Annotated in this window: 53 protein-coding genes (2 of these 53 running past the window's edge); 28 read left to right on the top strand and 25 right to left on the bottom strand. The window is 70.7% G+C overall.

Going from position 1 to position 55658, the window contains the following annotated elements; genetic code table 11:
- A protein-coding gene (locus ACIPY5_RS01040; protein ID WP_400965635.1) for a leucyl aminopeptidase crosses the window boundary here: on the bottom strand, positions 1 to 64 show its 5' end (the start). Its footprint begins 1415 nt before the window's first position; only the first 64 of its 1479 coding nucleotides appear in the window; its start codon is at positions 62 to 64; its stop codon lies beyond the left edge, outside the window.
- 110 nt (positions 65 to 174) lie between these two features.
- Here ACIPY5_RS01040 and ACIPY5_RS01045 point away from each other — a divergent pair, with 110 nt between their 5' ends.
- The 3 genes from ACIPY5_RS01045 to ACIPY5_RS01055 all read left to right on the top strand — a co-directional run bounded on the left by ACIPY5_RS01045 (position 175) and on the right by ACIPY5_RS01055 (position 3284).
- Positions 175 to 1110 (top strand): PAC2 family protein, encoded by a 936-nt coding sequence (locus tag ACIPY5_RS01045; RefSeq protein WP_309341593.1) that lies wholly within the window; start codon positions 175 to 177, stop codon positions 1108 to 1110.
- A gap of 225 nt (positions 1111 to 1335) precedes the next feature.
- Positions 1336 to 2583, top strand: coding sequence for an RNA polymerase sigma factor (locus ACIPY5_RS01050; protein WP_400965638.1), 1248 nt, complete (start codon positions 1336 to 1338; stop codon positions 2581 to 2583).
- The gene (locus tag ACIPY5_RS01055; protein ID WP_309341595.1) at positions 2580 to 3284 is read left to right on the top strand and encodes a coenzyme F420-0:L-glutamate ligase; all 705 of its coding nucleotides are present in this window, start codon (positions 2580 to 2582) and stop codon (positions 3282 to 3284) included. The genes ACIPY5_RS01050 and ACIPY5_RS01055 overlap by 4 nt, the downstream gene beginning before the upstream one ends.
- Positions 3285 to 3353: 69 nt before the next feature.
- Here ACIPY5_RS01055 and ACIPY5_RS01060 read toward each other — a convergent pair whose 3' ends face one another.
- Complete coding sequence (locus tag ACIPY5_RS01060) at positions 3354 to 4376, bottom strand: sugar-transfer associated ATP-grasp domain-containing protein (RefSeq protein ID WP_400965642.1); 1023 nt, start codon at positions 4374 to 4376, stop codon at positions 3354 to 3356.
- Positions 4377 to 4492: 116 nt separating this feature from the next.
- Between ACIPY5_RS01060 and ACIPY5_RS01065 the strand changes: the two genes are divergently transcribed.
- Both ACIPY5_RS01065 and ACIPY5_RS01070 read left to right on the top strand, forming a co-directional pair.
- On the top strand, positions 4493 to 5215 hold the full coding sequence (locus tag ACIPY5_RS01065) for an alanine racemase (RefSeq protein ID WP_400965644.1): 723 nt from the start codon (positions 4493 to 4495) through the stop codon (positions 5213 to 5215).
- A complete protein-coding gene (locus ACIPY5_RS01070) occupies positions 5203 to 6252 on the top strand; it encodes an alanine racemase (protein ID WP_400965647.1) in 1050 nt (349 codons plus the stop codon). Before ACIPY5_RS01065 ends, ACIPY5_RS01070 begins: the two co-directional genes overlap by 13 nt.
- A 109-nt stretch (positions 6253 to 6361) precedes the next feature.
- Here the strand turns inward: ACIPY5_RS01070 and ACIPY5_RS01075 are convergent, their stop codons facing one another.
- Complete coding sequence (locus tag ACIPY5_RS01075) at positions 6362 to 6574, bottom strand: hypothetical protein (protein WP_045272992.1); 213 nt, start codon at positions 6572 to 6574, stop codon at positions 6362 to 6364.
- 183 nt (positions 6575 to 6757) lie between these two features.
- On the opposite strand from ACIPY5_RS01075, the gene ACIPY5_RS01080 reads away from it, so the two are divergent.
- Genes ACIPY5_RS01080 through ACIPY5_RS01090 form a run of 3 tightly spaced genes read left to right on the top strand, consistent with a single transcriptional unit; the run spans position 6758 to position 10287 of the window.
- Complete coding sequence (locus ACIPY5_RS01080; protein WP_400965650.1) at positions 6758 to 8887, top strand: type IIA DNA topoisomerase subunit B; 2130 nt, start codon at positions 6758 to 6760, stop codon at positions 8885 to 8887.
- Positions 8887 to 9363 (top strand): GNAT family N-acetyltransferase, encoded by a 477-nt coding sequence (locus tag ACIPY5_RS01085; protein WP_400965653.1) that lies wholly within the window; start codon positions 8887 to 8889, stop codon positions 9361 to 9363. Before ACIPY5_RS01080 ends, ACIPY5_RS01085 begins: the two co-directional genes overlap by 1 nt.
- Before the next feature lie 12 nt (positions 9364 to 9375).
- On the top strand, positions 9376 to 10287 hold the full coding sequence (locus ACIPY5_RS01090) for an arginase family protein (RefSeq protein WP_400965656.1): 912 nt from the start codon (positions 9376 to 9378) through the stop codon (positions 10285 to 10287).
- A gap of 46 nt (positions 10288 to 10333) precedes the next feature.
- On the opposite strand, the gene ACIPY5_RS01095 is transcribed toward ACIPY5_RS01090, so the two are convergent.
- The 3 genes from ACIPY5_RS01095 to ACIPY5_RS01105 all read right to left on the bottom strand — a co-directional run bounded on the left by ACIPY5_RS01095 (position 10334) and on the right by ACIPY5_RS01105 (position 14643).
- Positions 10334 to 11605 (bottom strand): LCP family protein, encoded by a 1272-nt coding sequence (locus ACIPY5_RS01095; protein ID WP_400965659.1) that lies wholly within the window; start codon positions 11603 to 11605, stop codon positions 10334 to 10336.
- Between the two features lie 72 nt (positions 11606 to 11677).
- Positions 11678 to 12199 carry an AAA family ATPase gene (locus ACIPY5_RS01100; protein WP_400965662.1) on the bottom strand — a complete coding sequence of 174 codons (522 nt, stop codon included), beginning with the start codon at positions 12197 to 12199 and terminating at the stop codon, positions 11678 to 11680.
- Positions 12196 to 14643, bottom strand: coding sequence for a DNA topoisomerase (ATP-hydrolyzing) subunit A (locus tag ACIPY5_RS01105; protein ID WP_400965665.1), 2448 nt, complete (start codon positions 14641 to 14643; stop codon positions 12196 to 12198). The genes ACIPY5_RS01100 and ACIPY5_RS01105 overlap by 4 nt, the downstream gene beginning before the upstream one ends.
- Positions 14644 to 14724: 81 nt before the next feature.
- On the opposite strand from ACIPY5_RS01105, the gene ACIPY5_RS01110 reads away from it, so the two are divergent.
- Positions 14725 to 15852 (top strand): alkaline phosphatase family protein, encoded by a 1128-nt coding sequence (locus tag ACIPY5_RS01110; protein WP_400965668.1) that lies wholly within the window; start codon positions 14725 to 14727, stop codon positions 15850 to 15852.
- A 56-nt stretch (positions 15853 to 15908) separates the two neighbouring features.
- Here the strand turns inward: ACIPY5_RS01110 and sepH are convergent, their stop codons facing one another.
- Positions 15909 to 16973: a septation protein SepH gene (sepH, locus tag ACIPY5_RS01115; protein ID WP_400965671.1), complete on the bottom strand. Its 1065-nt coding sequence runs from the start codon at positions 16971 to 16973 to the stop codon at positions 15909 to 15911.
- A gap of 197 nt (positions 16974 to 17170) precedes the next feature.
- On the opposite strand from sepH, the gene ACIPY5_RS01120 reads away from it, so the two are divergent.
- The gene (locus tag ACIPY5_RS01120; RefSeq protein ID WP_292717846.1) at positions 17171 to 17464 is read left to right on the top strand and encodes a DUF4193 domain-containing protein; all 294 of its coding nucleotides are present in this window, start codon (positions 17171 to 17173) and stop codon (positions 17462 to 17464) included.
- An 82-nt stretch (positions 17465 to 17546) separates the two neighbouring features.
- On the opposite strand, the gene ACIPY5_RS01125 is transcribed toward ACIPY5_RS01120, so the two are convergent.
- On the bottom strand, positions 17547 to 18044 hold the full coding sequence (locus ACIPY5_RS01125; protein ID WP_400965675.1) for a DUF3093 domain-containing protein: 498 nt from the start codon (positions 18042 to 18044) through the stop codon (positions 17547 to 17549).
- 12 nt (positions 18045 to 18056) lie between these two features.
- On the opposite strand from ACIPY5_RS01125, the gene dut reads away from it, so the two are divergent.
- From dut to acnA, 4 genes are all read left to right on the top strand, one after another.
- Positions 18057 to 18512, top strand: coding sequence for a dUTP diphosphatase (gene dut, locus ACIPY5_RS01130; RefSeq protein ID WP_309341607.1), 456 nt, complete (start codon positions 18057 to 18059; stop codon positions 18510 to 18512).
- Positions 18509 to 19117, top strand: a complete 609-nt coding sequence (locus ACIPY5_RS01135) for a DUF3710 domain-containing protein (protein WP_309341608.1) — start codon at positions 18509 to 18511, stop codon at positions 19115 to 19117. Before dut ends, ACIPY5_RS01135 begins: the two co-directional genes overlap by 4 nt.
- Entirely contained in the window at positions 19114 to 19890 is a 777-nt protein-coding gene (locus ACIPY5_RS01140) for a DUF3159 domain-containing protein (RefSeq protein WP_400965678.1), read from the top strand. Before ACIPY5_RS01135 ends, ACIPY5_RS01140 begins: the two co-directional genes overlap by 4 nt.
- Positions 19891 to 20020: 130 nt before the next feature.
- The gene (gene acnA / locus ACIPY5_RS01145; RefSeq protein ID WP_400965681.1) at positions 20021 to 22885 is read left to right on the top strand and encodes an aconitate hydratase AcnA; all 2865 of its coding nucleotides are present in this window, start codon (positions 20021 to 20023) and stop codon (positions 22883 to 22885) included.
- Positions 22886 to 23073: 188 nt separating this feature from the next.
- On the opposite strand, the gene ACIPY5_RS01150 is transcribed toward acnA, so the two are convergent.
- The 3 genes from ACIPY5_RS01150 to ACIPY5_RS01160 all read right to left on the bottom strand — a co-directional run bounded on the left by ACIPY5_RS01150 (position 23074) and on the right by ACIPY5_RS01160 (position 26402).
- Positions 23074 to 24366 (bottom strand): serine hydrolase domain-containing protein, encoded by a 1293-nt coding sequence (locus tag ACIPY5_RS01150; RefSeq protein ID WP_400965684.1) that lies wholly within the window; start codon positions 24364 to 24366, stop codon positions 23074 to 23076.
- A 111-nt stretch (positions 24367 to 24477) separates the two neighbouring features.
- Positions 24478 to 24954, bottom strand: coding sequence for a hypothetical protein (locus tag ACIPY5_RS01155; protein WP_400965687.1), 477 nt, complete (start codon positions 24952 to 24954; stop codon positions 24478 to 24480).
- Between the two features lie 251 nt (positions 24955 to 25205).
- Entirely contained in the window at positions 25206 to 26402 is a 1197-nt protein-coding gene (locus tag ACIPY5_RS01160) for an MFS transporter (RefSeq protein WP_400965690.1), read from the bottom strand.
- An 82-nt stretch (positions 26403 to 26484) separates the two neighbouring features.
- On the opposite strand from ACIPY5_RS01160, the gene ACIPY5_RS01165 reads away from it, so the two are divergent.
- Positions 26485 to 26940 (top strand): winged helix-turn-helix transcriptional regulator, encoded by a 456-nt coding sequence (locus tag ACIPY5_RS01165; protein WP_400965693.1) that lies wholly within the window; start codon positions 26485 to 26487, stop codon positions 26938 to 26940.
- A 25-nt stretch (positions 26941 to 26965) separates the two neighbouring features.
- Here ACIPY5_RS01165 and ACIPY5_RS01170 read toward each other — a convergent pair whose 3' ends face one another.
- Positions 26966 to 28126 carry a citrate synthase gene (locus tag ACIPY5_RS01170; protein WP_400965696.1) on the bottom strand — a complete coding sequence of 387 codons (1161 nt, stop codon included), beginning with the start codon at positions 28124 to 28126 and terminating at the stop codon, positions 26966 to 26968.
- 131 nt (positions 28127 to 28257) lie between these two features.
- On the opposite strand from ACIPY5_RS01170, the gene ACIPY5_RS01175 reads away from it, so the two are divergent.
- On the top strand, positions 28258 to 29568 hold the full coding sequence (locus ACIPY5_RS01175) for a citrate synthase (RefSeq protein WP_400965699.1): 1311 nt from the start codon (positions 28258 to 28260) through the stop codon (positions 29566 to 29568).
- Between the two features lie 61 nt (positions 29569 to 29629).
- The gene (dxs, locus tag ACIPY5_RS01180) at positions 29630 to 31612 is read left to right on the top strand and encodes a 1-deoxy-D-xylulose-5-phosphate synthase (protein ID WP_400965702.1); all 1983 of its coding nucleotides are present in this window, start codon (positions 29630 to 29632) and stop codon (positions 31610 to 31612) included.
- 13 nt (positions 31613 to 31625) lie between these two features.
- On the opposite strand, the gene ACIPY5_RS01185 is transcribed toward dxs, so the two are convergent.
- The 5 genes from ACIPY5_RS01185 to ACIPY5_RS01205 all read right to left on the bottom strand — a co-directional run bounded on the left by ACIPY5_RS01185 (position 31626) and on the right by ACIPY5_RS01205 (position 35600).
- Positions 31626 to 32138, bottom strand: coding sequence for a hypothetical protein (locus tag ACIPY5_RS01185; protein ID WP_400965705.1), 513 nt, complete (start codon positions 32136 to 32138; stop codon positions 31626 to 31628).
- A gap of 35 nt (positions 32139 to 32173) precedes the next feature.
- Entirely contained in the window at positions 32174 to 32722 is a 549-nt protein-coding gene (locus ACIPY5_RS01190; protein WP_309341617.1) for a hypothetical protein, read from the bottom strand.
- A complete protein-coding gene (locus ACIPY5_RS01195; protein ID WP_400965708.1) occupies positions 32719 to 33411 on the bottom strand; it encodes a TetR family transcriptional regulator in 693 nt (230 codons plus the stop codon). The genes ACIPY5_RS01190 and ACIPY5_RS01195 overlap by 4 nt, the downstream gene beginning before the upstream one ends.
- A gap of 66 nt (positions 33412 to 33477) precedes the next feature.
- Entirely contained in the window at positions 33478 to 35004 is a 1527-nt protein-coding gene (locus ACIPY5_RS01200; protein ID WP_400965711.1) for an FAD-dependent oxidoreductase, read from the bottom strand.
- On the bottom strand, positions 35001 to 35600 hold the full coding sequence (locus ACIPY5_RS01205; RefSeq protein WP_400965714.1) for a TetR/AcrR family transcriptional regulator: 600 nt from the start codon (positions 35598 to 35600) through the stop codon (positions 35001 to 35003). The genes ACIPY5_RS01200 and ACIPY5_RS01205 overlap by 4 nt, the downstream gene beginning before the upstream one ends.
- A gap of 20 nt (positions 35601 to 35620) precedes the next feature.
- Between ACIPY5_RS01205 and ACIPY5_RS01210 the strand changes: the two genes are divergently transcribed.
- From ACIPY5_RS01210 to ACIPY5_RS01220, 3 genes are read left to right on the top strand one after another with little or no spacing between them, the layout of a single operon-like run.
- Positions 35621 to 37279: an FAD-binding oxidoreductase gene (locus ACIPY5_RS01210; RefSeq protein ID WP_400965716.1), complete on the top strand. Its 1659-nt coding sequence runs from the start codon at positions 35621 to 35623 to the stop codon at positions 37277 to 37279.
- 2 nt (positions 37280 to 37281) lie between these two features.
- On the top strand, positions 37282 to 38184 hold the full coding sequence (locus ACIPY5_RS01215) for a diacylglycerol/lipid kinase family protein (RefSeq protein WP_400965719.1): 903 nt from the start codon (positions 37282 to 37284) through the stop codon (positions 38182 to 38184).
- A complete protein-coding gene (locus ACIPY5_RS01220) occupies positions 38181 to 39818 on the top strand; it encodes a GMC oxidoreductase (RefSeq protein WP_400965722.1) in 1638 nt (545 codons plus the stop codon). Before ACIPY5_RS01215 ends, ACIPY5_RS01220 begins: the two co-directional genes overlap by 4 nt.
- Before the next feature lie 116 nt (positions 39819 to 39934).
- On the opposite strand, the gene ACIPY5_RS01225 is transcribed toward ACIPY5_RS01220, so the two are convergent.
- The 4 genes from ACIPY5_RS01225 to ACIPY5_RS01240 form a co-directional block, all read right to left on the bottom strand.
- The gene (locus ACIPY5_RS01225) at positions 39935 to 42079 is read right to left on the bottom strand and encodes a 3-hydroxyacyl-CoA dehydrogenase NAD-binding domain-containing protein (protein ID WP_400968431.1); all 2145 of its coding nucleotides are present in this window, start codon (positions 42077 to 42079) and stop codon (positions 39935 to 39937) included.
- Between the two features lie 8 nt (positions 42080 to 42087).
- Entirely contained in the window at positions 42088 to 43293 is a 1206-nt protein-coding gene (locus tag ACIPY5_RS01230; RefSeq protein ID WP_309341625.1) for a thiolase family protein, read from the bottom strand.
- Between the two features lie 233 nt (positions 43294 to 43526).
- Complete coding sequence (locus ACIPY5_RS01235) at positions 43527 to 44723, bottom strand: ribonuclease D (protein WP_400965725.1); 1197 nt, start codon at positions 44721 to 44723, stop codon at positions 43527 to 43529.
- Positions 44716 to 45297, bottom strand: a complete 582-nt coding sequence (locus ACIPY5_RS01240; protein ID WP_400965728.1) for a DUF3000 domain-containing protein — start codon at positions 45295 to 45297, stop codon at positions 44716 to 44718. The genes ACIPY5_RS01235 and ACIPY5_RS01240 overlap by 8 nt, the downstream gene beginning before the upstream one ends.
- Before the next feature lie 25 nt (positions 45298 to 45322).
- Here ACIPY5_RS01240 and ACIPY5_RS01245 point away from each other — a divergent pair, with 25 nt between their 5' ends.
- On the top strand, positions 45323 to 46483 hold the full coding sequence (locus tag ACIPY5_RS01245) for an alpha/beta hydrolase (protein ID WP_400965730.1): 1161 nt from the start codon (positions 45323 to 45325) through the stop codon (positions 46481 to 46483).
- An 86-nt stretch (positions 46484 to 46569) separates the two neighbouring features.
- Here the strand turns inward: ACIPY5_RS01245 and ACIPY5_RS01250 are convergent, their stop codons facing one another.
- Positions 46570 to 47019, bottom strand: a complete 450-nt coding sequence (locus tag ACIPY5_RS01250) for a SufE family protein (protein ID WP_400965732.1) — start codon at positions 47017 to 47019, stop codon at positions 46570 to 46572.
- An 18-nt stretch (positions 47020 to 47037) separates the two neighbouring features.
- The gene (locus ACIPY5_RS01255; protein ID WP_400965735.1) at positions 47038 to 47931 is read right to left on the bottom strand and encodes a sulfurtransferase; all 894 of its coding nucleotides are present in this window, start codon (positions 47929 to 47931) and stop codon (positions 47038 to 47040) included.
- 178 nt (positions 47932 to 48109) lie between these two features.
- On the opposite strand from ACIPY5_RS01255, the gene zapE reads away from it, so the two are divergent.
- The 3 genes from zapE (at position 48110) to ACIPY5_RS01270 (ending at position 51161) form a co-directional block, all read left to right on the top strand.
- On the top strand, positions 48110 to 49162 hold the full coding sequence (zapE, locus tag ACIPY5_RS01260) for a cell division protein ZapE (RefSeq protein ID WP_400965738.1): 1053 nt from the start codon (positions 48110 to 48112) through the stop codon (positions 49160 to 49162).
- A 131-nt stretch (positions 49163 to 49293) separates the two neighbouring features.
- Complete coding sequence (locus ACIPY5_RS01265) at positions 49294 to 50529, top strand: ammonium transporter (protein WP_309341632.1); 1236 nt, start codon at positions 49294 to 49296, stop codon at positions 50527 to 50529.
- 41 nt (positions 50530 to 50570) lie between these two features.
- Positions 50571 to 51161 carry a type II toxin-antitoxin system PemK/MazF family toxin gene (locus tag ACIPY5_RS01270; protein ID WP_400965741.1) on the top strand — a complete coding sequence of 197 codons (591 nt, stop codon included), beginning with the start codon at positions 50571 to 50573 and terminating at the stop codon, positions 51159 to 51161.
- 155 nt (positions 51162 to 51316) lie between these two features.
- Here the strand turns inward: ACIPY5_RS01270 and ACIPY5_RS01275 are convergent, their stop codons facing one another.
- Positions 51317 to 51718, bottom strand: a complete 402-nt coding sequence (locus ACIPY5_RS01275) for a hypothetical protein (RefSeq protein WP_400965744.1) — start codon at positions 51716 to 51718, stop codon at positions 51317 to 51319.
- A gap of 4 nt (positions 51719 to 51722) precedes the next feature.
- Entirely contained in the window at positions 51723 to 52466 is a 744-nt protein-coding gene (locus ACIPY5_RS01280; protein ID WP_400965747.1) for a CDP-alcohol phosphatidyltransferase family protein, read from the bottom strand.
- A 29-nt stretch (positions 52467 to 52495) separates the two neighbouring features.
- On the opposite strand from ACIPY5_RS01280, the gene ACIPY5_RS01285 reads away from it, so the two are divergent.
- The 4 genes in view from ACIPY5_RS01285 to ACIPY5_RS01300 are tightly spaced (each overlapping or abutting the next) and all read left to right on the top strand, a layout consistent with a single transcriptional unit that may run on beyond the window.
- Entirely contained in the window at positions 52496 to 53518 is a 1023-nt protein-coding gene (locus ACIPY5_RS01285; RefSeq protein WP_400965750.1) for a zinc-binding alcohol dehydrogenase, read from the top strand.
- Positions 53515 to 53910 (top strand): 6-pyruvoyl trahydropterin synthase family protein, encoded by a 396-nt coding sequence (locus ACIPY5_RS01290; RefSeq protein ID WP_400965753.1) that lies wholly within the window; start codon positions 53515 to 53517, stop codon positions 53908 to 53910. Before ACIPY5_RS01285 ends, ACIPY5_RS01290 begins: the two co-directional genes overlap by 4 nt.
- The gene (locus ACIPY5_RS01295) at positions 53907 to 54935 is read left to right on the top strand and encodes a glycosyltransferase family 4 protein (protein ID WP_400965756.1); all 1029 of its coding nucleotides are present in this window, start codon (positions 53907 to 53909) and stop codon (positions 54933 to 54935) included. The genes ACIPY5_RS01290 and ACIPY5_RS01295 overlap by 4 nt, the downstream gene beginning before the upstream one ends.
- A protein-coding gene (locus ACIPY5_RS01300; protein ID WP_400965759.1) for an SAM-dependent methyltransferase crosses the window boundary here: on the top strand, positions 54932 to 55658 show its 5' portion. The gene runs 89 nt beyond the window's last position; 727 of the gene's 816 nt are visible here — the first part of the coding sequence; the start codon lies at positions 54932 to 54934; the stop codon falls past the right edge of the window. Before ACIPY5_RS01295 ends, ACIPY5_RS01300 begins: the two co-directional genes overlap by 4 nt.

Below are 55658 nucleotides of genomic sequence, written 5' to 3' on the forward strand. Positions count from 1 at the left end.
CGACCGCATCTGCGTTCGCGTCCGCCGGAGCGCCTGTGTGCAGCTCGAGCGCAGGAGACGTCATGGACTCCATCCTAGGTTCGGCGCGGTGCAGGGGGAGAGGATGGGCTCTCCGCGTGTTCGCTCTCAGCGCTCAGCGGATCCGGGCGGCGGGGCGACTCGTAGCATGGAGGCATGCCCATCTCCGGAGAGATCCACGAACGCGTCGCCTATCCCGGCGGCGTGCCGTCCGGCCTGCCGCTCGTCATCCTGCTGACCGGCTTCACGGACGCGGGATCCGCGGTGTCCGGGCTCATCGATCACCTCGCCGAGACGACGGATCCGCAGCCGGTGGTGGTCTTCGACAACGATCTGCTGCTGGACTACCGTGCGCGTCGCCCTGTGCTGACCTTCGATCAGGACCACATCGCCGAGCTCAAGCCCGCCCGGCTGGAGCTGTCGCTCGCGCACGACGCGCTCGGCCGCCCCTTCCTGCTGCTGGCCGGCTACGAGCCCGACTTCGCGTGGAACGCCTTCGCCGACGTCGTTCTCGACTTCGCTGCGGAGTACGACGTGTCCACCGTCACCTGGGTGCACTCGATCGCGATGCCGGTGCCGCACACGCGGCCGATCGGGGTCACGGCGAGCGGCAACAGGGCGGAGCTCACCGCCGCGCACTCCGTATGGCGCCCGCGCACCCAGGTGCCGGGCACGGCAGGGCATCTGCTGGAGTACCGCTTCGTGCAGGCGGAGCGCAGCGTCGCGAGCTTCGTGCTGCTCGTGCCGCACTACCTCGCCGACACCGAGTACCCGGACGCGGTGCTCACGGCCGCGGAGAAGGTGATGGCGGCGACCGGTCTGGTGCTGCTCACCGATGCGCTGCGCGACAAGCGCGCCGAGTACCTGGAGCGGGTCGACGAGCAGGTGCGCGACAACGAGGAGCTCGGACAGATGGTGCGCACGCTCGAGCACCGCTACGACGCCTACATGTCGGGACTGGAGCTCGAGGACGAGGCGCCCGCCGGGTTCGACGAGCGTTCCCTCCCCAGCGCGGACGAGCTGGCCGCGGAGCTGGAGCGCTTCCTGGCCTCGCGCCCGGGCGGCGACGAGGACAAGAACGGCCGGATCTGAGCCGATCCCGGGAGTGCCCCGAGAGGATCCACGCGGATTGCGGGATCCGGCGTCTGCGCGCGCAGAGTGTGCGATACTTATCTGACGACCCGTTGTCAATACCCATCCGTGAGGTCTGGGGACTTGACAAGGGTCTTACTAGTGCCCGCAAGAGCACGGGCCGTGAGGCTCACAGGCCGAAAAACCACAGGGCGCCCGCGCAAGCGCTCCGTTGAAAGGCGAGACGTGACGACTGCCACGAAGAAGAACACCCGGACGAAGAACGACCAGGCCGAGCCCGAGGAGGTCGAGGCCCAGGCCGTCGACGCCGCGGAGCCGGCGGCTTCGAAGAAGGCGGCGGCGAAGAAGCCTGCGGCCAAGAAGACGTCCAGGGCGAAGAGCAAGGACGACGCCGAGGGCGACACCGCGTCCGAGGAGGCCCCCGCTGACGCCGCGGACGACGGCGACGAGGAGGAGGGCGCCAAGCCCGCCTTCACCGAGCCGCTGCCGACCGGCGCGATCCGGATCAGCTCGACCGACGAGGACGACGTCCCCGTGTACTCGACGCAGATCACCGGCGCCACCGCGGACCCGGTCAAGGACTACCTGAAGCAGATCGGAAAGGTCGCGCTGCTGAACGCGGCCGAAGAGGTCGAGCTCGCGATGCGGATCGAAGCCGGTCTGTTCGCCGAGGAGAAGCTCTCGGCGATGTCGGCGGCCGAGAAGACCAGCCAGCTCGGACTCGACCTGCAGTGGGTCGCCCGCGACGGTCAGCGGGCCAAGAGCCACCTGCTCGGCGCCAACCTGCGTCTCGTCGTCTCCCTCGCGAAGCGCTACACCGGTCGCGGCATGCAGTTCCTGGATCTCATCCAGGAGGGCAACCTCGGCCTCATCCGCGCGGTCGAGAAGTTCGACTACACCAAGGGCTTCAAGTTCTCGACCTACGCGACGTGGTGGATCCGCCAGGCCATCACCCGCGCCATGGCGGATCAGGCCCGCACCATCCGCATCCCCGTGCACATGGTCGAGGTCATCAACAAGCTCGCCCGCGTGCAGCGGCAGATGCTGCAGGACCTCGGTCGCGAACCCACCCCGGAGGAGCTGAGCCGCGAGCTCGACATGACCCCGGAGAAGGTCATCGAGGTGCAGAAGTACGGTCGCGAGCCGATCTCGCTGCACACCCCCCTCGGCGAGGACGGCGACAGCGAGTTCGGTGACCTCATCGAGGACACCGAGGCGGTCGTCCCGGCCGACGCGGTCGGCTTCACCATGCTGCAGCGTCAGCTCGAGCAGTTGCTGGACTCCCTGTCCGAGCGCGAGGCGGGCGTGATCCGCATGCGCTTCGGCCTCGGCGACGGCCAGCCCAAGACGCTCGACCAGATCGGCGACACCTTCGGCGTGACCCGCGAGCGGATCCGCCAGATCGAGTCGAAGACGATGGCGAAGCTGCGTCACCCGAGCCGTTCGCAGTCGCTGCGGGACTACCTCGAGTGAGCGCGGACGCGAAGCCCAACGACGGCAAGAACCTCGAGATCTCTGTCGAGGGCGCGCGCTGGCTGCGGATCCCGATCCGCACCAGGGTCGTCATGCCCGGCGACGTGCTCGCCGACATCGTCACCGAGTACGCCGCGGGTGAGGTGCAGAAGGGCGACCTCCTCTTCATCACCGAGAAGATCGTCGGCATCACGCAGGGCCGGTCGTTCCTGCTCGAGGAGATCCAGCCGCGCAAGCTGGCCTTCTTCCTGTCGAAGTACGTGACCCGCACGCCCTACGGCATCGGTCTCGGCATGCCGGAGACCATGGAGATGGCGCTCCGCGAGTGCGGAACGCCCCGGATCCTGTTCGCGGCGGCGGTGTCGGCCGTGACCAAGGCCTTCGGACGACGCGGCGACTTCTACCGCATCGCCGGGGAGAAGGCGCGTGCGATCGACGGGCCGACCGAGGGCACCATGCCGCCCTACGACCGCTCCGTGGTGCTCGGCCCCGCGCGTCCTCGCGAGGTGGCCCACGAGATGCAGCAGCTGATCGGCGGCGTCTGCGATGTCGCCGTGGTCGACATCAACGACCTCGGCGGTAACATCCTCGGCTCCACGCTCGACAAGACCGCCGAGAAGCGTCTCGTCGCGATCCTCAAGGACAATCCGCTCGGTCAGGGCACGGAGTCGACGCCGATGGGCATCATCCGTCCCGCTTGAGCTGCGGTTCCACGAAGAAGGCCGCCCCGTCAGCACGACGGGGCGGCCTTCTTCATGGCCGTGCCGGCCTCAGAACTTGATGGCGGCCTGGTAGCGCGGCTTGTGACCGGTGCGGATGCCCGAGACGCTCGGCTTGTTCTCGTAGACGCCGGCGCCCCAGTTGCCCTCCACGAGCACGGGGCCGTCGGGGCCGACCACGATGTCCCAGCCGACGTACTGCACTTGCGGCACGACGCGGGCGACCTGATCCACGAACGCCTTGACCTCGTCGATCATCGGCAGCTGGAAGTCGGCGATGCGGAAGCCGGAGTCGGGGTGCAGCTCGTGCACGTGCCCGTGCGAGTCGTAGCCCGCGCTCACGGCGTGGCCGTCGTCGTCCAGCATCGTGTAGAAGCCGCCGAAGGACATCTGGTCGCTGACCTCACCGCGGCCGAACTTCTGCGCCATCGCGAGGATGTGGGTCTTCTCGCCGTCGAAGAAGGCCGTCACGCGCGTGGTGTTGACCGTGCCGGGGCAGACCGCCGCGAGGTCGGGGTGCTGCCGGATGACCTCTTCGACGAGGAGGCGGCCCCGGCCGAGCAGGTCGGCGTGGAACGCGTCCCAGTCGGAGATGTCGGCGGCGTGATAGCGGAACACGCCGGATCCGGCCTGCCCCATCGGCGTCTTGACGATCACGGTGCCCTGGCGCTCCAGGAACGCTCGCAGTTCGTCGGCGTTGCCGGGCTTCACGACCATCCACTCGCGGCGGAGGAAGTCGGAGAACTTCTCGTCGAACTCGATCTTGTCGTGGAACAGGTGCCGGTAGTCGGGGTGCGCGTAGCGCTCCGAGATCTGGTTCGACACCGGGTGCGTCATGTAGGTCGCCCGCTCGGCGCGGTTCAGGATCGCGAAGTCGTAGTCGATGTAGTCCTGGAATCCGACGTTGTGACGCCCGGCCGACCACAGCATGTCCACCACCACGGCGGGGACGGCCTTGCCGTGCTGCGCGGACGCCTCCTTGGCGCGCTCGATCACCGAGCCGACGTTGATGCGACGGGCGCGCTCGGCGAGATAGCCGAGACGGGACTTGAGGCCGAGGCCGTTCGAGGGCATGCGTACTCCGGGTCGAGGGATCGGGAACCGGTCCATTCTAGGCGGCCTGCCTCCGAGACCCCCGGGCGAGAGCCGCCCGGCGGTTTCGCGCGGAGGGGCGCAGGTAGGGTGGAACGGTGAACGAGCCGCTCCCCGCCACTCCGCCGCGGAGCGCGATGCTGCGTTCGCTGATCTCCCGTTCCGCGCTCGACGCGGGCGCAGCGGCCGCCGTTGCGGCCGGGGGAGCGGGCGTCGCCGATCTCCGCCGCGACGCGTGGGGGCACGGTCTCCTGGATGTCGCCAGGGCCGTGGTCTCGGCCGGAGCGCGCGGCGTCCGCGTGGACGGTGAGCCCGAGCTTGCCCTGCTGCGGTCGGAGGGGATCGAGGCGACCTGCACCGACGCGCCGGACCTGGATCCGCACCTCCTCTACGGTCTTCCGGATGTGGACGGCGACCTCGCCGGGACGCCCGTGATGCGCGTCGCCGGGCGTGTGCTCTCGACCAAGGAGATCGCGGCCGGCGGCGGCGTCTCCTACGGCTACATCCACCGAGCGCTCGAGGACTCGCGTCTCGCGCTCATCACGGGCGGCTATGCGCAGGGGGTCGTGCGCGCTCTCGGCAGCCGCGCGACCGTCGAGATCGACGGGCTCGTGCACCCGATCGTCGGCCGGATCGCCATGGACGTGTGCGTCGTGGACATCGGCGCGGCCGAGGTCGCCCTCGGTGCCGAGGCGACGTACTTCGGCGGCTCTGGTCCGATGCGGACCGGGGCCCGGGAGTGGGCGGGGATCACCGGAATGGACGTCGGCGAACTCGTGGCCGTCGTGGGGCAGCGGACGGAGCGTTCATGGGAGGCCTGACCGGACCGGTGCTGCGGGCCGAGGAAGCCGTGCTGCGGGCCAACATCGCGGCGGTCACCGCGCGCGTCGCGCCGTCCACGTTGATGATGGTGGTCAAGGACGACGGCTACGGTCTCGGCGCGCCCTGGGCCGCGCGCGTCGCCGCGGAGGCGGGGGTCGGCTGGTTCGGCACCTACGACATCCCGACCGCGCTCCGGCTGCGCGACGAGGTCGGCGCCGCTCCCCGGCTCTTCGCCTGGGTCACCTCGCTCGACGAAGAGATCGACGCGGCCCTGCGCGCCGAGGTGGACCTCGGCGTCGGGACGCTGGACTACCTGCGCCGGGTGATCGCGCGCGCCGGCGCGCTCGGCGCCGTGGCGCGGATCCATCTCAAGGTCGACACCGGGCTGCACCGCAACGGGCTGTCGGCGGACGAGTGGGACGAAGGCGTCGAGATCGCGCTGCGTGCTCAGGAGGCGCGACGGATCCTGCTGGTGGGCGCCTGGAGCCACCTCGCCGAGGCGAGCGACGAGGAGGACGACGCCGCGCAGGCTCGCTTCCTCGCCGCCGTGCATCGCGCCGAGGAGCTCGGCGCGGAGCTGCCCTACCGTCACCTGACCGCTTCGGCCGCCACCTGGGCCCGCCCCGAGCTGCGCGGGTCGCTCGTGCGGGTGGGTGCCTTCTGCTTCGGCGTGCGCTCGGCGGACGGACCGGATCTGCCCGGGATCGCGCCCGCGGCGGAACTCGTGGCCCCGGTGCGGGAGATCGACGGCGACGAGGTCGTCGTCGGGATCGGATCCTTTGACGGGCTGCCGAGCATCCTCGCCGGGCGCGTGCAGGTGGGCACGCCTGCGGGGGCGCGGCCGCTCCTCGTCGTCGACGCCGACACGGCGCGCATCGCGGGCTGGGCCGGCGCCGAGGTCGGCGACGAGGTGGTCGTCTTCGGCCGAGGTGCGCACGGGGAGTCGTCACCGACGACCCTCGCCGAGGCGATCGGCACGGTCGGGGAGGAGATCCTCTGCCGGCTCACCCCGCACGTGCGACGCGAGTACCGCTGAGCGCGGTCCGGTCCCGCAGCATCACGGGTCCGCGTCCGCGCAGCGGCCGCGCGGACACGAAAACGCCCGATGTCCGAGGACACCGGGCGCTTCTGTCTGGGGAGCGGATTCAGGACTCGAGCAGTCGCGACGTCTCGTCGTGCCAGCTCGTGGCCACCGCACGGAGCTTCTCTTCGTACTTGCGCCCGTGGTGGGCGCAGAACAGCAGCTCGCTGCCGTTGACCTCGGCGGCGATGTAGGCCTGGGCTCCGCAGGAGTCGCATCGGTCCATCGCCGTGAGGCGGGGGATGACGGTGCTATCCCGTTCGGTCGTCGCGTTCATCTCGATGCCTCCTCGTTGTTCGGGTCCGCTGTGTGGAGTGTGCTCAATACAACCACGCAGAGCTGGGAGTCATGCCCGCGAGACGGCGTGTTTCGCTCACCGCGTACGCGCCGCGTGACGAGCGGATGACGGCCAGGAGTGTCGTCGGGGCGGTGTCCGTGGTCCTCGATACGATGGGGGATTGTGACAGCCGAGTACTCCGCCCACCACCTCCAGGTCCTCGAGGGTCTCGAGGCCGTCCGCAAGCGGCCCGGAATGTACATCGGCTCGAACGGTTCCCCGGGCCTGATGCACTGCCTCTGGGAGATCATCGACAACGCCGTCGACGAGGCGGTCGCGGGCAACGGCTCGAAGATCGACATCATCCTGCATCCCGACGGCAGTGTCGAGGTGCACGATCGAGGCCGCGGCATCCCCGTCGACGTCGAGCCGCGCACGGGGCTCACCGGCGTCGAGGTGGTCTTCACCAAGCTGCACGCGGGCGGCAAGTTCGGCGGGGGCTCCTACGCCGCCTCCGGCGGTCTGCACGGCGTGGGCGCATCCGTCGTGAACGCCCTGTCCGAGCGGCTCGACGTCGAGGTCGACCGCGGCGGCAAGGTCTACGCGATGTCGTTCCGGCGCGGCGAGCCGGGGATCTTTACGGATGCGGGCGAGAAGCAGCCGGACGCGCCGTTCACCCCGTTCCAGGACAACAGCGAGCTGCGCGTGATCGGCAAGGCGCCCCGTGGCGTGACCGGCACCCGGATCCGCTACTGGGCGGATCGGCAGATCTTCACGAAGGATGCGGTGTTCCAGCTCGCCGAGCTCGAGACGCGTGCGCGGCAGACCGCGTTCCTCGTGCCGGGACTGGAGCTCGTCGTGAGGGATGAGCGCGCCTCGCACGCCGCGGCGCCCGAGGACGGTGCCGATGCCGGGGCCGACGCCGTCGAAGCGGTGAACGAGACCTCGTACCACTACGAGGGCGGCATCGCGGAGTTCGTCGAGTATCTCGCCACGGACGCGCCGGTGACCGACACCTGGCGGGTGCAGGGCGAGGGCACCTTCAAGGAGACCGTGCCGGTGCTGCAGCCCGACGGCCACATGGTCGCGACCGAGGTGGAGCGCGTCTGCGAGGTCGACATCGCCCTCCGCTGGGGGACCGGCTACGAGACGATCACGCGCTCGTTCGTGAACATCATCGCGACCCCCAAGGGCGGGACGCATCAGCAGGGCTTCGAGCAGGAGATGCTGAAGGTTCTGCGCGCCCAGGTCGAGCAGAACGCGCGCCGTCTGAAGGCGGGCAACGACAAGCTCGAGAAGGACGACGTGCTCGCGGGCCTCACGGCCGTGCTGACGGTCAACGTCCCCGAGCCGCAGTTCGAGGGGCAGACCAAGGAGGTGCTCGGCACGCCGGCCGTGCGGACGATCGTCGCGCAGGTGGTCCGCAAGGCGCTCGGCGAGCGCTTCTCCTCGACGAAGCGCGATGACAAGAACCAGGCCTCGATGCTCCTGGACAAGATCGTCGCCGAGATGAAGGCGCGCGTCTCCGCACGAGCCCACAAGGAGACCCAGCGTCGCAAGAACGCGCTGGAGTCGTCCTCGCTGCCCGCGAAGCTCGTCGACTGCCGCTCCACCGATGTGGCCCAGACCGAGCTGTTCATCGTCGAGGGCGACTCCGCGCTCGGCACGGCCAAGCACGCCCGCACGAGCGAGTACCAGGCGCTGCTGCCCATCCGCGGCAAGATCCTGAACGTGCAGAAGGCCTCGGTCAGCGACATGCTGTCGAATGTGGAGTGCGCGTCGATCATCCAGGTGATCGGCGCCGGATCCGGCCGCTCCTTCGACCTCTCGACCGCGCGCTACGGGAAGATCATCCTGATGAGCGACGCCGATGTCGACGGCGCGCACATCCGCACCCTGCTGCTGACGCTGTTCTACCGGTACATGCGCCCGCTCATCGAGGACGGCCGCGTGTTCGCCGCCGTGCCCCCGCTGCACCGGGTGATCGTGATGAACCCCGGATCCAAGCCGAACGAGACCATCTACACCTACAGCGAGGGCGAACTGCACTCCCTCCTCGCCAAGCTGCGCAAGCAGAACAAGCGCTGGCACGAGCCGATCCAGCGGTACAAGGGTCTCGGCGAGATGGACGCCGAACAGCTCGCGTCGACCACGATGGACCGGTCCGGTCGCCTGCTGCGGCGCGTCCGCATGGAGGATGCCGAAGCGGCCGGTCGCGTGTTCGAGCTCCTGATGGGCAACGAGGTCGCTCCGCGGCGCGAGTTCATCATCGATTCCTCCGACCGCCTGGCGCGCGAGGCCATCGACGCCTGATGAGCGCGCCGCTGCCCGACCTCGCGCTGCGTGTGGCGGTCCCGGAGGACGTGGATCTGGTGGCCGCGCTGAAGGAGCGCGTCCTGCGCCGGGATCTGGAGCCGCTCGTCGGATGGGATCCGGATCGGTCGCGTGCCAGGGTCGTCGAGCACTTCTCCCCGGCGCGCACGCGCATGATCCTTGTCGGCGGGGACGTCGCGGGCACGGTCACGCTGCGGCCCGACGGCGACGAGTCCTGGCTGGAGATGTTCTACCTCGACGAGCAGCACCAGGGGCGCGGAATCGGATCCGCCGTGCTGCGAACGTTGCTCGCCGAGGTCCCCGCCGAGCGTCCGCTGCGCCTGCAGGTGCTCGTCGGATCGGCCGCGCGACGGCTCTACGAACGGCACGGCTTCGTGGCCGAGCACGACGACGGGATCGACATCTGGATGCGCCGCGCTCCTGGCGGGTCTGCCGGCGTCACGGCGGCGTCTTGAGAGACTGAGCCGATGGTCGCCGTCGTCTCCGCCCCCACGAACCTGGGGCTCCGGCCGCCCGTGCGCGGTGGCGTACCGGGCACGGCCAAAGCGCCGGAAGCGCTCCGCGAGGCGGGATTGCACCGGCTCCTGCACGCGCAGGGCGCGATCGACGCAGGCGTTGTTCTGCCGGGCCGCTACATCGACGACAATGGACGCCGATCCGCGGGCACGATCCGCAACCAGGCCGCGATCGTCGACCACGCGCGCCGGCTCGCGCACCGGCTGTTCGAGATCCGTGAGGTCGGTGAGGCTCCGCTCGTCCTCGGCGGCGACTGCAGCCTCGCGATCGCCGCGGGGCTCGCGACCCGGGTCAGCGGGGGCGGCGGGCTCGTGCACATCGACGGGCACACGGACTTCCGGCATCCGGGCAACAGCGACGGCGTCGCGAGCCTCGCCGGGGAGGACCTGGCCGCCGCGATCGGGAAGCACCTGCCGGAGCTCAGCGACATCGACGGACTCGGGCCGTACTTCGCGCCCGAGAGCACAGCGCACATCGGCTGCCGTTATGAGGATCCGCACGCGGAGGAGCTGCGCGGGACCATAGGGCTCGTGGTGCCGGCCGACGACGTCATCCTGCACGGCGGTGCCAGGGCCGCATCTCGGGTGCGTGCGCTCGACGGCCTGGACCGCGGCTACTGGATCCAGGTCGACGTCGATGTGCTGGATCCGCGGCACATGCCCGCCGTGGACAGCCCCGATCCGGGCGGTCTCTCGCCGGATGAGCTGATCGGGCTGCTCGTCGCGCTTGCTCCGCACGCCTGGGGAGCCGCCGTCACGGTCTTCGATCCGGATCTGGATCCGGATGGCGTGTACGCACGCACGGTGGCCAGGGTGGTCGCGGAGGGGTTCGCGGATCTGGGGTCAGCGCTCGTCCAGGAGTAGGTGCCCGTCGGCATCGACGCCTAGCGCCGCGTCCGCCGCGAGGGGGTCAGCCCGCGGATCCGTTGCCGTTCGAGCACGTCTGCTGCGCGGCCGACTGCCCGGAGATGTTCTGCGGCAGCGCGACGGGGCCTGCGGTCGCACCAGGTGTCGGCGTCGTGCCCGCATCGGTCCCGGTGGCGGGCTCGGTGGGAGGGACGGCGGGAGCCTCGGCCGCGGAGACGACCGCGTCGCGCTGTCCCGTGACCTGGATCGGCTGGTTCGCCGCGAGCGCCGCCCACAACTGGTCGGCGCTCTCACGGTCGGGCACGACTTTGACGCCGGGATTGTCCGGGTCGTCCAGGACCGGGTAGTTCACGAAGTTGATCTGGTCGAGCGGCACGTCCTTCATCGCCAGGGCGATCTGCACGAGCAAGGTGGGGCTGGTGAGCTTGGCGCTGGGGGTGACGTTCGTCATCACGGTGTTCGCGAGCCTGAGCAGCGTGCCGGGATTGCCCAGCACCTGGCTCGAGGTCATCTTGCGCGCGAGCGATGACATGTACACCTGCTGGTTGCTGCCACGGCTGAGGTCGCCGTTGTCGCCCACGCCGTGGCGGACCCGGAGGAACTGCAGCGCCCAGTAGCCCTGCAGGGTGTGCGTGCCGGGACCGAGTTCGAGTCCCGTGTTCTCCGGGTCGCTGATGCCGTTCGCGACGCACACGTCGACGCCGCCGATCGCGTCGGTGATCTTCATGACGCCGCCCCAGGTGACCCTGGCGGCGAACTGGATGTCCAGGCCGGAGACCTTGGTGATCGCGCGGGCGACGCAGGCCAGACCGTTCTTCGGACCGCCGATCCCGATGGCTTCGTTGAGCGCCTCCTTCGGACGCTCCTCGCTGGCGTTCCCGTCGGAATCCGTGCAGGAGGGGATCGTGATCATGAGATCGCGCGGGAAGGTGATGACGGTCACCCGGCGCGGGCTGTCGGAGATGTGCAGCACGAGGTTCGTATCGTTGCGCTCGCCTCCGTTCTCAGGGTCGGAACAGCGGTTGCCGAAGCCGTCCTTGAAGTCGTCCTCGCAGACGTCGCTGCCGACGAGCAGCATGTTCACGCCGCCCGTGATCGCGCCGATGTCCGGCGGTACCGACTCGTCGCCGTCGAGGGCGACCGCGTGGTCGCTGAACGTCTGTCCGAGGTCGTACGCGACGTACCCGACCACGGAGACACCGGAGACGAGCACCACGATCGCCACCACGCCGAGCATCTTCAGCAGCTGGCTCCAGGCGGCCGGGCGGGGCAGCTGGCCGTGGCCGGCGACGGGACGTCGGTTTCGGGGCGTCATGCTCACATGGTGCCGGTCACGGCGCAGAGGGGCAAATCGCTCGGCGCCGCCGGATGGGGCGACCGGTCGTCGTCAGATCAGCGCGTCATCCCAGCGTGCGCGGATCCCGTCGAGCGTCTCGTCGAGGTCGAGACCAGTCGTGTCCAGCCGTAGGCCGGGAGCGTCGAAGTCGTCCTGAGCCTCCCTGAGATGAGACCACTGCTCGGCGACGTGCTTGTCTCGTCCGGCGTCGCGACCGGCGATCGTGTCGGCCGTCGCGGTGAGGAGCACGAACCGCAGCGGCAGGTCGATCGCCGCGCGGTACTGCTCCAGGAGCTCGGGCCACAGCACGACATCGGAGATCGCCACGTCGAACCCCGCTAGGGCGAAGTTGCGGGCGAGATCTGCGATGTTCCGTCGGCGCAGGGTCAGCTGCCGATCGGCCTCCTCCGCCGGCCCCTGTCCCGGTGCGACGAGCCCCGAGAGGATGAGCGTCTCGCCGATCTGGTCGGTGTCGAGATGCGCACCTCGCGTCGCTCGCGTCGCGAGCTCGCGGGCGACCGTGGTCTTGCCGACGCCGGGAAGCCCGGAGACGATCACGATCGAGCCGGTCATGCGCCCAGAGCCGCACCGATCGAGCCGATGACGCCATCGATCGGCTGTCCCGATCCGTCGCGCTTCGCGCCGCTCTCGGGCAGGTCGCGCGCGGATCCGTCCGGCCCGACAGCGAGCGCGGGTTCTGCGCCGACCCAGGCCAGGGTCAGGCGGTCCTCGCCCTTCAGGAAGGCGTGCGCCCTGACGCCGCCGGTGGCGCGACCCTTGCCGGGGAACTCCGCGAACCGGGACGACTTGGCGCGCCCGGCATCCGTGCCGGGGATCATGCCCGTGGCGCCGGACACGGTCACGACGAGGGCGTCCTCGCCCTGCGCGAGCACGGAGAAGGCGATCACCTCGGCCTTCGCGCCGAGTTTGATGCCCGCCATGCCGCCGGCCGGAGCGCCCTGCGGACGCACGCCGGAGGCCGGGAAGTGGAGCAGCTGCGCGTCGCTCGTCACGAAGACGAGCTCGGCGTCGTCGGGAGCGGCGCCGGCTCCCACCACCGCGTCGCCCGGCTTCATGCCGATGATCTCGAGTTCGGGCTTGACGGCGAGCGAGGACGGCACCACGCGCTTGACGACACCCGTGCGGGTGCCCAGCGCGATCGGCGTGTCGTCGTCGAAGCGCACGAGCGCGAGGATCCGCTCGCTCTTGTCGAGCAGACCGATGTAGTCGCGCAGCGGCACGCCCGCGGCGAGATGCACCGACGCGGACGGCACGGAGGGAAGGTCCATGGCCGTGAAGCGCAGCACGCGTCCCGCCGTCGTGACCGCGCCGATCTCGGTGCGGGTCGTCGTGGCGAGTGTCGCGAGGATCGCGTCGTGCTTGCTGCGGCGCGTGGCGGGGGAGAGGTCCTGACCGGGCTCGAGATCCACCCGCACGGCGCGTCCAGTCGTGGACAGCACGACGACCGTCGGCGCGTCGGCGATCTGGGTGTCGACGGGACCCTTGGTCGCGCGCGCCTTGGGCGGTGCGGCGTTCAGCAGCAGGGTGCGGCGCGGGGTGCCGTACGCCTCGGCCGCCGCGTCGAGCTCGGTCGCGACCTGGCCGCGCAGCAGAGCCTCGCTGTCGAGCAGTTCCCGCAACGCCGCGATCTCCGCGAGGAGCGCGTCGCGCTCGGTCTCGAGCTCGATGCGGGAGAACTTGGTCAGGCGGCGCAGTCGCAGTTCGAGGATGTACTCGGCCTGCCGTTCGCTGAGGTCGAAGACGCTCTGCAGGCGCGTGCGGGCCTGTTCCGAGTCATCCGATGAACGGATGACCTGGATGACCTCGTCGATGTCGAGGATCGCGATCAGGAGGCCCTCGACGAGGTGCAGGCGCTCCTCGCGGCGGGCGAGGCGGTACTGGCTGCGTCGCGTGACGACCTCGAGGCGGTGCCGCACGTAGACGCTCAGCAGCTCCTTGAGCCCGAGCGTGCGCGGCTGCCCGTCCACGAGGGCGACGTTGTTGATGCTGAACGAGTCCTCGATGGGCGTGAGCCGGTACAGCTGCTCGAGCACGGCGTTCGGGTCGAAGCCGGTCTTGATGCCGATCTGGATCCGCATGCCGTGATTGCGGTCGGTGAGGTCGTTGACGTCGCTGATGCCCTGGAGCTTCTTCGACTGGACGGCGTCGCGGATCTTCTCGATCACGCGCTCAGGGCCGACCATGTACGGCAGCTCGGTGACGACGATGCCGGTGCGGCGCGGCCCGAGCGGCTCGATCGAGACCTTGCCGCGCACCTTGAATGCTCCGCGGCCGTTGGCATAGGCGTCGCGGACGCCGTCGAGGCCCATCACGATGCCGCCCGACGGGAAGTCGGGGCCCGGGACGAACTCCATGAGCTCCTCGGTCGTCGCCTCGGGGTGCTCGAGCAGGTGGATGGCCGCCGCGACGACCTCGATGAGGTTGTGCGGCGCCATGTTGGTCGCCATGCCGACGGCGATCCCGCTCGCGCCGTTGACCAGCAGGTTCGGGAACGCGGCCGGCAGCACCGAGGGCTGCTGGAACTGGCCGTCGTAGTTGGGGACGAAGTCGACCACGTCCTCGTCCAGGCTCTCGGTGAGCGCGAGCGAGGACGGCGCGAGACGCGCCTCGGTGTAACGGGAGGCGGCGGGGCCGTCGTCGAGCGACCCGAAGTTGCCGTGCCCGTCGACGAGGGGCAGGCGCAGGGCGAACGGCTGCGCCAGGCGCACCAGGGCGTCGTAGATCGCGGAGTCGCCGTGCGGGTGCAGCTTGCCCATGACGTCGCCGACGACGCGCGCGCTCTTGACGTGACCGCGATCCGGGCGCAGGCCCATCTCCGCCATCTGGAACAGGATCCGGCGCTGCACGGGCTTGAGGCCGTCGCGCGCATCCGGCAGGGCGCGGGAGTAGATGACCGAGTAGGCGTACTCCAGGAAGGAGCCCTGCATCTCGCTCGACAGATCGATGTCCTGGATGCGCTCTTCGATCGGCTCGGGCGGCGTGGTCGTGCGGGGCATGGGCTTCCTGCGGGTCTCGGGCGGCGGCGGAGCGGTTCTCGACGCCGGAGCCGTGCCGGGCTCTGTGGGAGACTGGCTCGGATGACCCTCATGCTACCGGCGATCCCGCCGTCGCCCCGGAGCATCACCGGGGTGGCGCACGACCTATTCGGCGCCCTGGACGGCCGTGACGGCGTGCTGCCGGCCGTCCGGTCGGTCGTGCTCGTGGTCATGGACGGCCTGGGGGCGATCCCGTTGCGAGGCCACGCGGGCCATGCCCGGCGGCTGATCGGCGCGATGACGAAGAAGGACGTGCTCTCCAGCGTGTTCCCGTCGACCACCGCGGCCGCTCTCACCAGCCTGCTCACCGGGGTGGATCCGGGGCGGCACGGGCTGGTCGGCTACGAGGTCAGGGATCCCCACACCGGAGTCCTCGTGAACCAGCTCTCCGGCTGGGAGAAGGCCCGCGTGGACCCGGCCGACTGGCAGCGCACGCCCACCGTCTTCGAGACCGCGTCCGAGGCGGGGCGCCCCGCGTTCGCCGTGGGGCTTCCCGAGTACTCGGGCAGCGGCTTCTCCGCGGCGACCCTGCGCGGCGCCGCGTTCCACTCCGCACGCACGGCGGCGGAGCGCGTCGCCCTGGCTCTGAGCCTGGCCGAGGAGCACGACGGCTCACTCGTGTACTGCTACCTCCCCGAGGCCGACAAGGCCGGGCACAAGCACGGCATGGCGTCGGCGGAGTGGGTCGGAGCGCTCGAGGAGCTGGACGCCGCGATCCCGGTGCGAATGCCGGACGACGTGGGCGTGCTCATCACCGCCGACCACGGCATGGTCGACGTCCCTCGCACCCGTCACCTCATCCTCGACGAGCGCAGCCGTCTGCACGATGGCGTCGCGGCGATCGCGGGGGAGCCTCGCATGCTGCACGTCTACGTCGAGGATCCCGCTCGCACCGACGAGATCGCGGCCGTGTGGGCCTCGGGGGTCGAGGGCGCCGCGGACGTGCTGACGAGGGCTCAGGCCATCGAGCGCGGACTGTTCGGATCGGAGCCGACTCCGGAAGCACTGGAGCGGATCGGCGATCTCGTGGTGCCGGCGCGCGGGCTGTGGGCGCTGTACGACGGGACCGCCGAGGACCAGCGGTCGCAGGGCATGATCGGCCAGCACGGTTCGCTCACGCCTGAGGAGCTGCGCGTGCCGCTGCTCCGCTTCGGGGCGTTCGCGCGCTGATCCCCCGTGCACCGAGCGCTCCGCGCCGGTTCGCGGCGATCTGCCCCGGCGGAGTGTCAGTCGTCGCTGCGCGCGCCGAAGACGATCTCGTCCCAGGACGGCATCTCGCGCCGACGCCGACGCGGTCCCGAGTCGGCGTCGATCGACACGGGCGCGGGCGACTCCTCCGGTTCGGCATCGGGCTCGTAGCCGGGCTCCAGGGCCTCGAACAGGGCGAGCGGGCGGATCTCCTCCGGCTCCTCCTCGACCGAGGGCCGCGCTTCTCGCTGACCGCGGCGGCGGCGCAGGGCCTCCAGCAGGTCGGCGGTGTCGGACGGCGTCGACGGAGCGAAGGATGCGCTGCGCGTCGCCGCCTCCTGCGCGTTCGACGAGGTCTGCGGATGGCGTGCGGACCTCGGCTCCGGGGCCTCGGCCACACCGTCGTCCTCTGCGGCGGCGGGAGCGGCGGGCGCCGGGACGAGACGCGGGCCGAACGCCCCGGAATCGAAGCGCGTGTCGTCCTTGTACGGCGACGAGCGCTCCTTGTCGAGCGCGCGGAGGCGGGGGATCAGGCCTTCGGGCAGGGCGCCCTGGCGGGACAGCTGCGTGGCGTCGGCGTTGAGCGGCGCGAGCGCGCTGCGGCGCGGGTCGAAGCTCCACCGCGCGTCGTGCTCGACGTCGTTCGCGCGGAACTCGAGTTTGATGACCCAGCCGGTGTCGTCCTTCCAGCTGGCCCAGCGCTCGTCGGAGGCCGCGAGCTCGGCGAGCTTGGCGCGGATCGCCACGCCGAAGGTCGGCTGCGCGTCCGGTTCGACCTCGCTGCCGATCAGCACCGGCACGGCGAGGGCCTGACCGACGATGTGCTCGCGCTCGGCGAGCACGGGGCTCTCGAACCGCTGCACCGCTTCGAGGGCGACGCCGAGCAGCTCGGCGACCTCGGCCGCGGACATCCCGGCGCGGATGTGCGCCTGGATCTCGCGAGGGCTCGCCGCCAGCGGCGGCGCCTTCTCCTCGCGACCCGCCTTGGCCCGGCGCAGTTCCGCGCGCAGCACCTCGTCGATCGGGAGTGCGAATCGCTCTCCCGACTCGGTGGCGAGGACGAGGACGTCGTCTTCCGCGCCGACGATCGTGACGTGTTCCATGGCTTCAGCCCCTCAGAATGAGTGTCGGTTCATGGTGTCATGCACTGCACCCACGGCCGGGAATATCGCGGGCGTGCCGCCAGTTCTGATGCGCAGAGAGAGTGGCATTTGCGATTTGGACGCATGTCATGCAAACTATGGGCCGCCGAACACCCCCGGCACCCGCCACTCGCAGGATGAAAGTGGAGATCCACCCCATGGCAACCGATTACGACGCCCCGCGCAAGAGCGAAGACGAGAGCGAGTCGATCGAGGCTCTCAAGGAGCGCGTCCCCGACAAGCTGTCGGGTTCGATCGACGTCGAGGACTCGGACAACCCTGGCGGATTCGACCTTCCGGGAGCCGATCTCTCCGACGTCGAGCTCGACGTCGTGGTGCTGCCCCCGCAGGAGGACGAGTTCACCTGTGTCAGCTGCTTCCTCGTGAAGCATCGTTCGCAGCTCGACCACGAGGACAAGACAGGCCCGATCTGCAAGGAATGCGCGGCCTGATTCCTCTTCGCTGCTCGCGCCCGGACCGTTTCGGTTCCGGGCGCGTTCTGCGTTCTGCGGCGGAGTGTCGGCCGAGACCGGTTCAGGCCGGCGGGTTCGCCGAAGCGCGGGCCGCGTCGATCGCCGCGGCGAGGCGATCCGGCGTGCGGGAGGAGATGGTCCAGCTCGGCGCGGGGTCCGCGGGATCCGTGTTCGGCACGACGACCACGCCGTCGATGCCGCCGCGGATGAGATGCCAGCCGCGGGCCGGAAGTCCGGGTCCGCGCGCCTGGCGTGCCTCCTCGCCCGTGAGGATCTCGGGCTCGCCCAGCCAGGACGCGTCGATCCAGGCGCGGCCCGCGCGCAGCACGTTCTGCTCGACCGCGACGCTCGGGGATCCGGCGATCATCAGCGCGATGATCGCGAGCGTCGCGGCGACGCCGATGGCGAGCGCGATGCCGGAACCGGCCGGTACGAAGACGAGGGCCAGCATGGGACCGCCGAGAGCGGCGGCGAGGAACAGCCACAGACTCGGCGCGAGACGTTCGCGGTAGCGGACGGCCGCGGAGGCGGCTCCGGCTTCGCGTGCTGCGTTCTGCATTAGCCTCTTTCCGTGACCGAATCCGTGGACGTTCCCATTATCGCGCCCCAGCTTCCCGTCTACGCCCACCCCGGCGATGCGGGCGCCGACCTCGTCTCGACCCAGGCGCTGCGGCTCGAACCGGGGCAGCGCGCGCTCGTGGGCACGGGCGTGAGCATCGCCCTTCCCGAGGGATTCGCGGCCTTCGTGGTACCGCGCAGCGGGCTCGCGGCGAAGCACGGCATCACCGTGGTCAACTCCCCGGGCACGGTCGATGCGGGCTATCGCGGCGAGATCAAGGTGAGCCTGCTGAACACGGACAGCAATGCGGCGTACGATGTCGCGGTCGGTGATCGGATCGCCCAGCTGATCGTCATGCCCGTCACCCGAGCCCGGTTCATCCCGGTCGACGCGCTGGACGAGTCGGCGCGCGGAGCAGGCGGATTCGGATCCACCGGCTATCAGACCCAGAGCCAGGAGAACGCATGAGTGACGACACCACGTCCGGGATCGAGCCCGCGGACGACGCCCCCGAGGCGCCCGTCCGCGACCGCGCGGTCGACGGTCCGTTCGACGAGAGCGAGGCCAACCCGGTCCGTCCCTACATCGACCTGGGTGCCATCAAGATCCTTCCGCGCGAGGGGCTGAACCTGCGTCTCGAGGTCGAGGAGCAGACCCAGCGCATCGTGGCCGTGGGCCTCGACTACGCGGACTCCACCCTCCAGGTGCAGCCCTTCGCGGCGCCGCGGACGAGCGGTCTCTGGGACGAGACCCGTGCGCAGATCCAGGAGCAGATCGCCCAGCAGGGCGGCACCGTGACCGAGCGCGAAGGCGCCCTCGGTTCCGAGCTCCTGGCCGAGATCCCCGCGGTCGCCGGCGACACCGCCGTCACGCGGCTCGCCCGGTTCGTCGGGGTCGACGGCCCTCGCTGGTTCCTCCGCGGCGTGATCGGCGGAGCCGCGGCGTCCGACGAGTCCGCGGCCGCCGCCGTCGAGGATCTGTTCCGCTCGATCGTCGTGGTCCGCGGCGGGGCTCCCATGCCTCCTCGTGACCTCATCCCGCTGCGCATGCCCGCAGCCCCCGGCACGGCGTGAGCGCGTCGCGGCCCGAGGAGCCGGAGCGCGCGCCCGACGCCGCGCTGGCGGAGCAGTATGCGCCGCCGCCGGCCCCCGACGCCGTGCAGAGCCTCGGCGCGGCGCTCGGCGGGGCCGCACAGCGCCTGGGCATCGACCCGAACTCGGGCGCGAGCACCGGGCACGTCGTGTGGAGCGCGATGGGCGGGTGGCGCGGGGTCTTCGAGTCCGTCCTGCCCAGCGCGGCGTTCCTCGTCATCTACACCCTGCGACCGGATCCGCTCTGGCTATCGCTCGTGGTCTCGGTCGGGCTCGCCGCGGTCTTCTCCGTGATCCGCCTGCTGCAGCGCTCGCCCGCGGCGTCGGCGCTCGGCGGGCTCGTCGCGGTCGCCGTCGCCGCGGGACTCGCACTGTGGACGGGCCGCGGTCAGGACAACTTCGTCCCCGGCTTCTTCACCAATGCCGCCTATGGCACCGTGCTGCTCGTGTCGGCGCTCGTCGGCTGGGCGCTCATCGGCCTCGCCGCGGGCTTCCTCATGGGGGACGTGCGCGGCTGGCGCGCCGACAAGCGCAAGCGCCGCGCCTTCTTCTGGATCACGATCGCCTGGGCCGCGCTGTTCTATGCGCGGCTGGGCGTCCAGCTGCCGCTGTACTTCTCCGGGAACGTGCAGGCGCTCGGCACGCTGAAGCTCATCATGGGGCTGCCGCTCTTCGCGCCGATGGTCGCCGTGACCTGGTTGCTGGTGCGCGCGCTGTACCCGCACAAGCAGGACGCCGACACGCGCCAGGAGTGACTCCGCGCGCTGTCCGCCGTGCTAGATTTATCTTGACGTCAAGATAAATCGACACCTTTCGTTCGCCTGTCCACGAGAGCAGACTGGTAAGGCCCGCCTTGCTAGCCGCGCGGGGGAGCGGGCGAGCAAGATGGAGTCGCCTGTCGCTTCCATCCGAACAGAAGGAGACGGATCCGTGTCCACGGTGAACAGCTTCGGTGCCAAGAGCACCCTGACGGTCGGCAGCACCGACTACGAGATCTTCCGGATCGACACGGTCGAAGGTTTCGAGAAGCTCCCGTTCAGCCTCAAGGTCCTCCTGGAGAACCTGCTTCGCACCGAGGACGGCGCGAACGTGACGAAGGCTCAGATCGAGGCTCTCGGTTCCTGGGACCCGTCGGCGCAGCCCGACACGGAGATCCAGTTCACGCCGGCTCGCGTCGTCATGCAGGACTTCACCGGCGTGCCCTGCATCGTCGACCTCGCCACGATGCGCGAGGCCGTCACCGCGCTCGGCGGCGACCCGAGCAAGATCAACCCGCTGTCCCCGGCCGAGATGGTCATCGACCACTCCGTGATCGCCGACCTGTTCGGCCGTCCCGACGCGATCGAGCGCAACGTCGAGATCGAGTACGAGCGCAACGGCGAGCGCTACCAGTTCCTGCGCTGGGGCCAGACCGCCTTCGATGACTTCAAGGTCGTCCCCCCGGGTACCGGCATCGTGCACCAGGTCAACATCGAGCACCTGGCGAAGGTCATCTACGACCGCACCGTCGACGGCGTTCTGCGCGCCTACCCCGACACCTGCGTCGGCACCGACTCGCACACCACCATGGTCAACGGCCTCGGTGTGCTGGGCTGGGGCGTCGGCGGCATCGAGGCCGAGGCCGCGATGCTCGGACAGCCCGTGTCGATGCTCATCCCGCGCGTCGTCGGCTTCAAGCTGACCGGCGAGATCCCCGCCGGCGTCACCGCGACCGACGTCGTGCTGACGATCACCGACATGCTGCGCAAGCACGGCGTGGTCGGCAAGTTCGTCGAGTTCTACGGCGCCGGCGTGGCCTCCGTGCCGCTCGCCAACCGCGCCACGATCGGCAACATGTCGCCGGAGTTCGGCTCGACCGCCGCGATCTTCCCCATCGACGACGTCACGCTCGACTACCTGCGCCTGACCGGGCGCGACGAGCAGGCCGTGGCCCTCGTCGAGGCGTACGCCAAGGAGCAGAAGCTCTGGCACGACGCCGCGAACGAGCCCAGCTTCAGCGAGTACCTCGAGCTCGACCTGTCGACGGTCGTGCCCTCGATCGCCGGTCCGAAGCGCCCGCAGGACCGGATCCTGCTGTCCGAGTCGAAGGCGCAGTTCGAGAAGGACATCCTGAACTACGCGACCGGCCCGATCGACGTCGCGGACTCCGGATCCTTCCCGGCGTCGGATCCCGGTTCCGTCCCCGGCGAGGAGGTCGAGACCAACGAGATCCCGACGCTCTCCTCGGGTTCTCCGAAGACCGCGTCGAAGCCGGTCAAGGTGAAGACTCCGGACGGGCAGAAGTACATCCTCGACAACGGCGCCGTGACGCTCGCGGCGATCACGTCGTGCACCAACACGTCCAACCCGTCGGTCATGATCGCCGCCGGTCTTCTGGCCCGCAACGCCCTCGCCAAGGGGCTGAAGCAGAAGCCGTGGGTCAAGACCACGCTCGGCCCCGGTTCCAAGGTGGTGACCGACTACTACGAGAAGTCCGGCCTCGACAAGGACCTCGAGGGCCTCGGCTTCTACACGGTCGGCTACGGCTGCACGATCTGCATCGGAAACTCCGGCCCGCTGATCGACGAGGTGTCCGCCGCGATCAACGAGCACGACCTCGCCGTCACCGCCGTCCTCTCCGGCAACCGCAACTTCGAGGGCCGGATCAGCCCGGACGTGAAGATGAACTACCTCGCGAGCCCGCCGCTGGTCGTGGCCTACGCACTGGCCGGGTCGATGAACTTCGACTTCGACACCCAGGCGCTCGGCACCGACGGCGACGGCAACGAGGTGTTCCTCAAGGACGTCTGGCCCGACCCGACCGAGGTGCAGCAGATCATCGACTCCTCGATCTCGCGCGACCAGTTCATCAAGCAGTACGCCACCGTCTTCGACGGCGACGAGCGCTGGACGAGCCTGCCCACCCCGACCGGCCCGATCTTCGAGTGGGATGCCGATTCGACCTACGTGCGCAAGGCGCCGTACTTCGACGGCATGGAGGCGACGCCCGCCCCCGTCACCGACATCACCGGCGCACGCGTGCTGGCGACGCTCGGCGACTCGGTCACCACCGACCACATCTCGCCGGCCGGCAACATCAAGGCGGGCACGCCTGCCGCCCAGTACCTCACGGAGCACGGCGTCGCGCAGAAGGACTTCAACTCCTTCGGCTCGCGCCGCGGCAACCACGAGGTGATGATCCGCGGCACGTTCGCGAACATCCGCCTGAAGAACGCGCTCGTCAAGGCCGTCAACGACGGTCAGCAGATCGAGGGCGGCTTCACCCGCGACTTCACCCAGGCCGGTGGCCCGCAGGCGTACATCTTCGACGCCTCGACGAACTACCAGGAGCAGGGCACGCCGCTGGTGATCTTCGGCGGCAAGGAGTACGGATCCGGATCCTCCCGCGACTGGGCGGCGAAGGGCACCAACCTCCTCGGCGTCAAGGCGGTCATCACCGAGAGCTTCGAGCGCATCCACCGCTCGAACCTGATCGGCATGGGCGTCGTCCCGCTGCAGTTCCCCGCAGGCGAGTCCTGGGAGTCGCTGGGCCTCGACGGCACCGAGATCGTCTCGATCGAGGGCCTGGAGGAGCTGAACAACGGCACCACCCCGAAGACGGTCAAGGTCACCGCGACCCCGAGCGAGTTCTCGCCCGAGGGCAAGCAGCCCATCGAGTTCGACGCGGTCGTCCGCATCGACACCCCCGGTGAGGCCGACTACTACCGCAACGGCGGCATCCTGCAGTACGTGCTGCGTTCGCTGGTCTGATCCACGCGTACGAGTCGGGGCCGGTTCCTTCGGGAGCCGGCCCCGTTCGCGTATCCGGCTCGCGTCGCGCGCGTCGGCATCCGCTCCGGCATCGCGGCCACTTGCACGACCTTGTCACGTTTGCAGGCGCTGTTCGCCGAATCGATCGTGCATGCGTGGCACGATCCTGCATTCGTCGGGGGATCCCGTCATTTCTTCGCCGGCAGCGTCGGCGGCGGGTCGTCCGGTGCGAGCTCCGTGGCGATCTGCCGGAACAGCCGGTCGCTCGCGTTGTCGTAGACGCCGTTCGCGTCGAACGCGCCCGGCAGGAAGGTCGTGGCCACGGCGACCGCGATCTTCTTCGACGGCAGATACGCCTCGGTCGCGCTGTATCCGCTGAGCAGCGGGTTCTGCAGCTGCCAGGATCCGGATCGCACCACCCCGAGTCCGTAGTTGTAGCCTTCGACCTGGGTGAAGCAGGATCCGGCGCAGACGGGCAGCGGCGTCCCGAAGCCGATGAGCTTCGAATCGGTCATCTCGTGGAAGCTCTTCGAAGACAGCAGCTTGCCGGTGCCGACCGCGACGGCCGTCGTCGCCATGTCGGTGATCGTGGTCGTCTCCGCCGCGCCGATCGGCGTGCCCCAGGCGGGATTCCAGAAGGTCGACTCCTCTGTGAAGGGCATCGACGGGGGGATGCCGAGGGCCACGCGGCGCTCTGAGCTGTAGGCGTGGAGCACCGGCTCCGGCACTGTCGCCGTGCTGTAGGCCGCGGTCTGCGTCAGGCCCATCGGCCCGAGGACCTTGGTCTGCAGCAGCTGGTCGAGCGGAGCGCCGCCGATCATCGACAGGATGTGGCCGAGGATCATGAAGTTCGTGTGCGCGTAGCTCCAGTTGGCGCCGGGCTCGAACTGCAGCGGGCGATTGAACGCGTCCTTCAGCCGCTCGTCGAATGTGAACTCGTGAAAGGGGTCGGCGTTGTACGCGGCGGTCCATTCCGGGTCCGTCTCGAAGTCGGGATACCCGGTGGTCTGGTTCGTCAGCATCCGGAGCGTGACCTTGTGCGACTCCGGCAGGCTGGGCATCCACCTGTCGACGGTGTCGTCGAGCGTGATTCTGCCCTCGTCGACGTACTCGAGGAGCAGCGTGGAGACGTACTCGAACGCCACGGCGCCGTTGCGGAAGTGCATGTCGGTCGTGGCGGGGACTCCGGTCATCGAGTCCCCAAAGGCCTGCATCGCGACGACCTTGCCGCCGACCGTGACCCGGACGATCACCGCTTTGAGGCTCTCGGCCTTCATCGCATCGCGGACGATCGCGTCGACGCGCTCGTTCGCAATGCTCTGCGGCGCGGGGGAGGCCGTCGCCGTGGGGGCGGCAGCACCGCCGGGCCGCCAGACGATCCAGCCGATCGCGACGACGAGCGCGACGATCGCTGCGCCGGCGACGATCAGCACCGTTCGCCGTCCGGGAGAGGTGCGGGATGCCGGTGTCTGCGCGTTCACGTTCGCCCTCTCGGATCCAGAATCGCGGAATGCCCAGGCGCACCGGCGGTCGGGTCGGGTTCGCCTGGCGCCGAGCATAGACCTGCGGCCGTTCCTCGATCAACGGACTCCTCACGCTCCGTCCATCGCACCTGCCGCCTCGGCTTCGAACTGCAGCCGCCATGCCGTACCGACGGTGCAGATCAACAGGAAGAAGGCCACGCCGTCGAGGATCTCGATGCTGACGAGATGGAGGAGCGGCGAGAGGAGGATCGCGACGATGAGCGGGAGCCCCCACCGGGGGAGGCCGCCGCGTGCGCGGAGGATCAGAACGAGTCCCACGAGCGTGGCGGCGCCGATGCCTCGGGCACCCCAGGCGATGCCGCCGGCCCACGAGTCGGCATCCGGGGTCGCGAGCCCGCTACCGAACGGCAGGAAACGGTGCATTGTGAGGAGCGCATCGGCGAAGAAGAGTGCACAGGAGGCAGCCGCCACCCCGATCGTCGCCCATGCCAGCCCTCTTCGCGGTCCGCGCCTTGTCTGCGCCCCTGCGAGCACGATCGCGCTCGCACCGACGGCGAGCAGGACGACCGCTCGGGTGCACGTCATGACGGTCAACATGACGACCAATGGGTTTCCGAGCCCACCGAGACCGGCCATCGTCAGTGCGAGCGATGCGAATGCGGCACTGACGATGAAGGCGAGGAGGAGTCCGGCGGCGGCAGCGAACGGCGAGAACTCGAGCACCCGCGCTGCGCGCAAGGCCGAGCGCGAGGGGGATCTGAAACCTGTGTGCTGCACTGAATCCCCCCTGAGCGTCGGCGTCATGTTAGCCGAGCAAGCGCGCCTCCCGCGTCAGATCACGCGGCGGATCCGTCATCGCACGGATTGCAAGGTGTCTTCGCGACCGTCTTCCGCCCGAGCGGCCAGGCGAGGAGGCCGCCGAGCGCGAACACCGCACCGAGCACAGCGGATCCGGTCCATCCTGCCGTGGCGTAGAGAGCGGTCGTGGTCGTCGCGCCGAGAGCGGATCCGAGCGAGTAGAACATCATGTAGCCGCCGATGACGCTGCTGGTCTCATTCGGGTGAGCGGACGTCAGCAGGCTCTGGTTGCTGACGTGGGCGGCCTGGACTGCGAAGTCGAGGACGATGACGCCGAGGATCACCAGAGGCAGCGACCAGGACGCCTGGGCGGAAGCGATCCACGACGCCGCGAGCAGCCCAAGCGAGACACCGGTCACCAGGTCCGCTCGGCCAGTGTCCGCCCAGCGGCCGGCGCGCGTCGCGCCCAGCGCACCGACGAGCCCTGCAATGCCGAAGGCGCCGATCTGGGCCGGGGACAGCCGCCAGGGATCCGCGGACAGCGGCAGCGCGAGTCCGCTCCAGAGGGTGCCGAAGGACGCGAAGAGGAAGAAGGCGATCGACCCTCGTGACACGAAGAGCGGTTCGCGGAAGAGCTGCCCGAGTGAGCTCACGACGCCACGGTAGGTCTTCCGGTGCGGACGGCGATCCGCGGGCAGCAGCCACAGGACGAACAGGGCGAGCGCGATGAGCAACAGAGTCAGCCCGACGTAGATGCTTCGCCAGCCCCACAGGTCGGCGACAGCGCCGGCGAGCACCCGCGCGCCGAGTATTCCGAGGATCACGCCGGAGGTGACCGCCCCGAGCGTGCGCCCGCGCTCCGCGGGGCTCGAGAGGTCGGCGGCGAAGGCCACGGCCGTCTGGACGACGACGGCGAACAGGCCCGTCGTGGCGAGACCGACGAGCAGCATCCACGAGGAGAGGGAGAATGCCGCCAACAGGGTGCCGGCAGCGGCGAGGAGCAACTGCATCCCGATGAGCCGTCGTCGATCCCACATGTCGCCGAGGGGGACGAGAACGGCCAAGCCGACCACGTAGCCGACCTGTCCTGCGGCGACGATCCATCCGAGGTCGGACTCGGGAACGCCCAATCCCGTCCCGATTTCCGCGAGGACCGGCTGGGCGACGTAGATCGTCGCGACGGCCACGGCGCAGACCACCGCGAGCAGGAACTTTCGGCCGGAGGTGATGAGCACGGACTCTCCAATCAGTAGCGAATTGCAACTAATCGGAGACTACGGCAGACTGGTTTCGATCTGCAACTCATTGGGAGGCGCGATGAACCCGACCGCACTCGTCGACGGTATGACCTGGACCGACCCCACCTGTCCGGTCGCGCGCACGCTCGACATCGTCGGGGACCGCTGGAGCCTGCTCGTCATCCGCGACGCGATCGACGGCGCGCGCTCATTCACCGACTTCCAACAGCGAACCGGGGTCGCGCGCAACATCCTCACCGACAGGCTTCGACGTCTCGTCGATCGCGGGATCCTGCGGCGGGAGCCGGCGGCTTCCGGGCGCCGGCAGGTCTACGTGCTCACGGACGAGGGCCGGGACTTCTTCACCGCCATCCTGGCGATACGTCAGTGGGGGGAGCGGCACATGTTCGCGCCCGGCGAGGCGCACTCCGTTGTCGTGGACGAGGCAGGCCGGCCGCTCGCCCCGCTGCATCCGGTCGACGTGAACGGCGACGGCGTCGACATGGACACGACCGCGGTCATCGGACGCGGCTGATCGGCGTCGCCTCGCCACGCCGCCCTCAGGCGGACGGCCCGGTGTAGCGGGACGAAGGGCGGAGGATCTTGCCGTCCTGCACCTGCTCGCGGGCGTGAGCGCCCCAGCCGATGAGTCGTGCCGAGGCGAACGTCGGCGTGAACAGCTCCCGAGGGATCCCGCACGCCTCCATCACCACCGCGGCGTACAACTCGACATTGGTGCGGAGGGCGCGGCCGGGCTTGAGCTCGTCGAGGACCCGCAGCACGGTCTGCTCCACCGTCACGGCCAGGTCGACGCGATCCGAGGCCAGCCCATCGGCGCGCAGCTGCTGGGCGACGCCGCGCAGCAGGCGGGACCGGGGATCCTCGGTGCGATAGACGGCATGCCCGAAGCCCATGATCCGCCCGCCGTCCTGGACGCGCTCGCGCACCCACGCCTCGGCGCGATCCGGGGTGCCGATCTCGTCCAGCATGTCCAGCGTGCGCGCGGGTGCGCCACCGTGCAGCGGCCCCGACAGCGCGCCGAGCGCCCCGCCGACGCACGAGGCGAGGTCGGCACCGGTCGATGCGATCACCCGTGCCGTGAACGTCGAGGCGTTGAAGCCGTGATCGATCGCGGCCGTCAGGTACGTGGCGAGGGCGGTGGCGAGGCGGGCGTCGGGCACGGCGTCCGTGAGCATGCGCAGGTAGTCGGAGACGGGGTCGAGCCCGGCGTCCGGCGCGATCGGATCCTGACCCCGACTCCGCCGGTGCAGTGCCGCGATCAGGGACGGCGCCACCGCGGCGAGACGGATCGTGTCCTCGACGCGCTCCTCGTCGGTCTCGTCGTAGAGCGCGCGTCGGCCGTCGGCGGCCGAGACCAGAGCGAGCCCGGTGCGCAACTGGGCCATGGGATCCAGCCCCGAACCCGCGATCGCCGACAGCGCGCTGCGCAGGTGGTCGGGAATCGCCCGCGCAGAGGCGGTGCGGGTGCGGAAGGCGCGGGAATCGGCGTCGCTCTGTGGCAGGGCGCCGAGGGCGACGAGGCTCCACGCGTCCTCGAATCGCGCCGCAGCGGCCAGCTCCACGCCCGACACGCCGCGGTAGTGGAAGAACCCCTCCTCACCGCGCACGTCGCCGATCGCGGTCTCTGCGACCACGACGTTCGTGAGCCCGCGCGGGACGTCGATGAGATGCGTGTCGTTGCGATCGATCGTGATGGCCATGTCGGCTCCTCTCTGGTGAGTCGCGGATGGCGGCTCGGTTCTGCTCGGAGTCGCGATGCGGCTCTTCGCTCACGATGCATAATGGATCCGGATATCGTCAATGTTGATCGAATCAATGAGAGGCGGTCCGGATGGATGCGCTCACGGCGGCGCAGACCGCAGCGCGTCTCGGAGTGCGGACCGAGACGCTCTACGCCTACGTCTCCCGAGGGCTGATCGCACGAGAGCGCGGCGCGCACGGCTCGCTGTTCGATCCCCTGGAGGTCGAGCGCTTCGCCCGCGCCCGTCGCCGGGTGACCTCGCCGTCGCACGGGGCGGCACGCCCGGCCGGAGCCGACGGAAGCCCGCTCGCGGTGATCGACACCGACATCGCGCTGATCGAGGACGGCGAGCTCTGGATCCGCGGAGTGCCGATCGATGAGCTGGTCGCGGAGGAGGGCGGAGAGCCGAGGTTCGACGCCGTCGTGCGCTGGCTCTTCGAGCGCACTGACCTGCCGCAGGCGGACGCTCCTCCGCTCGAGGGGCCGGGGAGCGACGCGGCGCGCCATATGCTCGCGGCGCTGCCGGCCGGGGCCGGGGCGTTCAGCCGACTCCTCGCGGCGGTCGCGGCTCTCGCGGCGGAGGATCCGGAGCGCTACGACCTCCGTGCGGAGACGGTGGCCCGGGTCGCGACACGGCTCGTCGCCGGCCTCGTGGATGCCCTCCCGCGGCTCGACGTCGAGAGAGGCGGGACGGCCTCCGCCCTCTCGACAGACACGCCCGCGACATCGGTCGCCGCACGGCTCTGGCCACGTCTCACCGCCCTGCCGGCCAGTCCCGCCCGCCTGCGCGTGCTGGACGCCGCGCTCGTGGTGCTCGTCGACCACGACATGGCCGCGTCGACTCTCGCCGCCCGGGCGGCGGCCTCGGCGCGTGCGCACCCCTACGCCGTCGTGGCAGCCGGGTTCGGCGCGCTCGATTCGGCCCTGCACGGTGCGGTGAGCGCCGCGGTGCACGCCCTCCTCCGGCAGGTGCGGGACGGAGCGGATCCTGCCTCGGCGGTCGCGACCGCGACCCGTCTCGGCGGGGCGGGGATCCCGGGATTCGGCCAGCTGCTGTACCCGGAGGGCGACCCGCGGGCGCGGCTGCTGCTGCGACTGATGCGGGAGACCGCGGATCCGCGGGCGGAGGCGGCGCTGCAGGTGGCCGAGCAGGTCGTGACCGTCGTGCGTGCCAGGACCGGTCTTCATCCGACGGTCGATCTGGCGCTCGCCGTGATGGCCCTGGCCTGGGAGATGCCCGCCGATGCGGGGGAGACGGTGTTCGCCGTCGCGCGTTCCGCAGGCTGGTGCGCGCACGCGCAGGACGAGTATGCGCGCGCACCGCTGCGGTTGCGGCCGATCGGCCACTACGTCGGCCCGGATGCGGCGGATCTCCAGCGGTCCGGGAGCAATGCTCGGTAGGCTGGATCGGTGCTGCGGGCTCCGGCTCGCCGCGCACTATTGGCTTCAGGAGGCAGACACGGTGGCGATCCTTCCCGGTATCTCCGGTCCCCGCGACCTCGATCGGCTCACGCCCGAACAGCTCGTCGAGCTGGCGGCGGAGGTCCGATCGTTCCTGATCGAGAACGTGGCCCGCACCGGCGGGCACCTGGGGCCGAACCTCGGGGTCGTGGAGCTCACGATCGCGCTGCACCGGGTGTTCTCCTCGCCGGACGACCCGATCATCTTCGACACCGGGCACCAGTCGTACGTGCACAAGCTGCTCACCGGACGCCAGGACTTCTCCGCGCTGCGATCGCGCGGGGGACTGGCGGGCTACCCGCAGCGCTCGGAGAGCCCGCACGACGTCGTCGAGTCCTCGCACGCCTCGAGCTCGCTGAGCTGGGCCGACGGGATCTCCCGGGCCTTCACGGCGACGGGCCGTGAGGATCGTCACGTCGTCGCGGTCGTCGGCGACGGGGCGCTCACCGGCGGCATGACCTGGGAGGCGCTCAACAACATCTCGGACGACAACGAGCGCAATCTCGTGATCGTGGTCAATGACAACGGCCGCTCCTACGCGCCCACGATCGGCGGCATGGCGCGGTACATGAACCGCGTGCGCACGGCGGGCGTGTACCGCGACCTGCATCGCAAGTCGGATCGCTTCTTCCGCGCTTTCGGACCCGTGGGTCGTGCGTTCTACCGGGGCGTCCGCGGCGGCACGCACGGCTTCCTCTCGCGTTTCTCGAACAACGAGGAGCTGTACTCCAACCTCGACATCAAGTACCTGGGCCCGGTCGACGGTCACGACATCCCTTCGCTCATGGAGGCGCTGCAGCTCGCGAAGGACTACGGCGCGCCGGTCATCGTGCACGTCATCACGGAGAAGGGCCGCGGCTATCAGCCCGCGCTCGACGACGAGGCCGACCAGTTCCACGCCGTCAACAAGATCGACCCGAAGACGGGGACGCCCCTCGCGGCGAGCGGCACGGGATGGACCGACGTGTTCGCCGACGCGCTCGTCGATCTCGGTGCGCGCAAGCCCGAGGTCATCGCGATGACCGCCGCCATGCTGCGACCCACCGGGCTCGCCCCGTTCGCCGAGCGCTTCCCGGACCGCGTCTACGACGTGGGCATCGCCGAGCAGCACGCGGTCACGGCGGCCGCGGGGCTCGCCTACGGCGGCCTGCACCCGGTCGTCGCGCTGTATGCGACGTTCATGGGCCGCGCGCTGGACCAGGTGCTGATGGACGTCGGACTGCACCGCGCCGGGGTGACGTTCGTGCTGGACCGGGCCGGCGTCACCGGGCCCGACGGTCCGAGCCACCATGGTCTGTGGGACCTCTCCATGCTGCAGATCGTGCCGGGGATCCGCATCGCGGCGCCCCGCGACGCCGAGCGCCTCCGCGAGGAGCTGGAGGAGGCGGTCGGCGTCGACGACGCGCCCACCGTGATCCGCTATCCGAAGGGGGCCGTGGCTCCCGAGATCGCCGCGCTCGAGCGCCTGCACGACGGCGTGGACGTGCTGTCCCGCGGTGAGGGCGAGGATGTCCTGCTCGTGGGGATCGGGCCGTTCGCGTCCCTCGCGCTCGACGTGGCGGAGCGGCTCAAGGCGCAGGGGATCGGCGCGACCGTGATCGACCCCCGCTGGGCGATCCCGGTGCAGCCCTCGGTCGTCGAACTCGCCGCCCGGCACCGCCTGGTGATCACGCTCGAGGATGGGATCCGCGTCGGCGGAGTCGGAACTCGCGTGCGGCAGGTGCTGCGCGAGGCGGGCATCGACACCGCGGTGGACGAGCTGGGCCTGCCCGACGCGTACATCGACCATGCGAGCCGCGAGCAGATCCTCGAGGACGCCGGACTCACCGCCGGCAAGATCGCGCAGGACGTGGTCGCGCAGGTGCTCGGCACCCGGGTACCGATCGCCCGTCCCACGGGCGAGGTTCCCCTGCACACGGGCACCGTCGACATCGTGACGGGCATCCGTGCGGAGCACGGCGCGGAGGAGCGCCGGCGCGGCTGAGGGCGCTCTGAGATCAGGCCGGCTGGACCGCGTCCCGCTCACGACGGTCGTCGCGGAGCGCCTTGCGCATCGTGATCCACCATCCGGCGACGGTCGCCGGTGCGGTGAGCCCAGCTCCCAGGCCCGCGAGGACGAGCGTGTACGGCGATTCCCGTGTCACGAGCGCGCCGATCCCCAGACCGACGGCGCCACCGACCACCGCACCGAGCAGCAGGTAGGCGGAGGCATGGATCCACGCGGGGCGGGTTCCGGCGAGCCGCCGTCCGATCGCTCCCGCAAGCGGCGCGGCGACGAGCGTCACGAGACCGGAGATCGTCCCGCCGATGACGAGCACGATGGTCAGGTACTGGAGCCCCCCGAGCATCGCTCCGCCGGTCGGGGGCAGCCCGTCGAGGCTCGCCGGCGACCAGAGCGATGTCACGAGCGAGATCAGCGTCGGAACCACGAAGAGCGACGTCAGAAGGATCAGGAAGGACAGCCAGGCCCAGACGGCCCCACGGCTCAGCTCGGCAGCGGTGAACGCCATGGGTCGCTTCGGAGTGCGCGGCGACCCCATCGTACTCATCGGACGGCGCCGGTCGAGCCTGCGTCGACGAGAGCGCGATGGCGTGCATCTCGTCGCAGCGCGATCCGAGCGGTGATACTCCAGCCCACGGGAAGAGCGAGAGTCACGGCGATGGCGACGCCGATGGCGAACGGTCGCATCGGATCCACCCAGAGGAACCGGCAGAGGACCCACCAAGCCAGGCCGATCCCCGCGCCGAGGATGAGGAACATCACGCTATGGACAAAGGCGTTGTCCGTACGGCGAAGTCGATGGCCGACACCAAGCCCGAGCGGCGCCAGGACGCATGCGAGCACGAAGGAGAACGGGACGATGAACAGGAACGAATTCGCGACGCGTGACCAGAAGAGCGCCACACCCGTCAGCCCGTTGAAGGACTCGTAGACCAGCCCGGGGACAGGCGTCGCCGCGTCGACCGCGTACGCGAGCTCGGCACCGAGCACGAAGATGATCCACGCGAACGCCGTGCCACGGATGAACTCCTTGGGCGTGAACGCCATCGGCTCGCTGGACGTGCGCGGTGATACGAAGACAGCGGCGCTCATGGTCGCACGTCCGCGATCTGATCGAGGAGATCGCGGGTGACGCCGCGTACCCCGGGGACGCGCAGGAACGGGAGCGCGACGGCGAACAGTCTGAGGCCGGTGTCGAGGAGGCGCGTGGTCTTCGCCTGGTCCGGCGACTCGTCATAGGTCCACCGGAGGATCAGCGCCAGGTACATCGGGAAGATCGCCTCCGGCAGACGCTCGGCGATGTCGTCCGGCACGCGGTGCGACGCCCCTTCGACGACCTCGCGGAGCAGGCCGATCGTCATCTCGCGCGCGGGGGAGGACTCCACGGAGAGCGGGTTGATGGGGGAATCGGGGGAGACCATCGCGCTGAGGAAGCCGGGGGCGACCGCACGATAGGCGCCGACCGTCTCCAGGCCCGTCTCGAAGAACACCCGCAGTCGGTCCACGAGGCCCGTCGTGCCCTCCAGCCGCGGGCGCGCGGCGGCGGCGTGATCCCGCTGCTGCTGGTCGTAGAGCTCCTGGACCAGGTGCTCCTTCGAGGGGAAGTAGTAATAGGCGTTCCCCACTGAGACGCCGGCCTCCTTGGCGATGAGGCGGATCGTGGTGTCCGGGTACCCGCGCTCCACGAAGGAGGCCATCGCCGCGGCGCGGATCCGCGCACGCGTTGCCTCGGCCTTCGGGGTGAGGGGCTTCGCAGTGGTGTCCGACTCTGAACTGAACATGTTCAAAGAATAGCGTCAAGCGGAGCTCGCGTCCATCGGGACGTCATGGCAGGGGTCGTGTTCGGCTCAGGTGGGACCTGCGAGCGTCTCGGTGACGAGCTGCGCGACTGCGGGCTCGGCGTGCGCGCGGTCGTCGCTCACGAGGCCGATGCGCGTGCGCCGGTCCAGGACGTCGTCGGCGGTCAGCGCGCCCTCCGCCCGCACCGCGAACTCCACCTCGGCACGTGTGACGTCGATGCCCGCCGCGATGGGGTCCCGTGGATCCGCGCAGCGCGCGCGGCCCAGCACCAGCCCGGCTTCGGCGCCGTACCGCCAATCCAGGTCGCTCCCGGGTCGGTGCGGCGAGGCGAGTGCGCCGACCAGGGGCAGCGTGGCGGTACGGCATGGTGTCGCAGACAGGTTCGCGAGCGCGACGGCGCGATCCACCGCATCCTCCGCCATCCGGCGATACGTGGTGAGTTTGCCGCCCAGCACATTGACGAAGCCGCCCTCGGAGACGGCGACGAGGTGACGCCGGGAGATGTCCGCGGTGGACGCGCCGCCGGTGTCGACGAGCGGGCGCAGCCCGGCGTACGCGCCGCGCACCTGGTCGCGGCGGATCGGCGTGCGAAGCGCGCGGTTGAGGACCTCGAGCAGGAACGCGATCTCCGACTCCGTGGGGGTCGCGACCGAGGGCACGGGGCCCGGCGCGTCCTCGTCGGTCAGACCCACGATGACGCGTCCGAGCTGCTGCGGCAGTGCGAAGACGAAGCGGCTGATGGAGCCGGGATGCGGCACGGTCAGCGCCGCGGACGGATCGCCGAGTGCGGCGGCGTCGACCACGAGGTGCGTGCCGCGACTCGGACGCATGCGGATGGAGTCATCGAGCGCTCCGGCCCAGACGCCCGTGGCGTTCACGACCGTACGCGCCCGGATGTCGAACCGCTGCCCGGTCAGGGTGTCCTCGAGCGCCGCGCCGTCGTGGCGCAATCCGAGTGCCCGCACTCGCGTGAGGATCCGCGCGCCGTACGCAGCCGCGGTCCGGGCCACCGCGACGACCAGTCTGGCATCGTCGACGAGCTGCCCGTCGGCGGCGAGCACCGCGCCCCGCAGGCGGTCGGTCTGCACGGACGGGGCCAGGCGCCTGGCCGTGCGCGCGCTGACGAAGCGCGGTGCGGGCAGGACGGCCTGAGGCGTCCGCACCTGCAGCCGCAGCAGATCGCCGAGCGCGAAGCCGATCGCGCCGGTGGTGCGCTGGGTCAGCGTGACGGCGGGGGAGAAGGGCAGCAGCTGCGCCATCGGCCGGATGAGGTGCGGCGCGATGCGCGTCATCAGCAGGTGGCGCTCGATCGCGCTCTCCCGGGCCGTGGCGACGTCCCCGGTCGCGAGGTAGCGCAGCCCGCCGTGCACGAGCTTCGAGCTGAACCGGCTCGTGCCGAATGCGAGGTCCTCCGCTTCGATGAGTGCGACCGACAGCCCCCGGCTCGCCGCGTCCAGGGCCACGCCGGCCCCGGTGATGCCGCCGCCGACGACGAGCAGATCGACGCGATCCTCCGCCGACCGGACGAGTTCCTGTCCTCGCCGTGCCGCGGTCAGCCGCGAGGCTCCGTTCATGGTCGGAGCAGGCCTTCGACGGCGGCGCGAAGTTCGCGTTCGAAGGAGGGCTCGTCGATCAGCTCGCTCACCGTCCCGTGCGAGAGCAGCGCGGACTGCGCGACGAGCAGGAGCATGACCGCCATCGCCTGAGGGTCGTCCCCGCGCACCGAGCCGTCGTGCTGGGCGGCGCCGATCGCGACGGCGAGCCACGCGAGGATCGCGCGCTGGCTGGATCCGACCCGCTCCAGCGTGTAGCGGGTGAACGCCTCCGGCTCCTCCGTCAGCAGGTGCCGGTAGACGTCGTCGGCGCGGAAGAGCGCTGCGAACCGCAGGACGTCGTCGACGATCTCCGCACGGGTCGTCGCGGGAGCGGGGAACCGGTCGAGGATGACGGCCACGCGGCGCAGCAGTGCGGCGCGGACCACATCGTCCGCATCGGACCAGTTCCGGTAGACCGTCGGGCGGCTCACGCCGGCGCGCCGGGCGAGCTCGGCGATCGTCATGCCGCGTACGCCGCGGGTCGCGATGAGCGCATCGGCGGCATCCAGGATCCTGCTCTGCGTCGCGTCCCAGGTGGGAAGCACGACGCCCGCAACTGCTTGACGTTTTGTCATGATCTGTCACACTGTAACGCATGAGTCACGAGAGCGGCAGAGGCGCCGACGATCCGATCTCCGAGGCCGCGCGGATGCGCTGGAACGGCTGGGGGGACCCGGAGCGCGCAGAGGATCTGCCCTTCGCCGTGCGGTCGCTGCTGCCGCTCCTGCTCGGACGGATCCGCCGCCCCCGGCCCCCGATCGCCCTCGGCGAGGTTCGCCTGAGCCCCTCCGCCTTCACGCCGGAGGATGCGGACGCCTTCGCCGCGGTCCTCGGGATCGACCACGTCCTGACGGACGCGGAGTCGCGCATCAGGCACGCCGGCGGACGGTCCACACCCGATCTGCTGCGGCGCCGCGACGCGGTGCAGGCCTCGCCGGACGCGGTGCTCCGGCCCCGCGACCACGACGATGTCGTCGCGTGCCTGCGGCTCGCTGCGGAGCGCGACATCGCCGTGATCCCCTTCGGCGGCGGCACCAGCGTCGTGGGCGCACTCGACCCCGAGCGCGGAGGCCATCGTGCCGTCGTGAGCCTGGATCTCGGTCGCCTGAGCGGGCTGCTCGGCTACGACGCGGTGAGCGCCGAGGCGGTGCTGGCCGCCGGCACCACGGGGCCCGAGGCCGAACGACTTCTCGCACAGCACGGCATGGAGCTCGGGCACTACCCGCAGAGCTTCCGCTATGCGACGATCGGCGGGTTCGCCGCCGCCCGCTCCTCGGGGCAGAACTCCGCCGGATACGGACGGTTCGACACCATGGTCACCGGGATCAGCGTCGCGACGCCGACCGGCGACATCGAGCTCGGCCGGTCGCCGGGCAGCGCGGCCGGGCCCGACCTCGTGCGTCTGTTCCTCGGATCCGAAGGCATCTACGGCGTCATCACCGAGGTCAGGGTGCGTGTTCATCCTGCGCCGGCGGAGCGCGTGATGGAGTCCTGGACGTTCCCCGACTTCGCGACCGGTGCGGCAGCGTTGCGGGCCGTGGCGCAGCACGGCGGCGGTCCCACGGTGATCCGGCTTTCGGATGAGGCCGAGACGAGCGTGAGCCTCGCGCAGGTGGGGAAGATCGGCAAGGCCCTCGCCAAGGGGGCGAGCGCGGTCACCGTGTTCGAGGGGGACGACGTGGCCGCGCGCCGGATGCGCACTGCGGCACTGCTGCAGGCGGCCGGAGGCACGTCCTCGGGTGAGGGTCCGTCCGAGGACTGGCTGCGCACCCGCTTCGACGGGCCGTATCTGCGCGACGCCCTGCTCGATGCCGGCGTGTTCTGCGAGACGCTGGAGACCGCGACCACGTGGTCCCGCCTCGAAGGACTGCGCGATGCCGTGACACGCGCCCTCAAGAGCGGGTTCGCCGACGCGGGCCGCAAGGTGTTCGTGATGTGCCATGTCTCGCACGTGTATCCGACCGGCGCCTCGCTGTACTTCACCCTGCTGGCGCCGCTCGCCGCCGACGCGCAGGAGGTGTGGTCCGGCATCAAGCACCGCATCGGCGACGCGATCATGGCGGCGGGCGGCACGATCAGCCACCACCACGCAGTGGGCCGCGATCATGCGCCCTGGCTCGAGGAGGAGATCGGCGAGACCGGCGTGCGGATACTCGCCGCCGTCAAACGAGAACTCGACCCCGAGGGGATCATGAACCCCGGAGCGGTGCTCGGTGCGGCGACTCCCGTCCCTGCGCGCGCACCGGGGGCCTGAACGTGCCGGTGATCGCCCTGATCGCGAATCCGCGCTCCGGCAAGGGGCGCGGCGCCGCTGCCGCGGACGCGGCCATCTCGGCACTGCGCGACGCAGGGGCCGAGGTGCGCGTGCGCATCGGGTCTTCGGCGGCCGACACGCGGCGCCTCACCGCGACCGCCCTCGCGGAGCGTCCTGATGCGATCGTGGTGGTCGGCGGCGACGGCACGGTATCGGAGATCCTGCCCGACCTCACGGGCGCAGCGGTACCGCTGGTGCTCGTGCCGGCGGGCACCGGAAACGACTTCGCGCGCGCCCTGGGGCTGCCGCGGCGCGATCCCGCGAGTGCCGCGCTCCTGGCCCTGCACGGAGAGCGTCGTCGTATCGACGTCGGCGAGATCGTCGCCGGCGGGCGGACCACGCCGTTCCTCACGGTCGCCGCACTCGGCTTCGATGCGAAGGTCAGCGACCGCACCAATCTGCTGCGGTGGCCGCGCGGGGCTGCGCGGTACTACCTCGCGATCCTCGTCGAAGTCGTGCGTCTGCGTCCCACCCGGTTCCGGCTGGCCTGCGACGGTGAGAGTCCGCGGGAGGCGCCAGGCACGCTCGTCGCCGTGGGCAACACGGTCAGCTACGGGGGTGGCATGCCCATCTGCCCCGACGCGCGCCCTGACGACGGTCTGCTGGACGTCGTCCATGTCGCCCCGCTGGGACGTGCCAGGCTGCTGCGCCTGTTCCCGCTCCTGCTGCGCGGGCGTCATCTGGGGCGATCGGAGGTGGCTCATCGGCGCGTGGCCGAGATCACGGTCTCGGCACCGGACCTCGTGGTCTACGCCGACGGCGAGCGGGTCGCCGAGAGGGAATGCCGGATCCGGGTGCGGCCGGCATCGCTGACCGTGATGGTCCCGAACGGAGGAACGGCATGAGCGGCTTCGACGAGGACGTCGTCGTGATCGGATCCGGATTCGGCGGCGCGGTCGCCGCGCTCCGGCTCGCGGAGAAGGGCTACCGGGTCCGCGTGTACGAGGCGGGGCGCCGCTTCGAGGACGAGGACTTCGCCCAGACGAACTGGAACGTGCGCCGGTATCTGTGGGCCCCGGCGCTGGGCTGCTTCGGCGTGCAGCGGATCCACCGGCTGCCGCATGTGATGATCCTCGCGGGGGCGGGTGTCGGAGGCGGCTCCTTGAACTACGCGAACACGCTCTATCAGCCGGGCGCCGCCTTCTTCGACGATCCGCAGTGGGCCGGTATCGCGCCGTGGCAGGAGGAGCTCGCGCCGCACTATGCGTCCGCCAGGCGCATGCTCGGCGTCGTGGAGCACTATCCGCACACCGGTCCGGTGGAACGGATCATGGCCGGTGCGGCCGAGGACCTGGGGGTGGCGAAGACGTTCCGCCGCGCACCGGTCGGGGTGTACTTCGGCGCGCCGGGGGAGACCGTGCCGGATCCGTTCTTCGGAGGCGAGGGGCCCGCGCGCACCGGCTGCACGCTGTGCGGGAACTGCATGGTCGGCTGCCGGGTCGGTGCGAAGAACACCCTCATGAAGAACTATCTCGCCCTCGCAGAGCGCCGTGGCGTGGTGATCGAGGCCCTCCGCACCGTCGTCGAGGTGCGCGAACTCGCGGGAGGCGGGTTCTCGGTCACCACCCGTCGCAGCGGCGCCTGGGGCCGGGGCCTCCGGCGCACCGTGACCGCGGAGCAGGTCGTGCTCGCCGCGGGCACCTGGGGGAGCCAGCAGCTCCTGCACCGGATGAAGGCCTCCGGGGCGCTGCCGCGGATCCCGGATGCGCTCGGCCGGCTCACCCGCACCAACTCCGAGGCGCTGGACGGCGCGGTCTCGACCGCGGTGCCGGACGGGGCCGGCTTCGCGCAGGGCGTGGCCATCACGACCTCGTTCCACGTCGACGAGCGCACCCACGTGGAGAACGTGCGCTACGGGCCGGGATCCAACCTCATGGGTGCCCTCGCGACGGTGCTCGTGCCCGGGGACGTGCCGCTCGGACGACGGCTGGGCGCGCTGCTCGGCGCCGTCGTGCGCCATCCGATCCGCCAGTTCCGCCTCGGCACGCTGCGGCGCTGGAGCGAGCGGGGCATCATCGCGCTCGTGATGCAGACCGCGGACAACTCGCTGACACTCTCCCTGCGGCGCCGGTTCGGGCGCGACGTGCTGACGAGCGCCCAGGGGCACGGCGCGCCGAACCCGAGCCATCTGCCCGAGGCGCATCGGGCGGCGGAGGCGATCGCGGCCCGCATGACGCAGGAGACGGGCGTCCCGGCATCCGCGCGCGGATCCTGGCCCGAAGTCTTCGGGATCCCGCTCACCGCGCACTTCCTCGGCGGCGCGGTGCTCTCCGACGCGCCGGAGCATGGCGTCGTCGACCCCTTCCACCGCGTGTGGGGCCATCCCGGGCTCTCGGTCGTGGACGGTTCCGCCGTCCCGGCGAATCCCGGTGTCAATCCCTCGCTCACGATCACGGCCCTCGCCGAACGCGCGATGTCGTACTGGCCGCGACAGGGCGAGGCGGATCCGAGGCCCGTTCAGGAGTCCCGCGGTCGCTGAGCGATCACGGCCGGAGGCGGAGCGAGACGAAACGCGACAGCGCACGGGAATGATGAAGCCCCTGTTCCGGACCCTTCGACGAGCTCAGGGACCGGAACAGGGGCTTCACCGTGGGGTCAGCGGTTCGCGATCCCGCGGATCGCCGGCGTGTGGAACGTCGCGCCGAACACGCGCTGGGAGGCGCCCTCGCGGTCGAGGTACGGCGAGGCGCCGCCGTCGATGAACGGCCAGCCCGCGCCGAGGATGAGGCACAGGTCGATGTCCTCGACCTCGGGCACCACGCCCTCGTCGAGCATGAGCCTGATCTCCTGCGCGAGGCCGTCCTGCACGCGGCGGAGGATCTCCGCGGCGGGCGTCGGGGCGGAACCCGCGGCCTGCTTCACGATCTTGTCCGCGGCCTTGGTGAATCCGGTGACCCGACCGCCCTTGTCCTTCTCGACGACCTCGGGCAGATCCGCCAGCGCGTGGAAGTTCTCGTTCGCGTAGAAGCGATCCGGGAACGCGTGCACCATGGTGTCCTGCACGTGCGCGGCGACCTTCCAACCGACCAGGTCGATGAGCTGGAACGGACCCATCGGCAGGCCGAGCGGAGCGAACGCCTTCTCCACCTCGGCGACCGGCGTGCCCTCGTAGACGGCGCGGGCCGCCTCGCCCATGACCTTGGCGAGGAGGCGGTTCACGACGAACCCGGGGGCGTCCGCCGTGAGCACGGCGTTCTTGCCGAGGCCCTTCGCGACCACGAACGCGGTCGACAGGGCCGCCTCGGTGGTCGTCGCCGTCTTCACGATCTCGATGAGCGGCATGACCGCGACCGGGTTGAAGAAGTGGAAGCCGACCAGGCGCTCGGGGTGCGCGAGCTTCGAGCCGATCTCCTCGACGGAGAGGGAGGAGGTGTTGGTCGCGAGGATCGCGTCCTCGGCGACGATCTGCTCGATCTCGCCGAACACGGCCTGCTTGACGCCGACCTCCTCGAAGACGGCCTCGATCACGAAGTCGCAGTCCGCATACAGGGACTTGTCGGTCGTGCCGGTGACCAGACCGCGCAGCTTGTTTGCGCTGTCCGCGTCGAGCCGGCCCTTCGCCTCGAGCTTGCCGATCTCCTCGTGGATGTAGGCGACGCCCTTGTCGACGCGCGCCTGGTCGAGGTCGGTGATGAGCACGGGCACCTGCAGCTTCCGCACGAAGAGCAGCGCGAACTGGCTCGCCATGAGGCCGGCCCCGATGATGCCGACCTTGGTGACCTTCTTGGCGAGGGCCTTGTCCGGGGCACCGACCGGGCGCTTGGCGCGCTTCTGCACGAGGTCGAAGGCGTACATCGACGCGGCGAACTGGTCGCCGGTGACGAGGTCGGCGAGCGCCTCGTCCTCGCGGGCGAAGCCCTCTTCACGGGTGCCGCTCTTCGCCTTGTCGAGCAGGTCGAGGGCGACGTACGGCGAGCGCGGGACGGTGCCGATCTTCGACTCGAGCATGCCGCGGGCCATCTTGATGGCGATCGGCCACTTGGTGAGGCGCTCGATCTTGCCCGGCTCGTTCTTGCGCTCGACCTTCTTGCCGCCGAGCACCGCGTCGGCCCAGCGCAGCGAGTCCTCCAGGAAGTTCGCGGCCGGGAAGATCGCGTCCATCATGCCGAGCTCGAACGCCTGCTGCGGCTTGAGCATGCGGTTCTGCTTGAGCGGGTTCGAGATGACGACCTCGAGCGCGTTCTCGATGCCGATGAGGTTCGGCAGCAGGTAGGCGCCACCCCAGCCCGGGATGATCCCGAGGAACACCTCGGGCAGCGCGAGGGCCGCCGCCGAGGCGTCGACCGTGCGGTAGGTCGAGTTCAGCGCGATCTCGACGCCGCCGCCGAGGGCGAGTCCGTTGACGAACGCGAACGACGGCACGCCCAGGGCGCTGAGGGATCCCAGCACCTTGTGACCGAGCTGTGCGATGAGACGCGCGTTGTCGCGGGATCCGACGCGGCTGATGTCGGAGAGATCGGCGCCGGCCGCGAGGATGTACTGCTTGCCCGTGATGCCCACCGCGTGGATCTCACCGGCTGCGGCGCGCGCCTTGAGGCCGGCGAGCGTCTCGCCGAGCTCCGTGAGCGTCGCGGGGCCGAGCGTGTTGGGACGGGTGTGGTCCCGGCCGTTGTCGAGCGTGACGAGGGCCAGCACCTTGCCGGAGGGCAGGCGCACGTCGCGCACGGGGGAGTGCGTGACGACCTCGCCCTCGGTGAGGGCCATGATGGGCGAGAAGTCGATTGCGTCGTAGTTCGTCATTCCTGCACTCACTTCCGCTTCTTGCCGTCGAAGTAGGGGTTCTCCCAGATGACCGAGCCGCCCTGACCGAGGCCCACGCACATCGCGGTGAGCCCGTAGCGGACATCGGGACGCTCGGCGAACTGCGCCGCGAGCTGGATCATCAGGCGCACGCCGCTCGCCGCCAGCGGGTGGCCGACGGCGATCGCGCCGCCCCACGCGTTGACGCGGGGGTCGTCGTCCGCGATGCCGAAGTGGTCGAGCAGGGAGATGACCTGAATCGCGAACGCCTCGTTGAGCTCGAAGAGGCCGATGTCGGAGATGTCGAGACCGGCCTTCTTGAGAGCCTTCTCCGTGGACGGGATCGGGCCGATGCCCATGATCTCCGGCTGCACGCCGGCGAACGCGAACGACACCATGCGCATCTTGGGGGCGAGGCCCAGCTCCTTGACCGCGCCGCCGCCGGCGAGCAGCGACATCGTCGCACCGTCGGTGAGCGGCGAGGACGTGCCGGCCGTGACGCGGCCGTGCGGGCGGAACGGGGTCTTCAGCGCCGCCAGATCCTCCATCGTGGTCTGCGGGCGACGGCCCTCGTCCTCGGTGGCGAGGCCCCAGGCGCCGTCGGCGCCCTTGATCGCGACGGGGACGAGGTCGGGCTGGATCTTGCCCGCGTCGTAGGCGGCCTGCACCTTGTGCTGGCTCAGCATGCCGAAGCGGTCGGAGCGCTCCTTGGTGAGGTGCGGGAAGCGGTCGAAGATGCGCTCCGCGGTGACGCCCATGTTCAGGGCGCCGGGGTCGACCATCTTCTCCGCGACGAAGCGCGGGTTGGGGTCGGCGTTGCCGCCGATGGGGTGGTGGCCCATGTGCTCGACGCCGCCGGCGAGGGCGAGGTCGTACATGCCGACGCCGATCGACGCGCCCATCGTGGTGACGCTCGTCATGGCGCCGGCGCACATGCGCTCGACCGCCAGGCCGGGCACGGTCTGCGGGAGACCGGCGAGGATCGCGACCGAGCGGCCGAGGGTGAGACCCTGGTCGCCCGTCTGCGACGTCGCCGCGATGGCGACGTCGTCGATCCGGTCCAGCGGGACGTTCGCGTTCCGCTCCATCAGGCCGATCGTGGCCTTCACGGCCAGGTCGTCCGCGCGGGTGTTCCAGTACATGCCCTTCTCGCCGGCGCGCCCGAAGGGGGTGCGCACTCCATCGACGAAGAAGACGTCCGAGATCTCGGCCACTCTGCCTCCAATGTCCGGTCCGCAGCGCGGACAGGGCCTCCAAAATCCGGACCGCTGCGCGGAACGGATGGTCGCCGGCCCGCAACTGCGCGCCGGACTTACAGTTTCGCACGTTCCGAGGAACGCAGTCCCCGAATTCGTGAGACCGAGTGTCAGCTCGGTCGGTACGCCTCGGGGTGTTCCCTCAGCCTAGGAGCGGTGGGGGATCCGTGGAGGAATCGGTTGGGCTGAACCTACGAAGCGGTTCCGGGCGCCTCGTCCGCCGTTTGCGCGGCTTCCACAAAAGCATCCGCGATCCGCTGTGCGGTTTCCTCAATCTGCCAGCTCCGCGCATCGCGCGCGGCGAGCGCGGATCCGATCGTCGCGGCGTTGATCTCGGCCGGCGGCTCCCAGGCGATCCGGCGCAAGGTGTCGGGGGTGAGCAGGTTCTCGGTGGGCATCCCGAGCTCTTCGGCATGCGCTTCGACGACCGCCTTGGCGGCCTTGAGGCGCGCGTCCGCCTCGGGGTTGCGATCGGCCCAGGCACGAGGCGGCGGGGGCGCGTCGCTGGGCACGCGCTCGCGCGGCGGGTCGGTGCGCTCGCGGCCCCGCTCGATCGCGGCCCACCAGCGGTCCAGCTGGCTGCGGCTCGCGCGCCCGGTGAAGGCCGAGACGGCGGCGAGCGCGCCCTTGTTCTGCGGATTGGCCTGCACGGCGGCGATGAGGGCGCGATCCGGCACGAGACGACCGGGGGAGACATCCGACTCGCGGGCGAACTCCTCGCGGGCCTCCCACAGCTCTCGGGCGACCGCCAGGTTCTTCGCACCACGCACCTGGTGCAGACCGCTCAGGCGACGCCACGGCTCCTCGCGCGGAGGCTTGGGCAGGCGGACGCGTGTCGCTTCGAACTCCTCAGCGGCGAACGCCGTCTTGTGGGCGGTCTCGAGCTCGGCGGCGATGAAGTCGCGCACATCGACCAGATGCAGGACGTCGAGCTCGGCGTACTCGAGCCAGGCGTTCGGAAGCGGACGGGTCGACCAGTCCGCGGCGGAGTGCTCCTTGGCCAGGACGATGCCGAGGGCGCGCTCGACGACCGCGGCGAGGCCCACGCGCTCATAGCCGAGCAGACGCGCCGCGAGCTCGGTGTCGAAGACGTGCGCGGGGTCGAGACCCAGCTCGTGCAGCGACGGCAGGTCCTGGCTCGCGGCGTGGAACACCCACTCCTCGGCGCCGATCGCCTCCTGCAACGGGAGGAAGGAGCTGATCGAGATCGGATCGAACAGGAACGCGCCGGCATCGCGACGGAAGGCCTGGACGAGATAGGCGCGCTGCGAGTAGCGGAAGCTGGAGGCGCGCTCCACGTCGACGGCGACGGGGCCGTGCCCGACGGCGAGCGTCTCGGCCGCTGCGGCGAAGTCCTTGTCGTTGTCGATGACGACGTAGTCAGTCACGGATCGTTCTCCTGGCGCCGAACACGGCGATGTCCTCTGAGCCCGGCGGCAGTCCCGCCAGCATTCCGACCAGTTCCGCCCATGCCTCGGCATGCGGGGCGAGGGGGCCGGTCGGCGACCACGACGCGCGGAGTTCGATCTGCGCGCCGTCCCCTTCCGCCGCGAGGCCCCCGAATCCCTTGGACAGGGTCTTGGTCGAGGTGCCGGATGCGGAGTGATGCGTCGCGCCGCGCGAGCCGAGCGCGTCGATCAGCCAAGACCACGCTACATCCGCCAGCAGCGGATCGGTGCCGATCTCGGGTTCGAGCGGAGCCTGCGCGAAGGCGACGATCCGCCAGGGTCCGCCCCAGGCGTCCGGCTCGGTGGGATCGTGCAGGAGAACGAATCGTCCCGTGCCGTACAGCGAGTCGCCGTTCGCGTCGGGGCGCACGTCGGCCGCGAGGGCCAGAGCATCGGGGGCGAGGCCGGTCGGCGCGGGAATCTCGCGCACGACGATGTCGTCACGGAATCGCAGCGCCCGCAGCTGCTCGGCGGCGTGCGCGAAGACGCCGTCGGGTCCGGGATGAGCGCTCACGCGGACAGACTAGAGTCAGGAGGCGATGAAGAGTCTCAGGCACGCCGCGACGATCGGCGCGATCGCGCTGGCAGGCGCCGCGGCTCTCGGCGCGGCGATCGGCGGAGCCCTCGTCCTGCGCATCGCGCGCGAGGTCGTCACTCCGGCGCCCCGCAAGAACGACACCGACGTTCTGGCCGTCGACACGGGGGCGCAGACGATCGAGCTCTCGCGCACCGCGGACACCGAGCTCCCCGGGCGCTACGGTCTGTACGTCGACGGCACCCCCGGGTACGTGAAGCTCGGCGCGGTGCTGCATGCGGATGCGCAGCGCGTGCGTCGCAAGCTCCTCACCCAGATCGAACCCGGTGCGGAGATCGCCCGCAGAGCGGCCTTCAGCGGCTACTACTACCTGGCGCCGGGGGAGCTGCACCTGCCCTATGAGTCGGTGCTGATCGGGACGCCGGCCGGCCCTTGCCCGGCATGGCTGTTCCCGGCGGAGTCGACCACCTGGGTGATCCAGGTGCACGGCCGAGGCGCGACCCGTTCCGAGTGCCTGCGTGCGGTGCCCGTGCTGCACGCTGCGGGGTTGCCCGTACTCGTCGCCTCGTATCGCAACGACGGGGAGGGGCCGCGCACGCGCCCGGGATCCTATGGACTGGGCGCGACGGAATGGCGCGACATCGACACCGCGATCGCCTACGCGCTGCGTCACGGCGCGGAGCGGATCCTGCTCATGGGCTGGTCGATGGGCGGCGCGATCGCGCTGCAGACGCTGGTGACCTCGGATCACGGCGGTGCGGTCGTCGGCATGATCCTGGACTCTCCGGTCGTGGACTGGCGCACGGTGCTCCGCTACCAGGCGAAGGCGATGAAGCTGCCGGATCCGCTCCCGCAGCTCGCGATGGACGCCCTGGAGCAGCCCTGGTCGGCACGCCTCAGCGGCGCGGACCAGGCGATCCCGTTCGACGCGCTGGACATGGTCGCCCGCGCGGCTGAGCTGGATGTGCCGATCCTGCTGCTGCACAGCGACGACGACGGCTTCGTGCCCTCCGACGCCTCCCATGCGCTGGCCGCGGCGCGTCCGGATCTGGTGACCATGCCGCCGTTCACCGGCGCGCGCCACACGAAGCTCTGGAACTACGACCAGAACCGCTGGACGGACGCGATCACCGACTGGCTCGGAGAGAACGGGTTCGCGGACTGACAGCGAGACTCCACCTGGGCGACGAGACTTCGCTCCGGCGGTGCTGTCTCGTCGCGGAGATGGAGTCTCGCGGTCAGGCGCCCGGGTCAGCCTGCGGTGAGGCGGGCGCGCACCTGGCGCTTGGCGCGCATGAGCATGCCGGTCATGCCGGAGATGCGCAGCGGTGAGACGACCCTGGTCAGTCCGATCGACTGGGGGAAGTCGTCGGGGATCGCCAGCACGGCCTCCGGGCTGAGACCCGCGATGCCCTGCGCCAGGATGCTCGCGAAGCCGCGAGTGGTGGGCGCCTCGGCGGGCGCGGTGGCGTGCATCGTCACCGCACCGTCGGCCAGCTCGAGGTAGATGTAGACGGGCGACTGGCACTCGGCCACGCGCTCGGTCATCTCGGGGTGCGCGGCGACCTCGTCCGAGACCGCGGGGAGCTCGTTCGAGAACTCGAGGAGGAGCTGCAGCCGGTCGGTCTCGGGGAGCTCGAGGAACTCGTCCCTGATCTCGGCGAGGGAGTCGGGGAGGACGAAGGCGGGGGTGTCGGACATCCCCGCCATTCTCCCACGTCAGAGCGTCCCGGGCTCCTCGCCCGTGACGATCGGGACGCGCACGGCGCTGCCCCACTCGGTCCAGGATCCGTCGTAGTTGCGCACGTTCTCGAAGCCGAGCAGGTGCTTCAGCACGAACCAGGTGTGGGCGGAGCGCTCGCCGATGCGGCAGTACGCCACGACGTCGTCGCCGGCTCTGAGGCCCGCGCCGTCGAGGTAGATCGTCTCCAGTTCGGTGCGGGGCCTGAACCCGCCGTCCTCGGCGACCGCCTTGGCCCAGGGCACGTTCTGGGCCGTGGGGATGTGCCCGGCGCGCAGCGCGCCCTCCTCGGGGTAGGCGGGCGCCGAGGTGCGCGAGCCGTTGTACTCCTCGGGCGAGCGCACGTCGATGAGCGGGTTGCCGAGATGCGCGAGCACGTCGTCCTTGTACGCGCGGAGCACCGAGTCGTCCCGCTCGACGACCGGGTACGCGGTCGCGGCGCGCTCGGGAAGCGCCGTCGTGATCTCGCGGCCCTCGGAGATCCAGCGGTCGCGCCCGCCGTCGAGCAGGCGCACGTCCTCGTGTCCGAAGAGCGAGAACACCCAGAGCGCGTATGCGGCCCACCAGTTGTTCTTGTCGCCGTAGATGACGACCGTGTCGTCGCGGGAGATGCCCTTGCGGCCGAGGAGCGCAGAGAAGCCCGCGCCGTCCACGTAGTCGCGCACGACCGGTTCGTTGAGCTCGGTGTGCCAGTCGACCTTCACGGCGCCGGGGATGTGCCCCGTCTCGTAGAGCAGCACGTCCTCGTCGGACTCCACCACCACCAGGCCGGGTTCGCCCAGGTGCGCGGCGAGCCAGTCGGTGCTGACGAGCCGTCCGGGCTCGGCGTACTCGGCGAACGATGCGGACGTGGTGTCGAACTCGACGGTCACAGGGGGCTCCCTCGGAAGTGGTGATGCAGGGCGACGATGTCCGTGAACGGCCCTTCGCGCGCGGTGACGCGCGGTGAAACCGGTGACGGCGACGGCGTAGGGTTGATCCGTCTCTTCGACACTAGAACCCCGTGCGCCCCTGCGCACCCGCAGGGTAAGACTTCGACACAGGATCCGCATGACCGATCAGGCCGCCACCTCCGGCGTCGTCCACCTCATCGACCGCCAGCCGCAGATGACCGGCACCGAACTGCTGACGGGGCTCGTGCCGCCGCCGCAGTTCGACGGGGCGACGTTCGACAGCTACCGCTCCGACGCGGCCTACCCCTCCCAGGAGGAGGCCAAGCAGCACCTCATGGCATTCGCCACCGGTGCCCAGGAGGTCAAGCGCGGCGGTCTGTTCCGGCGGGCGCCGAAGGTTCCGCAGGCGAAGCCCGGCGTCTACCTCGACGGCGGCTTCGGTGTCGGCAAGACCCACCTCCTGGCGTCGATCTATCACGCGATGCCCGCCCGGCGGAAGTACTTCGGATCCTTCATCGAGTACACCGCGCTCGTCGGCGCGCTCGGCTACCGCAACACCGTCGACCTGCTCCGCGGATCCGATCTGCTCTGCATCGACGAGTTCGAGCTCGACGATCCGGGCGACACCATGGTCATGACGCGGCTGCTCGGCGAGCTCGTCGGCGGCGGCACGAAGCTCGCGGCGACGTCCAACACCCCGCCGAACGCCCTCGGCGAGGGCCGGTTCGCCGCGCAGGACTTCCTCCGGGAGATCCACGCGATGTCCGACAGCTTCGAGACGATCCGCATCGACGGCGTGGACTTCCGTCAGCGGGCGCTCGACGGGCACGCCCTCGCGCTCTCCGGCGAGGACTACGCCGCCCAGGTCGCTGCGCTGAGCGCGCGGCATCGCGTCTCGGACGACGCCTTCGACGACATCGTGAAGCACCTCGCGCAGGTGCACCCCTCGCGCTACATCCGCCTCATCGCGGGCGTGGAGGCGCTGGGGATCCGCGATGTGCGCCAGCTCACCGACCAGTCGGAGGCGCTGCGGTTCGTCGCCTTCGTCGACCGCGCGTACGACGCGCAGATCCCGGTGCTCGCGACGGGCCGTCCCCTCGACGAGGTCTTCAGCGAGGAGATGCTCGGCGGCGGCTACCGCAAGAAGTACTTGCGCGCGATCTCCCGTCTGAACGCCCTCTCGCACGCAGAGCGCCCGGCGGCGGCCTGACCGCCGCCTGCGAAACACGCTGTTCACACAGCGGCGGATCCTGTAACACCGCCGCAACATCCGCCTCGTTCCCGCGAAACACGGCGCCGCCACACTGAAACGCACGACGCGATCAGGTGGAGGCGCACAGCATGGAAGCAACAGGGAACATCTCCTGGGGAGTGACGGCGACGGCGCTGGTGCTGCTCATGACGCCGGGGGTGGCGTTCTTCTACGGCGGTCTCGTCAAGGCCAAGAGCGTCGTCAGCATGATGATGATGAGCTTCGGCGCCATCGGGCTCGTGGCCGTGCTGTGGATCCTCTTCGGCTCGTCGATGGCGAGCGTGTCCTCGCCCACCCAGTTCGCGGGCGACCCGTTCGCCGACTTCGGTCTCGCATCGCTCGCGAGCGGCAAGGGATCCAACGTGGCGCTGCTCACGGTCGGCTACGGGGCGACGTTTGCGATCATCACGGTCGCCCTCATCTCCGGCGCCATCGCGGACCGGGCGAAGTTCGGTCCGTGGCTGATCTTCGTGGGGGTCTTCGCGACCGTCGGCTACTTCCCGATCGCCGCCTGGGTCTGGGGTGGCGGGTGGATCATGCACCTGGGCGCCATGCTGTTCGGCGCGGACAGCGGTATCGAGTTCATCGACTACGCGGGTGGCACGGCCGTCCACATCAACGCGGGTGCCGCCGCCTTCGCCCTGGCGCTCGTGCTCGGCAAGCGGATCGGATTCCAGAAGGGGATCCAGAAGCCGCACAACGTGCCGCTCACGCTCCTGGGCGCCGCGCTGCTGTGGTTCGGCTGGTTCGGCTTCAACGCCGGCGCGCAGTGGACGACGAAGGGGATGGACGGCGTCGGCCTCATCACGATCAACACCTTCGGCGCGGCGGCCGCGGGCATCCTCGGCTGGATCCTCGTGGAGCGGATCCGCGGAGGCAAGGCCACCTCGATCGGCGCGGCCAGCGGCGCGGTCGCCGGCCTCGTCGCGATCACCCCCGCGTGCGCCAACCTGACGCCCGGCTGGGCGCTGCTGCTGGGCGCCCTGACCGGCGCGGTGTGCGCCCTGGCGGTCGAGCTGAAGTTCCGTCTCGGCTTCGACGACTCTCTCGACGTGGTCGGCCTGCACCTGGTCGGCGGCTTCATCGGCACGATCTACCTCGGGTTCTTCGCCACCGGACAGGGCCTGTTCACGGGCGGCGACATCCGGCTGCTCGTGGTGCAGGTGCTGGCGTCGGGTGGCGTGCTGATCTACTCCTTCGTCGTGGCGCTGGTGATCGGCCTGGCCATCGAGAAGACCATCGGATTCCGTGTCACCAGCGAGGACGAGATCGCCGGCGTCGACCTCGTGGTGCACGGCGAGGAGGGCTACGCGCTCACCTCCTGAGACCCGCGGGGATGCGGGACAGGCGCGGATAGGGTGTCGTTGTGACCACCAATGGCAACGGCATCCTGTCCGCGCTCCTCTCCGCCGTCACGGCGATCGCGAAGGCCTTCACGAGCTCGTCCTCCCGTGCCGGGGCGCCGCAGGGGAGCAAAGGCGGCGCGGGAGCGCGGCCGTCTGCCGGGACGGCGACGCTCGAGCCGACGCCGGGCCACGGCGGAGCCACCGAGACGATCGAGCTGGATCCCCGCTCGGTCCGCGCGCTGCGGGTCTCGTACGCGCCGCACCGAGATGGCGCACCCGATGCGGGCGAGATCGTCTGGACCTGGGTGCCCTACGCGGAGAGGGACGGACGGGGCAAGGACCGGCCCGTGCTCGTGATCGGGACGCAGTCGGCGGACCGGGTGTACGCGGTCAAGCTCACCAGCAAGTCGCACGACGGCGACCGCGACTTCCTCTCGCTCGGATCCGGCCCCTGGGACGGCCAGGGCCGAGAGAGCTGGGTCGACGTCGACCAGCTCTACAGCGTGCACGTCTCGGGCGTGCGGCGCGAGGCGGCCGCCCTGGACCGCGACCGCTTCGAGCGCGTGGCGAGCGTGCTGGAGCGCCGGTTCGGGTGGACCGCGGCGGCGTGATCACGGCCTGAGAACGGCTTGGACACTTGCCGCCGCCCCCTCGACCCACGAGCGCACGGCTAGTTGCCGAGTGCACGGCCTGTTGGCGTGCAGAACCCGTGCACTCGCCAGGATCCCGTGCATCCGAGCTCGGGATTGCGGATCGACACCGCGATTCAGCGCCGACCCGGAGTTCCGCCCCGCAGTACGAGCACGGTCGTCACGGCGAGGACGACGATCCCGACCGACTCCACGACGACCGTCTGGGGCACGAGGGTGAACGTCCACACCTCGGTGATCCCGAACAGTCCGACCGTGAGCGCGAGCAGGAGCGCCCCGAGCGTCGCGATCAGGAACAGCAGCGACAGCACGGTCGCCGACTGCAGGAGCCTGCCGCGGAGCGCGGCCATCCCGATCGCGAGCACCAGCGCTGCGACGGCGTTGAGCACGAACAGCACGCCGAGGACCCCGCCGACGCCGTCGAACACGAGGAAGAGGTGGATCCCGCCGGTCGCGAGGAGGAGAAGCGTGCTGAGGATCCGCATGACCCGCAGCGCCGGGGTGGTGGTCGACGTCATCGTGCTACCTGCTTCCGTCTCGAGCCGAGGCCTTCTGGGGTGACACGAGGTGCGCGTCGCTGCGGTTCATCCGCGCCGTCCAGAGGACGTCGCGCCCGAACGACTCGAGCAGCAGCAGAAGCGCGCCCGCCGCGGCGATGACGGCGAGGACCGGGGGCAGCACCTGCGCGGCGATCACGGCGAGCACGATGCCGCAGATCGCGGCGACGACCTTGCGCCAGTACCGGTACGGCAAGGCGCGCCCCAGGAACGGCAGCACCCGCGCGGCGGCGACGAACGCGTAGCGCATGAGACCGATCGCGAGCACCCAGCCGCCCACGAATCTCACGTCGTACACGCTCAGCACGAGCAGCAGGAACGCGTCGACCTCCATGTCGAAGCGGGCGCCGAGCTCGCTCACCGTGCCGGTGCGGCGGGCGACGAAGCCGTCCACGCCGTCGAGGGCGAGCGCGACGGCGACGATCGCCACGAGGAGCACGGAGGAGATGCCGGCCGTGAACGAGGTCACGACGAGACCCGTGGCGACTCCGACGAGCATCGACCGGGTGGAGGTGACCGCGTTGGCGGCGCCGAAGCGCGTGCTGCCGCGGCGCCGGAGCCCGCGCGAGACCAACGCGGAGGACACGATCAGATAGCCGAGCGCCGCCGCCCATCCCGCGGGGGACAGCGGCGTCGAGGCGCCGACCGCCAGCAGCACCAGGACTCCTGCGGCCACCCAGAACCAGGGCGTGAGCTGAACCTTTCGCATCCGGCCTCCGTGTTACTTTCATGGTAGTCATGGGTGACACGACGCAGCGGGCGGTCGAGGTTCACGCGGATCGCTCGAAGTCGGCGACCGCGTGGTGGACCACGGGCCATGGTCTCGGCGAGTTCCGGACGGAACCGGTGCGGATTCCCGGTCCGGGAGAGGCCGTCGTGCGCACCCTCTGGACGGGGATCAGCCGCGGCACGGAGTCGCTCGTCGTCCGCGGCATGGTCCCGCGATCCGAGCACGAGCGGATGAGGGCGCCCTTCCAGGACGGCGACTTCCCGTTCCCGGTGAAGTACGGCTATCTCAACGTCGGCGTGGTCGAGGAGGGCCCCGCAGCCCTGCGCGGACGGACGATGTTCGCCCTTCTCCCGCACCAGTCGCGCAGCGTCGCGCCGGTGGAGGCGCTCGTGCCCGTCCCGTCCGGAGTGCCGGCGCGGCGGGCGGTGCTCGCCGGTTCGGTCGAGACCGCGGTGAACGTGCTCTGGGACGCGGCGCCCGCGATCGGCGACCGCGTGCTCATCGTCGGAGCCGGGACGATCGGCTGCGCGCTGGCGCGGCTGGCGTGCGGAATCCCCGGGGCCGAGGTCACCGTGGCCGACGTCGACCAGGGGAAGCAGCGGGTCGTGGAGGCGCTCGGGGCGCGGTTCGCGCCCGCCACGGATCCGCCCGGCGAGGCGGACGTGGTGATCGAGGCCAGCGGATCCGGCGCCGGACTGCAGCGCGCACTGCGGAGCGCTCCCGAGGACGGCGAGATCGTGGTGGCGAGCTGGTACGGCGCCGGCCCTGTGCCGCTCGAGCTCGGCGCGGACTTCCACTCGCGCCGGTTGCGCCTCAGGTCGAGTCAGGTCGGTGCCGTCGCCGCGAGCCATCGAGCGCGGTGGATGACACGGGACCGGCTGAGCCTCGCGCTCCGGCTTCTGGAGGACCCGGCGTTCGACCTGCTGCTCGGCGCGACCGCCTCCTGGCGCCGCCTGCCCGAGGTGACCGCGGGTCTCGCCGAGGGCACCGCAGGGGAACTCTGCCAGACGATCGATTGGAGCACGCGATGATCTTCGCCGTGACCGTCCGCGACCACCTGATGATCGCCCACAGCCTCCGCGGAGAGGTCTTCGGCCCCGCCCAGCGCCTGCACGGCGCGACCTATGTCGTCGACGCCTCGTTCCGCGCCTCGGAGCTCGATCCCCACGGCATCGTCGTGGACATCGGACGGGCGTCGGAGGCGCTGCGTGAGATCGTCGGCGCCCTGTCCTACCGCAACCTCGATGACGAGCCCGACCTCGAGGGCCTCAACACCACGACCGAACGGCTGTGCCAGCTCATCGGCGACCGGCTCGTCGAGCGGGTGCGCGACGGCGGCCTCGGCGATGCGCGGCTGACGGGCATCGCCGTCACCCTGCACGAGTCGCACATCGCCTGGGCGTCCTACGAGGTGATGATGTGACCGGCCGTCCGCTCACCTTCCTCGTCCCGGAGGGGATCGACGACCCCTCCAGGGTGAGCGGCGGGAACGTGTACGACCGCCGTGTGCGCGACGGGCTCGGCTCCCGCGGATGGCGGGTCACGACCGTCGAGGCGAGGGACGCCGGGCGTGCGGCGGCGGTACTGCGCGAGGCGCCGGGCGGAACGACCGTCCTCGTGGACGGCCTCGTCGCGCTCTGGGCGCCGGAGGCGATCGCCGAGGTCGCGGCGCGGGCGCGGACGGTGATCCTCGCGCACATGGTCGCAGCGGCGTTCCCGGATGCAACGGCGCCGACCGTGGACGCCGAGCGTCGGGCGCTGACCGCCGCGGACCACGTCGTCGTGACGAGCCGATGGACCGTGGACGAGCTCCGCCGTCGCGGGCTGGCGGAGCCCGGGCGCGTGACGGTCGCGTCGCCCGGGGTCGATGTGCCGGCGGCGGAGCCGTCGTCGGAGACGAGGGAGGAGCCGCCGCGGCTCGATCTCCTCTGCGTCGGCGTCGTGGCGCCGCACAAGGGACAGGATGTGCTGCTCGCCGCACTCGACCGGCTGCGGGGACGCGGCTGGACATGCCGGATCGTCGGCTCGTCCCGGCCGTTCGGCGCCTTCGCCTCCTCGGTGTCGCGCGACGCGCAGCGGTTCTCCGGCCGCGTGCTGCTCACCGGCGTCCTCGACGGTCCCGAGCTCGCGAAGGAGTATCGTCGCAGTGCGCTGCTCGTGGCGCCGTCGCGCGTGGAGAGTTCCGGCATGGCGATCGCCGAGGCGCGCGGCCACGGTGTCCCGGTGCTGGCCGCGGAGGTGGGCGGCATTCCCGACACGGTGGCAGGAGGAGGGGCCGTCCTCGTGCCGCCCGACGATCCCGTCGCCCTGGCCGCCGCCCTCGACGCCTGGATGATGGATCCGGCCCTGCGCCGGCGGCTGCGTGCCGAGGCCCGCGCGGCGCGCGCCGGCCTTCCGACCTGGGCCGGCACGGTGGCCGCCGTGGCCGGCGCACTGGAGGCGTCATGAGCTCCCTCTCGACGGCCACGCCGTCGTGGCTCGCGCTGCGGGCCTCCGCAGACGACGCCGCGCGCTCGACGGAGCTCGCCGTCCGGCTCGTGCGTCTGCTGCCGCCCGGCCCGGTCGTGCTGCACGAGCTCGGCACCGGCACCGGCGGCATGACGCGATGGCTCGCGCCACGGCTGCCCGGCCCGCAGGAGTGGGTGCTGCGCGACGGGGATCCCGCGATCCTCGACCACCTCGACGTCCAGGAGGTCGTCGATGACGCGGGGCGGCCGATCCGTGCCACCGTGGTGGTCGAGGCCCTGGAGACGCTGGACATCCGGGCTTTCGACGGCGCATCCGCCGTGACGACCTCCGCGCTGCTCGACGTGGTCACCCGCGAGGAGGCGGTGCGCATCGTGCGCGCGTGCGCCGAGGGCGGAGCGCCTGCGCTGTTCAGCCTGTCGGTGACGGGGGCGGTGGTCCTCGATCCCGCCGATGCGCTCGACGCGGCGATCGGGGAGGCCTTCAACGCACATCAACGGCGGGACGCCGCAGGGCGGAGGCTCCTGGGCCCCGACGCGGTCCCGGTCCTCTCGCAACTGTTCTCCGACGCAGGGTGGCGCGTGCGGAAGGCCCCGGCGCCGTGGCATCTCGGCCCGGCGGACGCGCTTCTGATCGCCGCGTGGCTGGACGGCTGGGTCGGTGCAGCCGTCGAGCAGCGTCCTGAGCTCGCGGAAGACGCCCGGG

The sequence above is a fragment of the Microbacterium sp. NPDC089698 genome (genome assembly GCF_044749045.1).
Lineage (GTDB): Bacteria > Actinomycetota > Actinomycetes > Actinomycetales > Microbacteriaceae > Microbacterium.

Coding starts and splice junctions, on each gene's coding strand:
- ACIPY5_RS01045 (WP_309341593.1), top strand. CDS start 175: ATGCCCATCTCCGGAGAGATCCACGAACGCGTCGCCTATCCCGGCGGC.
- ACIPY5_RS01060 (WP_400965642.1), bottom strand. CDS start 4,376: ATGCCCTCGAACGGCCTCGGCCTCAAGTCCCGTCTCGGCTATCTCGCC.
- ACIPY5_RS01070 (WP_400965647.1), top strand. CDS start 5,203: ATGGGAGGCCTGACCGGACCGGTGCTGCGGGCCGAGGAAGCCGTGCTG.
- ACIPY5_RS01075 (WP_045272992.1), bottom strand. CDS start 6,574: ATGAACGCGACGACCGAACGGGATAGCACCGTCATCCCCCGCCTCACG.
- ACIPY5_RS01085 (WP_400965653.1), top strand. CDS start 8,887: ATGAGCGCGCCGCTGCCCGACCTCGCGCTGCGTGTGGCGGTCCCGGAG.
- ACIPY5_RS01090 (WP_400965656.1), top strand. CDS start 9,376: ATGGTCGCCGTCGTCTCCGCCCCCACGAACCTGGGGCTCCGGCCGCCC.
- ACIPY5_RS01095 (WP_400965659.1), bottom strand. CDS start 11,605: ATGACGCCCCGAAACCGACGTCCCGTCGCCGGCCACGGCCAGCTGCCC.
- ACIPY5_RS01100 (WP_400965662.1), bottom strand. CDS start 12,199: ATGACCGGCTCGATCGTGATCGTCTCCGGGCTTCCCGGCGTCGGCAAG.
- ACIPY5_RS01105 (WP_400965665.1), bottom strand. CDS start 14,643: ATGCCCCGCACGACCACGCCGCCCGAGCCGATCGAAGAGCGCATCCAG.
- ACIPY5_RS01110 (WP_400965668.1), top strand. CDS start 14,725: ATGACCCTCATGCTACCGGCGATCCCGCCGTCGCCCCGGAGCATCACC.
- sepH (WP_400965671.1), bottom strand. CDS start 16,973: ATGGAACACGTCACGATCGTCGGCGCGGAAGACGACGTCCTCGTCCTC.
- ACIPY5_RS01120 (WP_292717846.1), top strand. CDS start 17,171: ATGGCAACCGATTACGACGCCCCGCGCAAGAGCGAAGACGAGAGCGAG.
- ACIPY5_RS01125 (WP_400965675.1), bottom strand. CDS start 18,044: ATGCAGAACGCAGCACGCGAAGCCGGAGCCGCCTCCGCGGCCGTCCGC.
- ACIPY5_RS01135 (WP_309341608.1), top strand. CDS start 18,509: ATGAGTGACGACACCACGTCCGGGATCGAGCCCGCGGACGACGCCCCC.
- acnA (WP_400965681.1), top strand. CDS start 20,021: ATGGAGTCGCCTGTCGCTTCCATCCGAACAGAAGGAGACGGATCCGTG.
- ACIPY5_RS01155 (WP_400965687.1), bottom strand. CDS start 24,954: ATGACGTGCACCCGAGCGGTCGTCCTGCTCGCCGTCGGTGCGAGCGCG.
- ACIPY5_RS01165 (WP_400965693.1), top strand. CDS start 26,485: ATGAACCCGACCGCACTCGTCGACGGTATGACCTGGACCGACCCCACC.
- ACIPY5_RS01170 (WP_400965696.1), bottom strand. CDS start 28,126: ATGGCCATCACGATCGATCGCAACGACACGCATCTCATCGACGTCCCG.
- ACIPY5_RS01175 (WP_400965699.1), top strand. CDS start 28,258: ATGGATGCGCTCACGGCGGCGCAGACCGCAGCGCGTCTCGGAGTGCGG.
- ACIPY5_RS01185 (WP_400965705.1), bottom strand. CDS start 32,138: ATGGCGTTCACCGCTGCCGAGCTGAGCCGTGGGGCCGTCTGGGCCTGG.
- ACIPY5_RS01190 (WP_309341617.1), bottom strand. CDS start 32,722: ATGAGCGCCGCTGTCTTCGTATCACCGCGCACGTCCAGCGAGCCGATG.
- ACIPY5_RS01195 (WP_400965708.1), bottom strand. CDS start 33,411: ATGTTCAGTTCAGAGTCGGACACCACTGCGAAGCCCCTCACCCCGAAG.
- ACIPY5_RS01200 (WP_400965711.1), bottom strand. CDS start 35,004: ATGAACGGAGCCTCGCGGCTGACCGCGGCACGGCGAGGACAGGAACTC.
- ACIPY5_RS01205 (WP_400965714.1), bottom strand. CDS start 35,600: ATGACAAAACGTCAAGCAGTTGCGGGCGTCGTGCTTCCCACCTGGGAC.
- ACIPY5_RS01210 (WP_400965716.1), top strand. CDS start 35,621: ATGAGTCACGAGAGCGGCAGAGGCGCCGACGATCCGATCTCCGAGGCC.
- ACIPY5_RS01220 (WP_400965722.1), top strand. CDS start 38,181: ATGAGCGGCTTCGACGAGGACGTCGTCGTGATCGGATCCGGATTCGGC.
- ACIPY5_RS01225 (WP_400968431.1), bottom strand. CDS start 42,079: ATGACGAACTACGACGCAATCGACTTCTCGCCCATCATGGCCCTCACC.
- ACIPY5_RS01245 (WP_400965730.1), top strand. CDS start 45,323: ATGAAGAGTCTCAGGCACGCCGCGACGATCGGCGCGATCGCGCTGGCA.
- ACIPY5_RS01250 (WP_400965732.1), bottom strand. CDS start 47,019: ATGTCCGACACCCCCGCCTTCGTCCTCCCCGACTCCCTCGCCGAGATC.
- zapE (WP_400965738.1), top strand. CDS start 48,110: ATGACCGATCAGGCCGCCACCTCCGGCGTCGTCCACCTCATCGACCGC.
- ACIPY5_RS01265 (WP_309341632.1), top strand. CDS start 49,294: ATGGAAGCAACAGGGAACATCTCCTGGGGAGTGACGGCGACGGCGCTG.
- ACIPY5_RS01275 (WP_400965744.1), bottom strand. CDS start 51,718: ATGACGTCGACCACCACCCCGGCGCTGCGGGTCATGCGGATCCTCAGC.
- ACIPY5_RS01280 (WP_400965747.1), bottom strand. CDS start 52,466: ATGCGAAAGGTTCAGCTCACGCCCTGGTTCTGGGTGGCCGCAGGAGTC.
- ACIPY5_RS01285 (WP_400965750.1), top strand. CDS start 52,496: ATGGGTGACACGACGCAGCGGGCGGTCGAGGTTCACGCGGATCGCTCG.
- ACIPY5_RS01290 (WP_400965753.1), top strand. CDS start 53,515: ATGATCTTCGCCGTGACCGTCCGCGACCACCTGATGATCGCCCACAGC.